Origin of the sequence: Neolewinella persica DSM 23188 (assembly GCF_000373105.1) — a bacterium.
Lineage (GTDB): Bacteria > Bacteroidota > Bacteroidia > Chitinophagales > Saprospiraceae > Neolewinella > Neolewinella persica.
Genome location: NZ_KB890416.1, coordinates 1 through 57,671, shown reverse-complemented (window position 1 = coordinate 57,671; position 57,671 = coordinate 1). Strand labels below are relative to the sequence as shown.

Genomic DNA, 57,671 nt, shown 5'->3' with positions numbered 1-57,671 from the left:
CACTCTAGCGTAATGGCCAAACAAGTAAAAAAACAAAAAAGTCTGGCGCAACGGGCGTCACGGTATATTACCCGACGATTGATTCGGGAATTGCCGCACAACCGGATTTTTCATAACCTCCACCATACGCTTACCGTACTGCGGGGCGTAAAGGTAATTGGCAAAGCCGAAGGTCTGAGTAGGGAAGAAATGCAGATCGTGAAGCTGGCGGCAATTTTCCACGACAGCGGGCACGTCGAGTGCTATAAAGGCCATGAGGCGGCGAGCATGCGTATTGCGGAGGAATGGCTAAGGAAACAGGACTATCCGGAAGACAGACTGGCGCGGGTACTCGCTTGCATCGAGGCCACCACAATGCCACAGCATCCCCGTAACAAAGTCGAGGAAATACTCTGTGACGCCGATCTCCGGCACCTGGCTTTCGACATGTACAGCGACTACCAGGAGTTATTGCGGGTAGAGTGGAAACTGGAACTGGGGATTGAGATGACTGATGAAGAATGGGAAGCGGCCAACAATAAATTCCTAACGGAACACCGCTACTTTACGGCGTACGGGAGGCGGGAACTGGAACCAGATAAGCCGCATCCATTGCTAAAATAGGATTCTCCAAATTCTCTCCAAGTTCCTCCCCGAAATTTGTCCGTACAATCCAACAACTAAGGTAATCATGTATAAAACAATGCTTCGCTGGAGCCTGCTCCTGCTTTTCTGCTGTTCCACCATTTCTGCTTTTGGCCAAGCGGCTGACGGAAACGGCCCTTATTATCTTTCGCTGAAGCGGGAGTTGCTTTACGGTGGTGCGGGAGCCTTGTCGTTGGGCGTTGGCACTTACTTGCAAGCTCAGCTGGACGCGCCGCTGCGGCGCGAGCTGGAGATCACCGCGTACGACCAGATCAATGCCTTCGACCGGCTGGGATCTAATTATGAGTTAGGCAACTCGCGTAAACTGAGTGATTATGGGTTGTACGCCGGCGTGGCGCTACCGGGACTATTGATCCTGGATAAAGACACCCGTGGCGACTTTGGTAAAATAACGCTGCTCTACGCCGAGACGATGATGGTTGCCGGAGGCCTGACCAACATTACGAAGGCGGGCTTTGCCCGGCCGCGGCCATACGTTTACGGACCGGATTGGGTGCCGGGGACAGAACTCAAATCCGGAGATCAGGCAGCATTTGTATCGGGGCATACGTCGCTGTCTGCCGCAGGTTCTTTCTTCTTCGCGCGGGTGTTTTCAGATTACCATCCGGACAGCAAGTTGAAGCCCTACGTCTGGGGCCTGGCAGCCACCGTGCCGGCCGTTACGGGCTACCTGAGGATACGTGCCGGGCGGCACTACCCTACCGACGTGATCGTGGGGTATGCGTTGGGCGCAACGGTGGGCTACCTGGTGCCGAAGCTGCATAAGAAGCCGATACTACCGAAGGGGATGCGGATCAACGCGGGGGCGACCGGGGTACAGCTGGACTATCGGTTTTAGGGTAAAAGTGCAGATAGAAGCCGCGAAGTGTGACCAATAATCTACCGAATGCTCTTAAGCAGGTAACCCTCTTCCATATTACCTTTTTTGGGCGCGGCCGCAGGTGCAAAGGAAAGCTTTTGGAGGAGCAGTACCGGACAATAGTAAACCCGGGCATCAGTTCCAGCTCGCGCAAGACGAGAGAAGCGTTGCGGAAACCAGTGGAAACGGCAAATTAGGTTTTTCAATCCCCTCATATTTTATCACCCGGTCGTTAGGAACGAACCGGGTTAAGTTTACTACCTGATACCATGCGCGAAAAAATAATAACCCGGACGGTCGTCCTGCTTGGCCTGGTCAGTCTGTTTACCGACGTGGCCAGCGAGATGCTCTATCCGGTCATGCCGCTGTACCTGGAGAGCATCGGTTTCTCCGTTGCCGGCATCGGCATCCTTGAGGGGATCGCGGCGGCGACGGCGGGGCTAAGCAAAGGTTACTTCGGGCAGTGGTCAGACCGGATCGGACGGCGATTACCCTTCGTACAAATCGGTTACGGCATCAGCGCGCTGGCCAAACCGCTGATGGCGGTGTGGACGGCACCCGCCTGGGTTTTGTTTGCGCGGACGGCCGAGCGGCTAGGTAAAGGCATCCGCACCGGGGGACGGGATGCGCTGCTCTCCGCCGAGGCGCGCCCGGAAACGAAGGCGCGGGTCTTCGGTTTTCACCGGGCACTGGACACCACGGGCGCAGCCTTGGGACCGTTACTGGCCCTGGGCTTCCTGTGGGCCTACCCCGGTCAGTACCGCTGGCTATTTGTTTTGGCAGTAGTACCAGGTTTGATCGCGGTCGGAGCAACGCTTTTGCTCAAAGAAAAAACCCGGACGACGTTAGTGAAAGACCGACCTGGCCTACTCGACTTCCTACAGCATTTCCGCCGGGCCAACAAAGCTTACCGACGGCTGACTTTCGGCATCATCGCCTTCGCTTTAATCAACAGCTCGGATCTATTTCTACTGCTACTACTCAAGCAAGTGGGACTTAGTGATGTAGCGCTGATCGGCTGGTACGTATTCTATAACCTGATTTATGCGCTGGCGGCCTACCCCTTCGGCGGGCTGGCGGACCGGTTTGGACCAAAACGAATTTATCTGGCGGGCATGCTGGTTTTTGCCGGCGTGTACCTGGGGTTGCCCTTTGCGGCAGCTCCCTGGCACTTTGCCGTGTTATTCGCCGCGTACGGACTCTACGCTGCGGCGACCGAAGGCGTGGCCAAAGCCTGGATCAGCCGTCTGGTGTCGCAGGCGGAGATGGGAACAGCGACGGGGACGGTGAGCGCGGGGGAGAGTCTGGCGGCACTGGGGGCAAGCTCAGCAGCCGGTCTCGTCTGGTTATTCTGGGGGCCGGAGGTGCTATTTATAGCGACGGCAGGGCTGTCCCTGATGGTGGCAGGATATTTCTTCACCGTTCCGGAGGCATCTCCAAAATCTCTCTAAAATGGGGAACTTGATTTACAGCATGAAAAGATCAATAGCATTAATTGCCTTCACGTCAATGCTGTTCGCTTGTACGACAACAAAGGTAAAATTACCCGGTGAAGGGACCGTCCCAACGGAAGTATTAAACGGTTTCAACAAGCTTCACGAAAAGAATACCAACCAACAATGGACCATCCTACCGGACGGCAGGTACAGCGTCCGCTACCGTATTACGGGGTTTCGTTATCGTGACTTGCTGGACACTCGCGGAGCGTTGATCCAAACCCAACAAGAAACTTGGCAAGCTACCCTGCCAGAGGGGGTAAATTCATTTATTTTCAGGGAATATGCTGATTATCAAATCGGGGAGGCCAGCAAAATCACGTTTCCCGATGGAGAGCAGGTATGGGACGTCGGGCTCAAAGGTCCGCAGGGTGCCAATTTCGTCCTGCGTTTGACGCGGGACGGAAAGGTGATCAGCCAAACCGAAGCGGAGGACTATAAATGGTTTATGTAATCCCAAACACCACGACAAATCAAATCAACACAATACTCACTACTACCGCTAAGTCTTCTACTGGACAGCTTCGCAAAGTAGCCGGGGCCACCCTCCTTTTCCGGGCCACTATGCTGACATCCAATACTTTAGGCACCGCGCGGAGAGATGACCTGACTGATGATGCCGGTTTGAGCTTCGGCGGGGGTAAGCAACTAACTTAGCGCAGCGCTCCGTGATCACGCGCCTGTCTACCGTATATTACCTTCGAATTGCCCCACATACCCAAAGACAATGCGTGCAACCCAATTACTTTTTGCACTCCTCCTCCCGGCAATTGCCATGTCGGTGAGAGCTCAGGACGTCAGCAGCCTCCCCCTGTTTCAAATGGAGAACCTCACCTACAAGGGTGCTTTCCGAATCCCCGCCGACACCTACGGCAATTCCGATATCAACTACTCCGAAGGACCAATTGCCTATAACCCGGACCGGCACTCCCTTTTTATGGTCGGACACGCGCACCAGCAAGCCATCGCTGAGTTTGCCATTCCCGAAATCACCCTCAGCGAATCTCTGGCCGACCTGACGTTTGCGCCACCACCCTTGCAGAACTTCGTCAGCTTCTTGGAGGAGACCCCCGACGGAAATCCGGAAGGCATAGACCGGATCGGCGGGATGCTGTACGTAGCGGATGGCGAAACGGCTAAACTAGTGGTAAATGCCTATGAATATTACGATGCGCCAGGAGATAATACCGTCAGCACTCTCATTATCGAGGACGCCAAAGGGCTGGAGAACTCAGACACCCGGGGTTACCTGAAATTTGAGGGTGGTGCGGGCCACACGTCCGGCTGGCTCTCTCCAATACCAGATGACCTTCGGGAAGCGCTCGGCGGCGACCACCTTACCGGCCAGTCCTCCGGCCGGCCTATTATCTCCCGCCTTAGCGTAGGCCCTTCCGCCTTCGCCTTCGAACGGTCTGCCCTGCTGTCCGCAACCGATGAAGTACCCACCACAAAATTGCTCGATTTCTCCCTGAGCGATCGTCTCCACCCTGACCTCGCGAACGATTCCCTGCGTAACGACCTATGGACGCACCTGTCTCAAGTCACCTACGGCTTCATTGTCCCCGGCACCCGAACCTATCTGACGATGGGCCAAAGTGGTGGTCACAACAGCGGCGTTTGCTACAAATGTACTCAGGACAATGGCAACCTTTGCGGCGGCTACTGCACGCCCGAAGCCGCCGACAACTATCAATATTACTGGTTGTGGGACGTGCAGGATTTGGTGGACGTTAAAAACGGCGTGGTGGAACCGCACGCCGTGCGGCCTTATGATTACGGCATTTTCGACACACCGTTTAATGACGTTTATCAGGGTATCGGCGGCGGCAGTTTTGACCCCGCCTCCGGCAACCTCTACCTGACGATCCAGAAAGGGGATACGGAACAGGGGACGTACGCCCGGCCGCCGGTGGTGGTGGTTTACGAAGTTGCCTCCGTTGTTTCCAGCGTCAGCACGATCAGTACCGCAGCAATAAAAGCCTACCCTAATCCGGCGGGTGATCAGTTGACCTTTTCGGGTGTTCTTCCGGGGACGCGGGTGACCCTGGTAAATCAGCTGGGTCAGGTGGTTGGTTCCTTTAAGGCTTCTGCCGATGAATTCCCAGCCAATATTTCCGCCCTTGCACCGGGTATGTACGTTGCGCGTTGCGTTAACGAGGCTACTGGTCGGCGGGAAGTTTTGAAGGTCATTAAGCGGTAGGATATAGCCAGGTCGTTCCTCTAGTCTGTGTGAATAACAATTTGTACGGCCTATCAGTTACGCCCCCTAGACTTGATCCAAAGGTCCGGACGCCCGCAGGTCAACCAAGCCCATTTGCTTCGCTTCAGGACCTGGCCGACGCTACTGGGTCCTTCGCCCATCAAGGCCCCGTGGCCTCCCGTGCCCCGAGACTGCGTAGCAGTGAAAGGGCTGAGGGCCCCGCGTGCGTCTGTGCCGAAAAGCCTCAATTTGTGCTATTTGCTATTCACGCCTCCGATCCCGGCCGATGTAGACCCTTCAGAATTTCAGCCGCGTCCGGTTAGGTTACACCTCGGAGGAAAATTTGATTGACTTCGCTGCGCTTCGTCAACCAAATTATGCCTCCGAGGAGAACCCAAACCTAGATTACCACTAACGACTAGCCGTTTACCCACAATCTAGCGTTTTCTCCTCCGAGGCATCTTTTCAAACGGGCGTTAGCCCAGTTTGAAAAGTTTCTCGGAGGTGTAAAACGCGTGCCGGAGCAGCTAAAATTCTGAATGACCTACGGCCGCAAGCAATTTTACCATTTATAAGTTACCCCCAACCGCAGCACCTGGCTCTCATAAAAATTCCGGTACTCCGCCGTAAATCCCTCCCCGTCAATCTCCTGCCGAAGGCCGAAACCATTGAACAAGTCCGTTGCCGCCAGGACCATTTCTCCTTTGCCTGCGAAGACGGGCCGGCTCACGGCAAAGTCCACCGAAGAACGAGCAAGTTCGCGGCCCTGGGGGATGTTACGTGGGGCCAGGTAGATGCCCGTCAGCTGTACTTTCCAATTCTTCGGCAGGGTGAACTGATTGTTGAATTTAAGGTCAAAACTGTTACCCGTGGAAGCCGCCAACGTGAACGGGCGGACCGTTGGGAACAAGAGCGTGCCCGAATACTCCTCAATACCGATGCGGTAGAAATTCGCCCCCAGGCTGAACTTCCAGATCGCCTTCACTTCCTGGCTCCAGAGCAGCTCGACACCCCGGTTGGTGGCGCGTCCGGTGTTCTGGTAAATCCGGTTGATGATATCGTAGTCCGGGTTGCTGCTGTCAATGTTAAAAATACGCTGAAAAGCATCGTCACTCTGGCGGGTGTACACGGCCGCAAAGGCCGAACCGGTTTCCCAAATCCGGCGGTAGGCTGCTTCGATGGTCTGGGTGAACTGGGGCCGCAGGTAAGGGTTGCCAACCTTCAGTAATTCCGGATCGTCATATTTGGCGAAGGCGCGTAGTTCCTGCTCCCCTGGCCGATCGACGCGGCGGTTGAAGAAGAGGGAAAGCTTATTGGCTTCATTGATCTTATAGGTTAACCGGACGTTGGGGTATAGCCGGAAATAGTCATAAGCGTCGTTGTCGTCGTAGTATATGTTCTCGGGGTCGAGGGTATAGGTCACCGCCGTTTGTTCGGCGCGCAGACCCGCTTCGGCTTCGAAGCCGGCGCTTTCGTAGACGTAGTTGAGGTAACCGGCGTAGAGGTCTTCGGTCCAGCGAGACTCATCCCCCAGGCCGGGGTAGATGATGCTGCGTACCCCCTGTCCGATCTCGTAGGTCACGGGCAGGCGTCGAAAACGCAACTGGCCCCCAGCTTCGATGCGGCCACCCGCCAGCGGACGAACGTAATCGATGTTGAAGGCGGAGATGTTCTCGATGGCGATGAGGTGGGAGGTATCCTGGGCCTGACGGAAGCTGGTGCTGTCGTTGAGGAAGTACTGTTCGTCTTCCTTACCCTGGCTGAGTTGGGCGGAGAGCTCCAGCTCGTGGCCGGGGGCACCGAAATTGTGGCGGAAGTCCGCGCGACCGTTGATCAGGCTGGTGCTTTCGTCTTCTTTCCAGTTCCAGTAGCGGTAGCGCTGGTTGGTGTTCAGGTCGATGAAGGGAATCTGGGCGGTATCGATGTGGTGCTCGTAGTCGTAGATGCCGGACAGGCTCAGGGTATTATTTTCATCCAACAGGAAGTCTACCCCACCCCTGGCGACGTAGTGGATCTGCCGGCGGTTCTCCGGCACCTGGCTGATGGTTCGGCGGCCATCGGCGTAGTTCCGGGTAGTGAATTCGTTGTTGGGCAGTTTCTCCTGTGCCAGGACGGAGCCCTGGAACCAGCCGCGAATTTTGTCGCTGCGGTAATTCAGCCCCAGATTGGGCTGAAGGTGGGAGTTGAGACGGTAGCGACCGAGTTCCGTGGGCAGGTCTTCTCTGCGGGTAGTGATCTCGCCGAGGGCATAACTGACCCCAACTTCACCGTTGAAACCTGCGGCCTTTTCCTTTTTGTAAATGATGTTAATGATGCCCGCCTGGCCGGACGCGTCGTATTTAGCTGATGGATTATTGATGATCTCAATCCGCTCAATGTTGCCCGCCGGGATGCTGCCAAGGCTGCGCTGGTTGCCGAAACCAGTCATGGCCGATTGCTTGCCGTCGATGAGGACTGCGACGCGGTCGGAGCCGCGCAGTTCGAGGCTACCGTCTTGAGTGACGGTGACGCCGGGCAGGGCCTTCATGGCATCGAGGACGGAGCCGCCGCCCTGGGCTTGCTGGTCGGAGAGGTCGAAGGTTTTCTTGTCGAGGGTACCACTAACAGTGGCGCGGTCGCCGGTCACGGTCACCTGCTCCAGGGTCTGAGCATCGGGGCTCAGGAGGATTTTGCCAATGCTGTAAGTGTCGTTGTTGGCCCCGATGAAGAGTTCCTTGGTCTGAGGAGCATAGCCAATATAGGAGACCGTGATTTGGGCGCGGCCGCGGGATGCAAGGTTGAGGACAAAGGAGCCGTCGTCCAGCGTCAGGCTTCCGCCCAACAGGCTGCTGTCCGGAGCCAGGGCAGAAACGGTGGCGTAAGGAATGGGCGTTGTACCGTCGGCTTCAAGTATCTGGCCGGAGATGGTGACCTGGGCGGTCAGGCAAAAGCTGCAGAGTACAAAGATTAAAACGGGTAAAGCGGTTTTCATTCGGGGCTAATTTGGCGCGAAGGTATGGGGGAATTTTGGAGGAAATTAGGATACGCCGGCTTCCCAACCCTGCTTCATCAACTTACTTTGTGCCTGCGGCCGCGCCCTCCAATTTATCTCCAGAATCCGTCCAGACCTTTGAGAAAACAAACCAACCATGAAACCATTACTTTTTTCACTACTTGCCCTCAGCGTATTTCTCTCTTGCGATGGCGCCAAAGAAACCCTGAACCCGGACCAGGTTCCCACCGCCGCACAGCAAGCCTTTGCCGCTGCGCACCCCAACACCAAAGTAGCCTGGGAAGCCGAAGGCGACGGCACCTTCGAGGCCGAATTCAAGATGGACGGCGAGGAAGCCAGCGCCAACTACTCGGCCACCGGCGAGCTGCTGAAAACGGAGTTGGAGATCAAGAAAAATGCCCTGCCTTCCGCCATACTTACCACCATCGCAACACAGTTCTCCGGCCACGAGATCGAGGAAGCTGCACGCATTACCTACCCCGATGGTCGCATCGCCTACGAAACGGAATTGGCAAATAAGAACGATAAGAAATTCAACGTTATCTTCTCCGCTGAAGGTAAGTTGCTGAAACGCGTTGAACCGGACGGGGAAGACGATCAGGATTAAGCCGTTCATGGGTTTAATTAAGCTGCTGCAAACAATATTAAGGTGTTCATTCCGGCCGGTCATTCAGGACTGGCCCTTATAAATAAAAGGATCATGAAAAAGCATCGGGAAAGTATCGTTTATCGGGCGGGCAATTATGTGGTCCGTCTGTTGCGGGAACAACTTCCCGCCAATCGCGTATTTCATAACGTTCACCACACCATCAACGTGGTGCAAGGAGTGGTCGACATCGGTCGCGAAGAAAAATTGGGGGCAGAGGATATGGAAATCCTGATGCTGGCCGCATGGTTTCACGATACGGGGCATGTGTATACCTACGCCGGTCATGAAGACCGAAGTATCATGCTGGCGCAGGAATGGCTGCGGGGGCAGGCATATCCCGAAGCCAGGACCGCAGAGGTTGTGCGTTGCATCCGGGCAACAACGATGCCACAGCAGCCGACCGACCTACTGGAAATGGTGATTTGTGACGCTGACCTTTACCACCTCTCTTTTCCTACTTATGACCACTACCAGGAACTCCTGCGGGAGGAGTGGAAGCTGTTGTTGGGCATTGACATGACGGACGAGGAATGGCGAAACAGCAACGATGCCTTTTTGCGCAATCATCACTACTGGACGGAGTTTGGCCAGGAGCGGCTGGAGGGGCGGAAGCTATGGGAATAATGGTGGAACGATACTCCCTCCATATATTCAGCAAGCGCCTTCCATTCAGTTGCCCGATGGATCGGCAGGCTATACTCGTCACGAAGTTGTTTGGGAAATCCCGTGGCGCTGAGCGCCTGCAATCGCTGCTGCTTTCAAGTCAACTGCATCCCAAACCTTTAAGGTTTGGGTATATCAATTGAGCCGATACCCCACGCCAACCCGCCAACGCCCCCAGGAAGGCCGCTGATAGGCGTAGGTATAAGTCCCAAAAGTTTGCATGGCCGTGGCACTAACACCAACCTGCCAATGTTTACCCAGGCCTGCTTGTAATCCTACGCGGCCATAGACGCCTCCCAGGCGAAGTCCGGCGGGCAAAACACCAAGTGCTGGCACCGTGTAATATTCGTCTTCATCGTTCTCATATTCGTAGAGAATTGAGGAGGACAAGCCCATCAAGGGGACCAGGCCTCCACCAACGTGGAACTGAAAACGACCAGACTCCCAGGCATAGTAACGCAGCCCAATGGGAAATTGTAGTTGCTGTAGCTTCCCGCTGATGCTCTCCAATTCATCGTCGCCGTCAAGTGGTGCTGCCACGGGTAGGTCATCCGGCAGATTTTCAGGTTCGATGCGTTCAAAAGAGCGCTCGAGGTAAGCGGCCCCCACTTCCAGGCTCAGCCGGCTTTTGAGGAAGGCCTCAACGTTAAGATCCCCAAATAAATCACCGTCGTCATTTCCGGAATAGGCCCAGGATTTGAAACGCCCCGTACCAATGGAAACAGCGTAGCTTTTTGGTTTTATGCGTTGCCAAAGAGGAACAGGGGGCAGCTTATGAGGCGAGGCCGCAGGTGTAGGGAAGGTTGGAAAAGCAGGGCCTTTAAGGGGAAGTTGTTGAACAGCGTTAGCGGTCAGTAAGTCTGTAATGTAGTAGGGCCCGCTGGCTTCCCGTTTTAGTTGTTGTGCGCCATCAACTAAATATCGGTAGTTGAGCGTCCGGTATTGCTGAAACCCCCGTTGGGCCGTTAGCGCAAAATCCGTTGCTCCGAACGTGGCCGCCTGTCCGCCTTCATTTTCAGCGGTAAAAAATGACGGATAGCTGGCCTTAAGTATTTCCGTCCGCAGCCCATAACGGGGAGAGAACACTTCCCTGACCTTTTCGGACGGGCGTCTTTCGGTGGTTGTTTCTATCACCGTATTTCGGTAAATGGTGTCATACACTACTACGGCTTGATTTTGAGTCACCTCAGAGTTTTGGGTCTTTTGCTCCATGGCGATTAACTGTTCAGACAGTTTTACAACCGTCCGTTGCAACCCTTGCTGCTGCCAAAGCTGCCACCCCAACAGCCCGACCAGGAGCATAAAGCCATAGGGCAGCCACCGTTGCCACCAGACTACTGGTGGCCGGTCATTTTCTTTCAAACGGCGATCCAGCCGGCGCCACTGGTCCGGATCATACGGGTGCTCCCGTTCGTCCTCCAAAAGGGACTTCATTTTATCTTCAAAAGAGTAGTCTTCACTCATACCACTTGCTTTTGTCTCCGCCTTGCTGCCGGAGATAGGTTTGTAATTGCAACCGCGCCTTGGCGTAGTTGGATTTCGAAGTACCCTCACTGATCGACAGTTGATCAGCGATCTCCCGGTGTTTGAAGCCTTCGATGGCATATAGGTTAAACACCAGGCGGTAGGCCGGACTTAATGTTCGGACGCCCTTGAGCACATCTTCATATTGTAGTTGGTCCCATCCGTCGTTGCCGGTGGCGGTGGTGGTTGGCAACTCGTCACTTAATTCTTCGGGCCGGCGCTTGTAGCGCCGCAAATAATCGATGGCTGCATTGACCAATACCCGCCGCAGCCACTTTTTGAACGGAAGCCCTCGGTCATACTTATCGATACCGACAAAGACTTTAAGGAAGCCTTCCTGCATGATGTCCTCCGCTTCTTGTCGGTCACGGCCGTAGCGCAAAGCGATGCTCATACCGTAGCTGAAAAAGTGCCGGTACAGCGTTTCGCGGGCCTTACGGTCGCCTGCGCGGCAACCGTTGATGATCAGATCCAATCTTTCTTCCGCCGGGGAGGTGGGCACGTAGCGTCTTTTGAACCAGTACGGAGATACGACAAAAATGGTTGCCTGCGCTTAGGGACGCCGTCTTTGCACCTGCGGCCCCGCCAAAAAAAACGTCAGGCAACCATTTTAAACAAGGTTCCGTAAAGGGAGAATAACGGCATGTCCACAAGTATGCCACCCTCTACCTTGAAGAATACACTCCTCTGCTTACTCGTCCTTTGTGCCATCCTCTCCCTGTCTTTAACCAGGGGGGTGTTCACCGTCACCGCAGCGACGCCCGTTGCCGAAGTACTCCACAACCTCGGCCAGCCCCCCGCTAAGCACTATATCCAGGCCGACCCCGCACTGGCGAAAAAAGGCGAGGAAATCGTCCTTACTGGTCGTACTACCAACGCTGATGGACGGCGCACCAATTTCGTGAGCAAGTATTATTCCTGCACCTCCTGCCACAACATAGAACAGGAAGATCCGGACCTGCGCTTCAGCGACCCCGAGGCACGGCTGCCCTATGTGAAACAAAAGGGACTACCCTTTCTCCAGGGAACCACCTTCAAGGGAATCGTCAACCGCGAGTCGTGGTACAACGATGATTACGTAAAGAAATACGGCGACGAAAAAATCAAAGTCGCCCACGAAAGCCTGCGTGAATCCATCCAGCTCTGCGCCGTGGAGTGCTCGCAGGGAAGGGAAATGGAAGACTGGGAAATCGAGGCTGTGCTGGCTTACTACTGGACACTCCAATTCACCCTGGGGGATCTCGGCCTGACGGATGAAGAACTGGAACGGATCAATACCGAAAGCAGCCAACCCGAAAAACAAGCAGCTCTGCGCACCTGGCTACGCGGCTTTTACGGCCAAACTTCCCCTGCTCATTTTTACGATGCGCCCCCCAGTAAGCGGGAAGGCTATCCCGGCCTAACCGGTGATCCCAGGCGAGGTAAAGACCTCTACGAATTAAGCTGCCTGCACTGCCACAAAGCCGGAGGCGTGTCTCATTATCCGCTCGGCAACGATAAGCTCAGTTTTCGCCACCTCCGCAAAATGATTATTAAAGATTCCCACTTCTCGCTTTACCAGATCGTCGCCTACGGTACCTACGCCATCCCCGGCCACCGACCTTATATGCCCCATTACCCAGCTGAACGAATGAGCAAGCAACAGGTCGAAGACCTCCGCGCATACATTGAACTAATGGCCCACTAATTCTAAACCAACATGAAATTTCACGTACATCATTTTGCCGCCGCGGCCTTACTCCTTTTACTTTTCATCGCGGCCTGCACCACCGATCCCATCATTCCTGCCGGAGGCATAATAGAAGACCCTCCCGTGGAGGATCCCGCCGAGACCAATCCCTGCCCGGAAGGCGTTGTTTCCTTTCAATTTGAAATTCTTCCCATCATGGTCTCCGCCTGTGGTTACAGCGCATGCCACGACCGGGCCTCCCACCGGGAAGGAGTTATTCTGGTCGACTACGAAAGTATCCGTCGGGAAGTCCGCCCCGGTGACGCAGGACGCAGTGATCTCTACAAGTCCATTACCGAGGACCCCAACGACGAGGACTTTATGCCTGAGAGGCCTGCGGCACCACTTACCAGTGAACAAACTGACCTCATCCGCGACTGGATCAACCAGGGAGCAGAGAATACCGATTGTGGCATACCCTGTGACCCGACACAAACGTCCTTTAGCGAAGACATTTTCCCCATTCTTAAAGACTATTGCGTCGGCTGCCACGGGAATAACCGGGAAGACGGCGGGGTAAACCTTTCTTCTCACGCCGAGATACTCGCCTCCGTCAACAATGGTTCACTGATCGGCGCCATGAAACGCGAAATATCCTTCGCCCCCATGCCACCACTGGGCAGCTTCGTCAGTAGTTGCCGTATTGCTCAGATAGAAAACTGGATCGCCGCCGGCGCCCCCAACAACTAAATCTATGATCCGCCAACTAGTGCTATCTCTCCTATCCGGCTTACTGCTCACCGCCTGCTATTACGATAATGAAGAAGACCTTTTTCAGTACGTCGATCAAGGCAGCGCGGACTGTGCAGTAATGACCGCCGAATTCACCGCCGATATCGTCCCCATTCTCACCGCTTATTGTAACCGCTGCCACCGCGATGGGCGCACCGACGGCAATGTTAACCTGGAAGGCTACGACCGCGTCAGCCCCTACGCCAATGATGGGTCTTTGCTCGGCGCTGCTAAACACGAAGCTGGATATTTCGCCATGCCGCCAAGCGGAGGCACTATTCCTGCCTGTGACCTTCAAAAACTGACCGTCTGGATTGAAGCCGGTGCGCTAAATAACTAAGGGGTATTGAAAAATTTGCCCCGTGCGGTTACATGAAGTGATATTATATGACCAGAGGCGCGACTGCAAGGGACAACCGTGAAGGATGTCCCTACTGGAATTACTCAGTGGGGCGACCGCAAGGGATTTCCCCTACTGGCGGCTAAGAAAATAGCCGCGTTCGCTTCGCGAACGCAAATCATCCCAAGTGGCCAACGTATAAACAGGCCTAACTCAACTATGACGTCTCGGCTTCACACTAAGAATTATCACTACTACAATTAAGTTCTATCTCAATTATGATCACACGCTCGCTGCTCCTTCTAGCCACCCTGTTGCTGCTCACCACTGCCGACCTCCAGGCCCAAGCGGAAAAATATACGACTGCGACCTTCCGTGGTACCCGCGTCATCAACGGCCACTCCGTTGAGATGCTCCGCCAGGGGGAGATGGAAATGATCATTAACCATCGTTTCGGGCGTTTCAATGAAGGCTTCAACGAGTTGTTCGGTCTCGACCAAGCCAACATCCGTATCGGTTTTGATTACGGTATTCGTGATTGGATCAGCGTCGGCGCAGGCCGAAGTTCCCTGGGTAAGGAGTTCGACGGTTTCCTGAAACTGCGACTGTTGCGACAACGGTTAGCGGGGCAAGGCTTCATGCCTTTCTCCCTGACGTTCTTCAGTAGTACGGCTTACAACTCCGCTCAGGTTACTGACCAGGCGCGGCCGCTGGCCTGGCAAAACCGAATGGCTTTCACTTCTCAGTTTTACCTCGCCCGTAAGTTTTCGGACTGGCTATCGGCTCAGTTGATGCCCTCCTACGTCCACTATAATCTGGTGACGACCAATAACCAGTCCAACGATTTGATTTCAGTTGGCGCGGCCTTCCGGTACAAGGTGTCAAAGAACTTCGCCATCACCGGAGAATACTTCTACAACATCAGCGGGGAAGTACTTACCGGAGCCACCAATCCGCTATCCTTTGGTGTCGATATTAATACCGGAAGCCACGTATTCCAGCTCCACCTCACCAACAGTACTGCCATGATTGAAAAGCAGTTTATTGGTGAGACCAGCGGAAACTGGCTCGACGGGGACATCCACCTTGGGTTTAATATGGTGCGGACGTTTAAGGTTAAGGGGCGGCGGTATTAGGTGGCGCGGGCGCAGGTGCAAGGAAGGTTGTAATAAGCAAGAATTGGAATACTCTTCAGGTTCCACCCCTTCCTCCCAAAAACATCAACGATATCATTTGACCTCAAAAACCATATTCGGTGCATATTGAACAACGTCCGCTCCGGGGCATTGATAACGTATCTGCCGGAAAATAATCAAGTCTCCGGGTTGAATCAGCTGTATCGCTTCAACAATCTCTTCACTGAACCTACTGCCGGCGACTTGATAGCTTTGCTTACCGTATTCACAGGCAATGGTCAGTTCATACGCTTTTATGGAGCACCGGAGGTTAATATTCAGATTCAGTACCTCCGCGATTAGTCCCCTTTGCTCTTTTACTACCCTTCGATTAATACTAGGATCCTGTCCGCTATAATTCCCCAGAAAGATGGTCGCTGGCAAAGGGTTTACATCAAGCCCCAGAGTATCATAACGGCTCCCCAAGCGAGCCACTAAATTCACGACACCCATTTCCGGTCGGACATGCCAAGCCCCGTATTCATGCTTTAGCTCAAGCAATACAGGTCTTGGTCCGCCCGCGTTTTGGTATAACCACCAATCATTTTGAAATATCCCCACCAGTTCAGGTTGTGGGCAGGTATCGGGCAGTTTCACTAGTTTGATCGCGTTCGAATATCCGGCAAAGAGCCCTCTTTCAGGGAGGACCACCAAATCACCTTGGGCCAAAACGGACTTCATAAGGCAGCAGACCAGCAAAAAAAGAACGATTATAACTCTCATCGTTACCGGAACGGTAACGTCGTTAATGGTATTATTGATTTTAGCCAATTTGGGCATCCACAGGCCGATCTAGCACAACGCTTTCTAAACCATAAACATCACAGGGTCTTTGGTTGATGCTTCCGTACTACACTGCTTAAGTTAGACAAAAAAGAAGTCGTTCCTGCCCCACTATCAAGACTCCTTCCAAATTTTCGGTATGCGACCTACATCACAGTGTAAAGTAGTTCAGGTCACGTACCTTGCGACTACATGAAGACCACTAGTTTCCATCGTGCGCTTTTACTCCTGGCCGGGCTCTTACTCAGCCTGCATTCACTGGTGCCCCACGTTCACAGCGGACATAGCGATAGCTCCGGAGAAGTGTCGGCCGAGATTATTCCCGGAACGAATGGTGACTTACTAGGTCTGCTTCAGAATTTCTTTACCAACACCGATCTCGGCGAAGACCATCTGGAGCACTTCTCTTCCGATAACCATGCCACGCTGGACCTTGAGGTAATAGCCTTGTTGCCTCCGGCCGATCTCCCGACCATCGTTTTAGCACCCCGTGCGTTAAACCCCGCTATCCGTCGCCAACGTGTGTTTCGGAGCCGACACTTTCCGCCGGCCGGTGTTTACCCGGATAGAGCTGCTCCCCGCGGACCGCCCGCACTAGCTTAGCCTTTTTTAATCCCCCATACCGGCATCCGTCGGCAAGGGTCTTTTTGTCTTTTTGCTAAGCGTTATCTACCATGTTTGATGCTATTATCAGGTTCTCTCTGGAGAACAAACTGATCGTACTGCTCGGCGTCCTCGCCCTCGGTATCATCGGTGTTTTCTCCGCCTCCCAAATCCCGCTGGACGCCGTCCCCGACATCACCAACAACCAGGTGCAGATCGTCAGCGTTGCGCCAACCTTTGCTCCCGAAGAAGTGGAACAACTCATCACCTACCCACTCGAAGCGTCGATGACCAACATTCCCGACGTTGTGGAGGTGCGGTCCATCTCCAGGTATGGTCTTTCCGTGATCACCATCGTTTTCGAGGAAGACGTCGAAGTACTCCGGGCCCGCCAGTACGTGCAGGAACAACTGAACGTCGCCGCCGGGGGATTGCCATCAGGAGTGGAGACCGAACTGATGCCGATCACCACTGGCCTGGGCGAGATCTACCAGTACGTATTGACCGTCGACGCAGCGCATGCCCACGAATATGATGCCACCCGGCTGCGGACCATCCAGGACTGGATCGTCAAACGACAGTTGAACGGAACCGAGGGCATCATTGAAGTAAGTAGCTTCGGTGGCTATCTCAAGCAGTATGAAGTCGCCATTGACCCCGTGGCGCTACGCAATTACAACGTCAGCGTCGACCAGGTGATCACCGCGCTGGAAGAAAACAATGAGAACAGCGGGGGCAGTTACCTCGAACGGGGCAGCTATTCCTACTACATCCGTACCGAAGGGCGGGTTAGCACTGAAGCGGACATCATGGCCATTCCCCTCGGGAACGTTGACGGCCCGCCGCTACGCATCCGCGATGTTGCCAAGGTGACCATCGGTAGTGCAAAGCGCTACGGCGCCATGACGATGGACGGCAAGGGGGAGGTCGTTGGTGGCATCACCCTGATGCTCAAAGGAGCGAACTCTTCCGAAGCGCTACGCAACGTCCGTGAGCGAATGGTAACGGTGGAAGCTTCCCTGCCGGAGGGCGTTTCCATTTACCCCTACCTCGACCGGGCCAGCCTGATCGGAAAAACCATCGACACCGTTCAGACCAACCTTATTGAGGGTGGGCTCATCGTGATCTTTGTACTCTTGTTGTTACTCGGCAATCTGCGCGCGGGGCTCATCGTCGCCTCCGTCATCCCCCTCTCCATGCTCTTCGCGCTCATCATGATGCGCTATTTCGGTATTTCTGCGAACCTGATGTCTTTGGGCGCCATCGACTTTGGTATCGTCATTGACGGAGCGGTGATCATCGTGGAAGGGCTGCTGCACGCCCTGGCGGTGGGCTACGTCGGCCGACATCTGACCCAGGGAGAAATGGACCAGGCCGTCCGCAAATCCACCGGCGATATCTACCGCTCCGCCGCCTTCGGCGTACTGATCATCCTGCTCGTCTTTTTACCCATTCTGACCCTGGAAGGCACGGAAGGAAAAACCTTCCGCCCGATGGCACAGGTCGTCAGTTTCGCCATTCTTGGCAGCCTGATCCTCAGCGTTACCTACGTGCCAGTAATGGCCTCCTTGTTCATCTCCAAGAAGATCAGGGCCGAGTCGGGTTTCGCCGCCCGGCTTATGGGCACGCTACAACGTTGGTACCGGCCAGTCGTGCGGGCCGCCGTTAAACATGCCGCTCCTACCCTACTGATTGCACTAGTGGTGCTGGGCGCTTCGCTCTTCGTCTTCAGCCGGATGGGTGGCGAGTTCATCCCAACGCTGGAGGAAGGGGACATTGCGATGCAGCAGGCCATCAAACCCGGCAGTTCCCTGCAGGAAAGCATCCATACCTCGACGATGGCGGAAAAGATCCTGCTCGATAATTTCCCGGAAGTGAAGCACGTCGTTTCCAAAATCGGGACAGCCGAAGTACCGACCGACCCGATGGCCATCGAGGATGCCGACATCATGATCATCCTAAAAGACAAAGAGGAGTGGACCTCGGCCGATAACCGCGAAGATCTCATGGCGATGATGAAAGAAAAGCTGACACCGATCAACTGGGCTTCCTTTGATTTCACCCAGCCCATCCAACTTCGTTTCAACGAGCTGATGACCGGAGCTAAATCCGACATCTCCGTCAAAATCTTTGGGGAAAACGCGGAGACACTCAAGGAGACCGGCGACCATGCCGCCGGAATTATTCAGCGTATCGATGGTGCCGGCGACGTACGCGTTGACCGGACGGACGGGCTGCAGCAACTCTCCGTCAATTATGATCGGGATAAAATGGCGCAGTACGGAATCAATGTCCGGGAGGCCAACCAACTCATCCGGGCAGCCTACGCTGGGGAGATTGTCGGGAACGTCTACGAGGAAGAGCGGAAGTTTGACCTCGTGGTCAGGCTTAACGACCAGTCGCGACAGGAACTGAACCTCGACCAACTGAGCATTACGGCGCGGAACGGCCAGCTGATTCCGCTGAGTGAAGTCGCTTCGGTGGAAGAGCGGGAAAGCCCGATGCTGATTTCCCGGGAGCAGGCCCGCCGATTCATCAATATTGGCGTCAACGTCCGTAACCGCGACGTGGCAAGCCTGGTAGCGGAGATCCAGTTAGCACTTAATGCGGAGCTTGAGTTGCCGCCTGGTTACGAGATTCAATATGGCGGGCAGTTTGAGACCTTGCAGTCGGCCCGCGCTCGTTTATTGGTGGCGGTGCCGCTGGCGTTGGGGCTCATTCTCTTGTTGCTGTACCTTGCTTTCGGGTCCTTCCGGGATGCCCTCGTGATCTTTGTTGCGGTGCCGCTTTCGGCGATCGGTGGAATTCTGGCGCTGGAGCTACGGGGCATGCCGTTCAGTATTTCTTCGGGCATCGGGTTCATCGCCTTGTTTGGCATTTCGGTGCTCAACGGGATTGTCCTGATCAGCGCAATCAAGCATTTGAAGGCCGAGGATTTTCCGGACTTCTCCGCGCTCATCACCGAAGCGGCCGCCACCCGTTTACGGCCCGTGCTGATGACTGCGGCCGTCGCGGCGTTTGGCTTTCTGCCGATGGCGCTTTCCAACGGAAGCGGAGCGGAGGTGCAGCGGCCGCTGGCTACGGTGGTCATTGGTGGCCTGCTTTCCTCCACTTTACTTACGCTCGTTGTGTTGCCTGCGCTGTATTACCTGGTTAACCGTAAGCAGTTTAGGGGTGTGGACTCAGGCGGGAGGGGGCAAGCCCCTCCCTTGCGAAAGGATAGACCAGGGGGCGCGGCCGCAGGTGCAATGGGAGGATTATTAATAGCCATGCTCCTCAGTCCGGGTCTCTCCGCCCAAACCATCGGTAGTTATTCGGAGTTGTACGAATACGCCATCAGCAACCACCCTACCCCGCGCAGCCAGCAACTGGCGATTGCGGCGGAGGGCCTCAACCGGCGGTCAATCGGTGCCTGGTCTCCGCTGGAGGTCGGCTACCAGGGTGGTCAGATAAATACCAAAGAGTTTGACCATAACGTAAGCGTGAGCCAGAACTTTAATCACCTCTTTTTGCGGGGGCCGCGTGCGGAAGTCATCGATGCTCGGGTGGCAGAGTTGGAAGCCGGTCAACTGGTATTCGCCAGAGAACTGGGCCATAAGCTCCGGCGGGCCTATTTAAATTGGGAGCACGAGCACGCCCAGCTTCAGCTACTGGATTCCCTGGCCTTTCGCTACGAGCAATTAAGGACCAATATTGGTGTCCGTATCCAGGCTGGAACACTGGGAGTTCTTGACGAAGAACTCTTTAACCAACAGTTGCGGAACATCCGGCAACAGGTTGTCGCCGCAGAACAAACAGTGGCAGCTGCAGAGACGGAGCTGCGCATCCTTGCTCTTTTACCCGATTCTCTGTACCTGCGGCCCCGCCCCCCGATACTGCTTCCAGTGCCGGGCGACGATGCTGGCAACAACCCGTACCTGGTCACCCTTGATCGCCAGGGCGCACGACTGGAAAAAGAGACCGCACTGGCCAACCGACTGGAACGCCAACCGCAGCTCTCCGCCGGCTATTTCATCCAGACCATCGAGAATGATTTTGCCTTTCAGGGCCTCGCCATCGGTGTTGGTCTCCCACTTGACCGACGGAACCAGAAGGTGCGGTCGGAGCAACTACAGCTACAGCAAGAAAGCCTGGCGAATCAACGGCAGTTGATAACGGACAGCTACAGCGGCCGTATTCGCGCCCTCCGGCAACAAATTGATCGGCTCCGCCCCACGATTACTGAATACGCCAGGGCCAACGATCAAAGCAACGCCCGGATTAGTCGTATCGCCCAACTACAATTTGAGCAGGGCGCCATTGACTTTCTGACCTTCAGCCAGCTCACCGAAAAAGGGCTTGACAATCGCCGCAACTACCTCAACCAACTCTTACAATTTAACCAGCTGGTCATTGAACTGAGCTACCTCACCCAAAATCAGCTTTGATCATGAAATACTTCTTCCTACTCCCCATCTTCGCGCTTTCTTTTTCTGCTTGCCAGCAGGATGCTCCCGCTGAAACACCGATGGAGCAGACCGTCGCTACAGCTCCGAATAAGGCGGTTACCACCGGCCCGGTTGAGCGTCGCATGATCAGCAAGTCCATTGCTTGTACCGGCACCATTGAAATACCTCCGTCGGACCGGATTTCCGTGCATTCCCGAACCTCCGGTCAGGTTTCCGGGCTAAGGCTGATTCCCGGCGACTATGTACGTAAAGGAGGGCTGCTGTGCCGTATATCGAACCCTGCCTTGATTCCCCTGCAAAGGCAGTTACTGGAAACCCGGGCCAGCCTGGCTACCGCCCGGCAGACGCTGGAGCGGCAGCGCATCCTCAGCGCTGGAGAAGCGACCACCGCTGCCGCCCTGCAAGACAGCGAAGGCCGGGTCGCGCTACTGACGGCTACCTATAATGGCCTGAAGAGCGAGTTGCAACAGTACGGCATTGGAGTTGATGCCCTGGAAAACGAAGGGACCTTTCAGAGCAGTGTGAGCATCTATGCGCAGGCTGCCGGGTACATCCATGAGGTCACGGTTAACGAGGGCCGGATGGTGTCGCCTACCGATCAATTAATGGAAATTGCCGGAACGGAACACCTGCACCTGGAACTCATGGTACCGTCGCAACAGATCGGTCGGCTGAAAAAGGGGCAAACCGTCAACTATACCCTCCCCTTCGAGTCGGAGACCGGAACGGCGACCATTGAGAAGATCAACCCGATGGTCAACGATGCTTCTGCTACGCTTCAGGTACACTGTCATTTCAACGGCAAAGACAATGAGAAGCTACTCCCTGGCCTGTTCGTAAACGCCACGGTCCTGACCGGTACTCAAGAGGTGTATGGACTTCCGTTGGACGCCGTGGTCAAGGAAGGGCAGACTTATTTCGCTTTTCAATTCCGTGATGGCACGCACGAAAAGATGGCGCTTCATGACGCCGAGGTCAATGGTGATTTCGTTACTTTTTCTAACGCCCCCGATGGAGATTGGGTAACGGGAGGGGCTTACTACCTTGGGGAGGGTGAATAATCGACTTACCCCTCTCAGGGCTGCCGCATAAGCCCACGGGCATTGCTTCGACAAGCTTTGCCGCCGCCCAATTGCGTGTTATACTCTCATAAGTTCGTCTAAGACGAATTTATGAGAGTATATTTTGGTCCCTGAGTCTGGCGAAAAGACCTGGCACTGTCCTGCCCTGCTCTTCCATCCCCTTACTTTGCCTCCTGCGGCCGCGCAAAAAAAATCTTCCTGCCTTCGTAAGATTTTGTCCAATACCGCTACTAATGAAGCAGTATGACAACCGAAATTATTTTTCAACAACTTCTTAAAGAGCACATCGGCATCCTCCACAAAGTGAGCCGGCTTTACGCCGATTCTCCTGCCGACCGGGAAGACCTGATGCAGGAAATTGCCTACCAGCTATGGAAAGCATTCCCATCCTTCCGGGGAGACAGCAAGAGCGGCACCTGGGTGTACCGCGTTGCCCTCAATACCGCGCTGGGGCGTATCCGGAAACGCAAGCCGCTCATCAGCTACCGTGCGCTGGTACCCGAATACGGCGAACCGCCAGAAGATGACGACAGCCCGATGCAACGTCTTTTTGCCGCTATTCGGCAGCTTCCAAAGACGGACCGGGCTCTGATTGCGCTATTTTTTGAAGATCTCAGCCATGACGAAATCGGACGGGTACTTGGCGTTACCGAAAACAACGTTGCCGTTCGTTTGCACCGCATCAAAGCCAAATTAAAAAACCTCTTAAACCAAAATTGATCATGGATTTTAACGAACAAAAAAAACAATGGCAAGCTGCTGGCACTACAGATGCTTCGAACTGGAGTGCGGCCAACCTAAACCAGCACTGGGACCACCCCCGTCTTCGTTCCCTCAAGCGGCAACTCGTTTTCGAAACCGTTTGCTGGTTACTTTTCCTGGTGCTTTTTTATACTGGTTTGGACGGTCATCTAAAGCCAGTTGGTTGGAACGTTGCCCTGGCAGCAGGCCTGGTTTTACTCATTGCTCACGGTATCCTTGGCTACCGGTTGGCGGGCCGGGCAGTTGGCGCAGCTCCGCTGCGCCAGGCACTGACCAGTCAGCTGCACGCACTACGGCGCTACAGTTGGTTTTCCATGACATTGCGAACCGTTACCCTGCTTATTTTCTTTGGTTTCCTGGTTTCCAACGTTACCGGCCTGTTGGATACACCTCGTGTTTGGCTCGTAGGTACCATTCTGATCTGGACCGGTGTAGCCCTGCTCGTCAACTATCTGATCTGGCGAAAGCACTTCCGAGAGCTGGAGGCTACGCTTGCGGAATTAGGGGAGTAGGGTTTAGGGTTCAGTTTTCAGGCGTTTTTCATTTGGACCAGGAACTTTCCGCCCCTTCAAGCCATTATCGGAGCACAATCTTTTCACCAAAATCCTATTCCGATGAATAAGGCTGAATACCGCCAGGCGTGCGAGCAGTTCGACAAGGATTTTGCCCTCCGCGCCTACTATATCCGTCAGCAATTCGAACAGGCTGACGTTAATTTTATCTTCATGGGAACCGCCGAGGCACGCGCCCGGGTGGCCGCTCAACTTAAGGCTTCTCATGAGACAAAGATCGATGAAATGCTGGCCGACAGCCGCCGTGAGCTGGAGTTGATCTACTTTGGTCCTGAAGGTCGTGAGGAGGTAGCAGAAAAGCATGACGACAAGAAAATAGTCCCTGATATTCCATCTGCTACCGTGGTCAAAATGGAAGCGCCAGGTTTTTGGCTCCGATTGCAACGGGCTTACCTGGCGGCCTTTTGGTAAGGTGTCAGTATAATCGCAAGAAGACCGGACGCCCGTAGGTCCTCCATAGCTTCGCCTGAGGCGGCGTTATGGAGGACGCTGCGAGGTCCGGTTTCCTATCAAAACATTATCTTGGGGACATGAAAAAATTAAGCTCCCTGCTCTTCCTCCTTTTGGCTGTAACAGCTGGCCTGGTGGCCCAGGCTGAAGACAAAGCCCAACCAGTCTTCAAAGACGGTGAGGCCCAGATCGTTCCCGCCTTCGAAAACCCGGACGATTGGATTCGGCACGATCTTTTTGTAGAAACCACCTTCGATACGGACGGTGATGGTAAACCGGACCGGGTGCACGTTGATGTGACCCGACCGAAGCAGACAGAAACTGAGGGATTAAAACTACCCGTGATCTATGCCTCCAGCCCGTACTACGCTGGCGTAGCCCGGGGGGGGCAGGAACTGTTCTGGAATGTCCGGCACGAACTCGGCGAACCGGCGCCTGAAGACCATGTCCACCCTGAAGTTACCCGGACTGGTGAGCGCCCGATTATCTCCAATTCAGAAGTCAAGAAATGGGTACCCCGTGGTTACATTGTCGTGCACTCCTGCTCTCCTGGCACCGGGCTTTCGCAAGGCTCCCCTACAGTGGGCGGTGAGAATGAATCTCTTGCGCCGAAGGCCGTCATCGATTGGCTCAACGGACGGGCTAAGGGCTACTCAGAACCCTACGGTAACGTTGAAGTAAAGGCGACCTGGACCACGGGAAAGGTTGGCATGACCGGCACTTCCTACAACGGCACCCTACCCCTGGCCGCCGCCACTACCGGCGTGGAGGGCCTGGAAGCAATCATCCCCATTGCCCCAAACACGAGTTATTATCACTATTACCGGTCCAACGGCCTGGTCCGTAGCCCCGGTGGTTACCTCGGAGAAGACATTGACGTACTGTACGACTTCATTCACAGCGGCGATGAGTCCAAGCGGGCCTACAACAACAAGGTCACCCGAAATACGGAAATGAAAAACGGTATGGACCGGATTACGGGAGACTACAACGACTTCTGGGCCGGCCGTGACTACCTTAACCATATGGACGGCATGAAGGCTGCGCTGCTAATGAGTCACGGTTTCAATGACTGGAACGTGATGCCCGAGCACAGCTACCGCATCTACGCCAAAGCGAAAGAGATGGGCCTGCCGACTCAAGTCTATTACCATCAGGATGGACACGGAGGCCCACCGCCCATCAAGATGATGAACCGGTGGTTTACCCGCTATCTGCACGGCGTAGAAAACGGTGTGGAAAAAGATAGTGAAGCCTGGATTGTGCGCGAGCGTGACGAACGCGAAGACCCAACTCCTTACGATGACTATCCGAATCCCGGAGCCGCCGATGTTTCGCTCTACCCCGGAATGGGAGGAGCCCCTGGCCGGGGAACCCTGGGCACAACGCTGACCAGAACTACCAAGACAGAAACATTTACCGATAATTATTCCTTTAAAGCGGAAGCTTTGGCGGATGCAGAATTCACTAAACACCGGCTGATCTACGTCACGCCCACCCTGAAAACCGACGTCCACATTTCTGGCACGCCCCGCGTCACCGTAAAACTGGCTGCCGATAAGCCGGCCGCAAACCTCTCTGTCTACCTCGTTTCCCTGCCCTGGGAGAGTGGTCGCAGGACCGTCATTACCGACAACCTTATTACCCGCGGCTGGGCCGACCCGCAAAATGCCAAATCTATTCGCAAAAGCGAACCGCTGAAACCCGGTAATTTTGTTACTGTCTCCTTTGACCTAATGCCCGACGACCAGATTATCCGGGCGGGGCAGCAGATCGGGCTGATGATTTTTTCCAGCGACAAGGAATTTACCCTGCAGCCTGAACCGGGTACGGAAGTGACCGTGGACCTGGGTGGGACGATGGTTACCCTGCCGGTGGTGGGGGGGAGTGAGGCGCTTAAGGCGGCGTTTGAGGAGTAAGCTTACATCTTTTTGAAAAGTTGGAGTGGGCCGACACCAAAGTGCTGAAACCCGCATGTTTCCTCAGGTCCAACTTTTTAAAAAATTGTATTAGGGGGTCTGCAACTTTCAACCTGCCCACCAGCATTTACAACCTATCAGGGATGATAGCGCGTAACTGGTAGCGTCGGCGGCTGTAACCCGTCTGTCTTAACGATCTTGGAGGTTCGAGTCCTTCTCATCCCACTTTCACGGCAGTTAGGAATGTCGGTTCCTTCGGTTGAATTATGAGGTAACCCCTCGTATACCTGGTTCAAATCCAGGCAGGTCCACCAATTATATCCAAAGCAAAACGGGCCTGCTTTATACACCGGCCCCGGTTTTCTCCGTGATTTTATTTAGAAGCGGTCCGTAGATAAATTATCTGCGAACCGCTTCTTCATTCTGGGCATATAGAGAGGCCATTAAGTAGCCCGATGGTATTTGCCCTCTCCATGCTGAACCACCTCGGCTTCGCTCGGCGATAAGGAGATATATAAGCGACTATTTACTTCTCCATCCACTCCACCACCATAGTTTCCAGCACCGCCAATGGTACACAGCCGGGGCTCAGGACCAGGTTATGGAACTCCTTGATGTCAAATTCATCTCCCATCTGCGTCTCCGCCTTTGCGCGGAGTTCACTGATCTTAAGCTGGCCGATCTTATAGCTGAGGGCCTGACCGGGGATGGCCATGTATCGTTCAATCTCCGCCGTGATGCTTGCCTCCGATTCCGCTTCATGGTCCAGACTGTACTGGATCGCCTTTTCCCGGCTCCAGCCTTTGGAGTGGATGCCAGTATCTACCACCAGGCGGATGGCACGGTGCATTTCAGCACTCAGCATCCCGAAGTACTGGTAAGGATCATCGTATAAGCCAAGCTCTTCGCCCAGACTTTCGCAGTAGAGTGCCCAACCTTCACCGTAGGCGGAGTACCAGAGAGAGCGGCGAAAATCAGGCAGGTCCTCATTCTCCTGAGTAAGACTTACCTGGTAATGGTGGCCCGGAATGGCTTCGTGAAGAAAAAGGTCTTCGTCACTAAAGATGTTATAGGTTTCTACGTCAGGAATGGGAACGTAAAAGATACCGGGACGGGTGCCGTCCTGGCTACCGGGGTTGTACTCCGCCGAAGCGCTTGCTTCGCGAAAGGCCTCCGTACGACGTACTTCAAAAGACGTTTTGGGGGTCTGGTCAAAAAGCTTGGCTAACTGGGGCTTCATCTTTTCATGGATGGCGTTAAAATTAGCGATCACTTCTTCCGGTTTGGTGAATGGGCGCAGTTCAGGCTTTACCCTTACTTCGTCAAAGAACTGTTTCAGGTCTCCGGTGAAGCCTACCTGTGCCTTCACCTGCTCCATTTCGCTGGTCAGGCGGGCAACTTCTTTAAGGCCCAGTTGGTGAATTTCGTCCGCCGTCATGTTGGTGGTGGTGTACAGCTTAATCAGATGGTTATAATAGGCGGCCCCATCCGGGATTTCACTGATGCCGCTGGAGGTTCGGCTCGCGGGGCGGTACTCATCGTTTACGTAGGCCGCTACCCGGCGGAACCGATCAATCAGACGGGTGACCATTGTGCCATAATCGGCCTTGATCCGATTTTGATCAACGGGGCTGATCTCATCACTCATGGCCAATACAGGACCGTAGTAGAGGTGATCCTCGAGTGGTTCCCGGGTCATGGCTTCCAGTTGCGGCAGCAGCTTGTCGGTCAGGCTTTGTGGTAAAACATAGCCCGCCTGGATACCACGGTCCATGTTCACGACTGCCGTATCCAACATAGCGTTGAAGCTTTCCAGGCGTGCCAACCAGTTATCGTAGTCTTCTATGGTAACGAAAGGTTGAGCACTCTGCCCGCTGGCCAGCTGACCGATCATTAAGTGAAAACCATTGAATTGATCCAGTGGAAGCAATTCCGTACTGAATTCGAGTCCTTCCAGGTTAATGTCACATTCCCATTTCAGCACGTCATAACTCACCCGTTCAGTAGGGTTGAGGGAAGACCTGTCGAAAGCGTTGAGTTCGTCCAGCGAACCCTGAAAAAATGCAGCCACCTGATTCTTATACTCCTTAGTTAGTGAATTCGGCAACTGGTCATTATAGCGGTTATCACCGATAAAGGTGGCCTCGAGCGGGTACAGCTCAAGACGCATTTCGTAATACTCCTCTAATAGATCCGTAAATGATTCATTCGTTGTTGCGGGCACAGGATTCTCGGTAGAAACGGGCTCACTACCGCAGGCAAAGAGCAGGAACAATAGTAAAAGTGGAAAGAAACGCATGAGTTTGCAGGATTGGATGAAGCACTAAGGTACAGTGGAGAATAAGAGAACGAGTGAACGCCGTTGGCAGAAGTAGCTAATGTTTAGGTTAACCTACGCTGCGCAGTGAGTGCTTCATTCCCGGTCCTCCTATTATTCCATTAGCTGCGCTGTTGCCTTCGACTGTCTCTCTTCTACCTTTCAGGCGGGGCCGCAGGTGCATAGTAATGGTTAAATGGCAACGTCAGGCACACTAAAATTAGGGGCCAATTTCTTCCGATAAATAAATTTTCGCAACCGATGCATCATTTCCGTAACGCTTTATGGATTCAATGCATATAATATCGTCCTCTTCTTGGGCGGGTTTCCCTCCTGAGAATTACTTTTGTTAAAACATCAATTCACCCAGGGTACTTCCCACCCGAGGTACCCGCAGTTATTATTCTATGAAAAACCTCCTACGTTTAATTGCCCTCACCCTTTGTCTTTGCTTCGCTTACCAGACCGAAGCAGTAGCACAGGATTACAAATCAGCCGTTGGCCTTCGTCTGGGTTACCCCTGGGCAGCCAGCTACAAAACTTTCATTTCCGAATCGAGCGCCATCGAGGCTTTCGTCGGTTACCGCGGCTACTCCAGCTTCAGCTGGATTACCATCAATGGTGCCTACCAGATTCATAATGACATCAGTTCCGTCGACGGCCTTCAATGGTACTACGGTGGCGGTGCCGGCGTCCAGCTATGGAACTCTGAATTCTTCGATGGTGGAGAAACTACTTTCTCCGTTTCTGGCTACCTCGGCCTGCAGTACACTTTCGCCGATGCCCCCGTCTCGGTAACTGCTGACTGGGTGCCCACCTTCTTCCTTGGAGATGGCTTCGGCACCGGTGGTTTTGGTGGTGGCTACGGCAACCTCGCGGTACGCTACGTACTTGGTCGGTAGGCTACAGTATCACTCACAACAACTACGGACAAGGGAGTCAGGGCTTATGGGCGCTGGCTCCCTTGCTACGTAAAGGAAGAAAGGAAAGAGCTAACGGCCATTTCATTCCGTTTACCGCACCACATTGATTTTCTCCACCTTTACTGCACCACTTTGTACGTCCGTGAGCCGTAGGAGGTAAGTTCCAACGGGTAGTTCGGCCAGTTCCAATTGATAGCTACGCTGAAAGACAAAGTCTTGTATGCCGCGACCGAGCAAACTGAGCAGCTCTCCCCGTAATTTGGTATTACGGTCATATAGCACCTGAAGTAAACCATTGGTTGGATTAGGAAACACCTCCAATCGGCCCGGTAAAGGCTCCCAGGTAGCGACGGGGGCATCTCCCCCCATACAGTCGTCATCGATGCCATTGCCCGGGATCTCGGGTGCCCCGGGAGAAATGAACTCGTTTTCATCGTCACACTCATTCCAGAAGAAGAAACCGTCCATGTCCTCGTCAAGAAATTCAACCAGTGTACTGGTCACAGTATTGGTGATGACTGGGGCGTTGAAGTCGAAGAAGATGCCGGCGGTGTTATTGACTGAAGTAAATTCTTCGAGTCCGGGCTTCGTGGATATTTCAAAGGAGACAAAACCATTACTTTTCACTTGGTTAGTTGTACTGTCGGGCAGGAGTATATCCTCAAAAAGAAAGGTTGCAAGTCCATCTTCCGTCAGCGATGCCGTGTAAGGGTGGCTCGCCGCAAGTGGTTTGAACGTCTCCAGGTCCAGGTCTCCAGGCAACTGGTCTTCGATGCGAACAGTGAAGGCCGTGTCGTTGCCGGTATTCTGAAAGCGGACGGTGTAGGTCAGGGTTTCGTCGAAGCGGGTGTAGTTGGAGTTGCTGGGTTCGGGGCGATTGGGGTAGACTTGCTTATCATTGGGGTCGATGGCGCAGCGGAGGGTGTCGGTGTAAACCAACGTATCCGTAATAACAGCATTGGTTAAAGGATCAAAAGCTTCAATTTCTGCACCCATTGAAATAGGCTGCCCCACCGCCTCCTCTCCGGGCATTTGCAGGTTAATCACAAAAATTTGCTCCTCCCCGATTTTCAAAGAATCGATGCTCCACCCTAAGGTGTTGTCTATGTTGGTTGCCGGGGAAGGAACCGGGGTTCCCATCAATGTAACGTTTTCTGGAATCGAGATAAACGCCTCAATATTTTCAAGATCCGTGCAACCGTTGTTGACGACCCTGAACGCCACTCGGCTTTGAAAACCGCAGCGCGAAGCGGAAAAAGGGAATATTCCTCCTTTCACGGAAGGGTCACCCATTTCCATTGGCTGAAACCCTATGTTAAAAAACACATTACTATCTGGGTTCGCTACAAAAACTAGGTTCGAATCCGTAGTGATTTCATAACAAGGTGGAGCAACCGGTGAAACTTCATATGCCACGCCAGCACGCGTAAATAATTTCCCTCGTCCTTCCCGATTGGAGAAAAGACGACCAGCAGTACCGTCTCCAGTATAGTTTATCGCATAGTTGGGCATGGCAGGCTCATTAGCCTGGGCAACACCGTCTCCGTTGACGTCTCGAAAAACCCGCGCTCGAAGGGCACCTCCGGGAGCAGCAGACACACTAGCCGTTACATATTGCGCACTGAAAGGCGTTGTTTCCGGGGTTACTCCGAACAGAAACAAATGATCTTCCTGAGGGTGCATTCTAAAATCCCCAAAAGCCAGGGGCAGGTCAATCTGCCCGAGCTCTTCCGTTGGAGGATAGTAAGCGTATAACAATGTAGCGGTATCAGTAGGGACAGAAATGAATACATTATCCAATGCTGCGGTAAGTCTTTTAAAACCATTGGGCAAGCCTAATTCGTCTATGTCAAACAGAAGCCTGGTGCCGCCTGGGGTACCGTCTGTTCGATAATACCGATTACTATTATTTCCGTCTCCAGGTAAATCCAGTACAATATCATTGCCATCTTTTCCACGGATACTACCAACGAGCGAAGAAGATATATCTGGACGATGAACCAGATTAAGTAGTTCGCTTTCCCCCGTAGCGGCATCCAAACCATATAAAACTCCGCCAACATCATAAACGAAGCGTTCACCGTCTAAGTGATAGAGTCTTGTAAAAGGGCCCGGCAACTCTATTTCTTTTGCCCGTTCATCTCCTTCCTTGAGTAATAAAACCGTCGATGGATCACTACCTCTCTCCGACTTTCCGTACAAGTAGTCACCTGCTCGGCCTAAGCGTATCCAATTAGTACCCGTTCGAGCGGGGGCTACCTGCCGAATACTATCCGATGCAGGTGAATATACCCAAAGGCTTAATCCAACTTGTGAATCTTCCCAATTCGCATAACGGGAAAAGACCACCTCATCTCCAAGTTGGTAAGTCAGTGCCAAAAAAGGATCATATGATAGGGTATCGCTAAATAATGTATTATAGCCACTCTCACCATAACGGTGCTCCAGCAGTTCCATAATATATCGCCCTGCAGGGAGAACAAACAAAGGACGGACATTATTGACGTATATACGGTCGTCTGTTGCAACAATGCTTTTTTGATCTGTAGGAAGCGATAACCCGGAATAAAATAGGTCTTCAATCAACATCGATTCCGGTTCATCCAGCGAGTTATCAAACCTAAGTAACTGAGAAAAATCATGTACAATCCAAGCACTCGAATCAGACGATCCGATGGGGTCAAAGAAAAAGCCCGCAAACTCATCAAGCGTTTCTCCGCTACCGGCTATGGTTCCGTCGGTACGATAGGCTAAAGTGAATCCACCATCTTTATAGACCAGGGTATTGTTGGGCGTAAGGTTGTAAAACGTTCCGTCGGTTACGCGTGCTAAGCTGGGAAAATCGAGCGGAGCAGGGTCCGGAATATCCGTAACCTTCAAGCCTCCTTTTTGGGCATAAAGTTGGTTAACTAGCAAAAAAGAAAACAGGCAGAAGACCCAGCGGGTAAGGCGGTTAACAGTCATTGGTGTTTATTTTTCAGGTGGAGTTTATCAATAGAAGACTCCTACCCCATCCAATATAGGGATGTCTGATTGAATGCACCTAAGCCAACCTGATCATTTGACTAAATCAACACCCGTAGGAAGACTACAACCCCGCCCGGGCCGAAATCTCCAGCATCCGATCTATACTAGCCACTCCCTGCTCAATCACCCATTCAGGCAAAGTGATCTCCGGCATTTCGTGCTTCATACACAGGTAGAGCTTCTCCATTGTATTCCGCTTCATGTGCGGGCACTCATTGCAGGCACAGGTGTTGTTGGGTGGCGCAGGGTAGAAGGTTTTCCCGGGGCTTTCTTTCTCCATTTGGTGGATGATGCCGGGCTCCGTAGCAACGATGAACTCCTGGTAATCACTTTCGCGGGTAAACCGCAGCAGGCTGGAAGTAGAGCCAACGTGGTCAGCCGCATCGAGGATGTGAGCTTCACATTCGGGGTGTGCGATGAACGCTGCTTCCGGATGCTTCATCCGCAGCTTGGTGATCTTCTCGTGACTAAAGATTTCGTGGACCATACAGGAACCGTTCCACAGCACCATATCACGACCGGTTTCTTTCACCAGCCAGCGACCGAGATTAACGTCAGGCGCAAAGATGATCGGCTGGTCCCTGGGAATAGAATCGATGACGTGGCGGGCATTGGTGCTGGTGCAACAAATGTCCGTCAGGGTTTTCAGCTCAGCCGTACAGTTAATGTAGGAGACCACCTTATGGTCGGGGTACTTTTCCTTGAATTTGCGAAAAACCGGTGCCGGGCAGCTGTCAGCTAGGGAACAGCCAGCCTTCAGGTCGGGCAGCAATACCTTCTTACCGGGACTGAGCATTTTGGCCGTTTCGGCCATAAAGTGTACGCCGGCAAAGACGATGATGTCCGCATCCGTTTCGGCAGCCTGCTGGCTCAACCCAAGGCTATCACCGATATAGTCAGCAATGTCCTGGATTTCCGACTCTTGGTAATAGTGAGCCAGGATAACGGCGTTGCGTTCTTTCTTAAGCTTATTAATTTCGGCCACCAGGTCGAGTGTCGGGTCAACCTCGAGGTCGAGGAAGCCCATTCTGTTCAGGTTCTTAGTGGCAAGGTCGAGTTCGGCAGACATGGCTTTTATATTTGAGACGACAAGATAACGTAGCGGTTACTATTTTTGTTTGCTTAATCTTTAAGCTTAGTAAGAAGGTGTGGCGCGGTCGCAGGTGCAGAGAAAAGGACAAAGAGCAATGATGTCCGGTTTTTGCAATGAGTGCGACCCAATATTCAAGCTAAAAACGGGATTCCGAGTGGCTTATTGGTGATTTTTCAATCAAAAGCCAAATTGAGTATATGCAATTAACAATTCAACATGTATAATGCCTAATTATTAATCAAATGATAAAAATACAACCAATTCATTGAAAATACTTGCACAATTGACTTTAATCATTGCATCTTTGCCAATGTCAAAAGGACACAGCGATGGAAAACGTTCCGTTGTTTTTCCGGGACTACAACCCGGACACAATGTAGAGTGATGAAATTGGCAGCCATGCCCGCTTGTCTCGCGGGTGGGGAACCACGAATAAACCACGAATTGATGCTCCGTAAGGGGCTTGCCTCTCCGGAGCAACAGTTCAAGGCTAACGTCCCCTTGCAGGTTCGACTCCTGCCTCTACAGCGAAACAGGTTGCAAGTTGCAAGTTACAGGTTCCGACACCTGCAACTTATAACCTGCAACCTGCACTTTGTAAGGTGATGAAACTGGCAGCCATGCCCGCTTGTCTCGCGGGTGAGGAATCCGGGATAAACCATGATTCACGGCTCTAGCAGGGCCCGGCTCTTCCGGAGCGATGAATTATCGACTAACCGCCTTTTGCAGGTTCGACTCCTGCCCTTACAGCCATTCAAGTTGCACGTTGCAGGTTGCAGGTTCCAACGGGAACTAAAAACCTGCAACTTGAAACCTGAACATTGTAGAGTGATGAAATTGGCAGCCATGCCCGCTTGTCTCGCGGGTGGGGAACCACGAATAAACCACGAATTGATGCTCCGTAAGGGGCTTGCCTCTCCGGAGCAACAGTTCAAGGCTAACGTCCCCTTGCAGGTTCGACTCCTGCCTCTACAGCGAAACAGGTTGCAAGTTACAAGTTACAAGTTGCAAGTTGCAAGTTACAGGTTCCGACACCTGCAACTTGTAACCTGCAACCTGCACCTTGTAACCTGCAACTTGTAACCTGCAACCTGCACCTTGTAAGGTGATGAAACTGGCAGCCATGCCCGCTTGTCTCGCGGGTGAGGAATCCGGGATAAATCATGATTCACGGCTCTGGCAGGGCCCGGCTCTTCCGGAGCGATGAATTATCGACTAACCGCCTTTTGCAGGTTCGACTCCTGCCCTTACAGCCAACAACTGCTAGCATGCGGTTAGCCCACTCCCACCCTCGGAGTGGGCTTTTTTGTGCCTTACCACGAATATATTAGTATTTTTCCCGTAAGTTACAGGAACAGTCCGCTGGCTTATGGCCGTCCTTGTCTACTCCTCAATGAACCTAACCTAAAGATATTTTAAAGCTGTATCCGAAGCAAGAGAAGCAACTTGTTTGGAAGATGAGGTCTTGCCTTTACACCTGTATAGGCATTAAACAAATCTGTATTAATCAATTAAACGCACTAGTTATGAAACGTTTTCTACTACTTGCCGTAGGTATACTCCTTACGGCAACCTCGCTGTTTGCGCAGCGTATGATTTCAGGTACCGTCTCCGGAGAGGACGGTGAACCACTCATCGGTGCCTATGTCACCATCAAGGGACAGAGCCTGGGTACCGTTACCGATTTCGACGGCAAGTACGACATCTCCGTGCCCGCAGGCTACAACACCCTGGTTTTCTCCTTCCTCGGCTTTGGCAACAAAGAAATGATGATCGGTGATGCAGATAAAATAGACGTAGTGCTTGCGGTAGGCAACGATCTCGACGAGATTGTCCTGATCGGCAGCCGGTCTACCGGACGTACCAAGCTCACGACACCCGTCCCGGTGGACATTGTTAATGTCAAGGAGCTCGTGTCTTCCTCGGCGCAGACCAATGTTAATCAGCTACTTAATTTCGTAGCCCCCAGCTTCAGTTCCAATACCCAGACGATCTCCGACGGTACGGACCACATCGACCCAGCTTCCCTGCGTGGCCTGGGTCCGGATCAGGTGCTGGTACTCATCAACGGTAAGCGGCGGCATAACACCTCCCTCGTTAACGTCAACGGCACCTTCGGCCGGGGCAACGTAGGTACTGACCTTAACTCCATTCCCGTAGCCGCCATTGAGCGGATTGAGATTTTGCGTGACGGGGCTTCCGCCCAGTACGGTTCCGACGCCATCGCGGGGGTGATCAACATCATCCTGAAAGACGACAAAGGTCTGGCCTTCACCGCCGAAACCGGCGCTTACCTCAGCGGCGAAATCCCCGAGCAGGATGGCAGCATCGACGGAGAGTTCAACCAACTTAGCGCCAACTATGGCCTGGCCGTCGGCGACCAGGGCGGCTTCATCAACCTTACCGGCACCTTTGACAACCGGGAGTACACCAACCGGATGAAGGAATGGGGCGGCTCCATCTTTAGTGGCTACAACAACCCGGCTTCCGGTGCGGCACCGGGAGACAACATCACCGATGCCGAACTTCAGCGGCGGGGCTTGCAGCGCAGCGACTTCAACATGCGCGTGGGCCAGTCGGCCATCCGCAACGGCGGCATGATGATGAACTTCAGCCTGCCCGTGGCAGACCAGGCCGAGGTTTACGCCTTCGGCGGCCTCAACTACCGCCGCGGCAACGCCGCCGGTTTCTACCGCCTGCCCAACCAGGAACGTACGGTTACCGATATCTACCCCAACGGCTTCCTGCCCGAGATCAACTCCAACATCAACGACGCCAGCCTCGGCTTCGGCATCAAGGGGGAGTACGAAGGCTGGGACGTTGACTTCAGCAACGTCTACGGCACCAACGGCTTCAACTACCTGATTACCAATACCCTCAACGCCAGCCTGGAATCGGCATCGCCGACTTCCTTCGACGCCGGTGGCTTCAGCTTCGCTCAGAACACCTCTAACCTTGACGTGCGCCGCTACTTCGGCGACATTTTCGCCGGCCTCAACGTCGCCTTCGGTGCCGAGTACCGTCTGGAGAACTACCAGATCAACGCCGGCGAAGAAGCCAGCTACACCAACTACGGCCTGGCCACCCAGTTTGAGACCAACGGCGGCGACACCATCCTGATCCGCGACGGACAGGGACCGATCAGCACCGTATTCGACCCCCTCGGCCGCGCCCGCCCCGGTGGGGCGCAGGTATTTCCCGGTTTTAGCCCGAACAACGAAGTAAACGCCTACCGTAATAGCTTAGGCTTCTACGGTGACCTGGAAGCTGACCTTACTGAAAAATTCCTGCTTGGCTTTGCTGGCCGTTTTGAGAACTACAGCGATTTTGGCTCTACCGTCAACGGTAAGCTGACCACCCGCTACCTGGTTTCTGACAACTGGACCCTCCGCGCCGCAGCCAGTACCGGTTTCCGCGCGCCCTCGCTGCACCAGCTTAACTTTAATTCTACCTCAACGATATTCGTTGACGGGGTAGCGTTTGAAGTCGGCGTTTTCAACAATGAAAGTCGGCCGGCCCAGTTGCTTGGTATTCCCCAGTTGAAGCAGGAGGTAAGCACCAACTTCAGCGGTGGCATCACCGGTCGTATTCCCTCCGCCAACCTGTCGATTACTATCGATGGTTACCTTATCGATATTCAGGACCGGGTGGTCCTCACCGGTAATTTCCAAGGGGGCACCGGGACCGATCAGGAGCGGGAGATCAGCCGTTTGCTGCAACAGGCCAACGCCAACCGGGCGGCCTTCTTCGCCAACGCCATCGACTCGCGCACCGCCGGTGTCGACATCGTAGTTACGCACAACGCCCGGCTCGGCAACGGTAAACTCAACACGAGCCTCGCCGCTACCTTCGCCCAGACTACCCTGCAGAATATCAACACCGGTGACGTACTGGAAGGCCTTGAGGATACTTACTTCGACCGCACCAGCCAGATCTTCCTGGAAAGTGCCGTACCGCGTACGAAGATCAACCTGACGCTGAGCTACAAGATCAATAAGCTGAACGTCTTCTTCCGCAACGTCTACTTCGGTGCCGTAGATGAGGCAACCAACGCTACGGCCAACGACCAGGAATTTGCCGGCAAGACGGTAACCGACCTCAGCCTCGGCTACCAATTCAGCAAGCGAGTCGGCTTCACCATTGGAGCTAACAACCTGCTCGACGTTTACCCTGACCTCAATATTGAGGCCAACCAGAGCGACGGCCGCTTCCTGTACAGCCGCCGCTCGCAGCAGTTTGGTGCCAACGGAAGGTATGCATTTGCCCGCCTAAGCTTTGTACTTTAAGCAGCACTTAGGTCGCTTATTTTCTATTTAGAGAAGCCAGGATTCAGTATACTGAATCCTGGCTTTTTTTGTTTAAAACCTGATGCAGTTAAGGAGGCGAGAACGCAGGTGCAGGGAAGTGTTGACCGACAATAAGAAATAGCTCGCTGGTATTGCTGAAAATCTCCAGTTGTCGAATAACGAATTACGATTGTAGTCTATCCGAAAAAGTGAATTCTTTCGCTGGGGCATTTTACGGGCTTAATAGGCGATATAGCTTAACCGCCCGGACCTAGTAATGGACATATAACTTTGTCCCTAAATAAATTTAGCCGAACTTTGCCTTCTGATTGCCCAATGCATAAACCTGTGGACCGGTAATCTGTTAATCAAGGCTAAAGCATCGCTAAAAATCTTGCACTAATATGAGCATCGTCGAAATGAAAGTCCCGGTCATCGGGGAGTCCGTCACCGAAGTAACCCTGTCTGAATGGTTGAAGGCCGACGGTGATTATGTTGAGCTCGACGAGGCCATTTGCGAGTTTGAATCCGACAAGGCCACCCTGGAGTTCCCTGCCGAAGCGGCAGGTCGCATCATCCACGTTGCCGCCGAAGGCGACGACCTGGAAATCGGTGCCCTGGTTGCCAGGATCGACACCAGCGCTACGCCCGACGACGATGGTGGTGGTGGAAGCAGCGAAACTCCTAAGGAAGCTGCCGCCCCCGCGCCGAAAGAAGAAACCAAGGCTACTGCTTCAGCAGCGCCTGCTGAGCCAGCTACTAATTACGCCACCGGCACTCCCAGCCCAGCAGCTGGTAAGATCCTCCGGGAAGCTGATGTTGACCCCAGTGCCGTGAACGGTACTGGCCGCGACGGACGGATCACCAAAGAAGATGCCCAAAAAGCAGCCGCCGCTCCGGCCTCTGCTGCTCAAAAAGCAGCCCCTGCACCTGCGGCCCCGCCCAAAGAAGTCAAAGAGTCCAGCAGTCCAGCAGTCCAGCAGTCCTTTAGCCGCGAGACCCGTACCGAAAAGATGAGCCGCATGCGCCGGACCATCGCCAATCGCCTGGTATCCGCAAAAAACCAAACGGCCATGCTCACTACCTTTAACGAGGTAGACCTGAGCGAGGTCATGAATCTTCGTAAAAAGGTACAGGATAAATTTGTTGAAAAGCACGGCGTCAAGCTCGGTTTCATGTCCATTTTCGCCAAGGCCTGTGCTCAGGTGCTCATGGAGATGCCCGACGTTAACGCCCACCTCGGCGACGACGAAAAGAGCCTGATTTACCACGACTACGTCGACATCAGCTTCGCGGTTTCAACTCCTACCGGCCTCGTCGTACCGCCCATCCACAATATTGAGAGCCTCCACTTTGCCGATATCGAAAGCAAGCTCAAAACCCTGGCCGCCAAGGCCCGCGACAACAAATTGAGCATCGAAGAGATGACCGGCGGAACGTTCACCATCACCAACGGTGGGGTGTTCGGTAGTATGCTCAGTACTCCGATCCTCAACCAGCCGCAAAGCGCCATTCTGGGCATGCACAACATCATTGAGCGGCCGGTTGCCGTCGATGGTCAGGTGGTTATTCGCCCGATGATGTACCTCGCCCTCAGCTACGATCACCGCGTGATCGATGGCTCCAGCTCCGTAACCTTCCTCGTGAAGGTGAAGCAGTTACTGGAAGACCCTACGCTGTTGTTACTGGGACTTTAAATTAGTTCAATAGTCGGCAGTTCATAGTCTACCCTTGATCCCAACGGTAATGAATACGGCCCACCCGGAGTTAATCCTGGTGGGCCGTTTCTATTTCTGATCCAGAATTAGAGGACCTAACGGTTCTCCTTAATCGCCTTCCGAGTTTCTTTAGCGGATTTTTCCATTTCCTCCAGGCTCTTCTCTACGGCCTTATTCAGTTCTTCCCCCTGAGGGATTTCATCCATAGCTTCTTCGATGGCTTTTTGCAGAGAACCTCCTCCGGGCATTTCTCTGGCCAGTTCGTCCATTGCTTTGTCGAATTCAGCCCGGGTAGGCATTTCTGATACGGCACCATCAACCAGACTGTCTAATTGTTCGCTAGTTGGCCAGTTGGCCAGGGTTTCAGCCAGGGCTTCGCGGGCTTCGGCTTGTTCGCCGGCTGGCATACGAGCGATTTGCTGCTCGGCCATCTGGCGAAATTCTTCCTTGGTCGGCATTATCTCCTCCTGGAATTGATCGACGTAGCCTTTGATCAGCTCAGCGTTTAAGTTGCCGTCGGCACCGCAGGAGGTGAAGAGTATGGAGGTAGCAATTAGCAGGAAGACAGAAAAGAAGTTTCTCATAGTTTTTTTTCTTTATTCCAGTTACTATTGGTTTGTTACACCTAAGTTGTACATAAAATTAGTGCCCCGTATTCGTTCTTCGAATACGGGGCACTAGCAGGCCGACTGTGATGGACAGTCTTATGCGGCCATTTTGGCAAAGACCTCCAGCATTTTCTCATTGAAGGCAGGGATGTCGTCAGGATTACGGCTACTGATGAAGTTATTATCCACTACCACCTGCTCATCATTACTGACAATGCCACCAGCACCGCGCAAATCGGTACGAATGGATTTATAGCCCGTTACTTTGCGGCCTTTAATGAGACCAGCAGAAATAAGGATTTGCCCGGCGTGACAAATGAAGGCAATAGGTTTATCATTTTGGGCGAAATGCTTCACGAAGGAAAGTGCCTCATCATTGACACGAAGGATATCTGGATTAAGGACACCTCCCGGCAGCAGCAAAGCGTCGTAGTCCGCCGCATTGGTTTCGGAAAGTAACTTATCAACGTCATAGATGCCACCCCAATCGTCAGTTGCCCATGCCTGGACGCCACCTTTTTCAGGGCTGACGAGATGAACAGTTGCTCCGGCCTCCTCCAGGGCTTTTCGTGGTTTGGTGTATTCGACTTCTTCAAATCCGTTGGTCGCCAAAGCGGCCACTCTTAGTTTAGAAATATCCATAATTCAGCTTTTTATTAATTTACTAATGCTGTTGTTATTACGGGAGGGCGCTGCCTCAAGTTCGGGTTCATCAGTGTAACAGGTTTTATTCTTCTTCCACCTGGCGAAGTATTGGAGTAGAATCCAATGACGGGTCCACCAAAACGATGGCGGTTTTTGCCGTTTCGTACAACATGAAAACAATGGTAATCAAAGCTGCACTCATTAAAGCAGCATACATCTGCATCACATAATAGATGATGCTAAAATATTCTGCAATCTCATTAGTTCCTTCTGCTTTGGTATAGGGGATGCTCAACAGCAACAATCCAATCATTGACGCAACGAAAGTTCCTGTACACATTTTCGCAATTGTCCGAAGTCGTTTGAAGTGATCCTTCCTCAGCTTTTCCTCCCGATTAACGGTAAAAGATAAAATGGTTAACAGCAGCGCAAGAATGGTAGCTGTTGCCGTCATAACGGCGGAACACATGAAACGGATAGTAGGCTGACTACCGTTGATCATTTCGAGGGCATCTGCATTGTTAATAATGCCGAGTAGGTAATTCCCGCTTAGGATGATGGCAGCAGCGATGATTCCTGCCCAGTAAGTGTTTTTCATGCTTTCTATTCTTGATAATTGTAACATATCCGTGGGTCAGACAAGTTCGCTGACATCATTCCTGATCTCTATTTTCTGAGGCGACTACCACTTATTGAGCGGTTTCGCAGGCGGCATCTGGTCATATAGACTACTGCGGCCACAGGTTGGATAGAAAGGTATTCCGATAGCTATCGGGGCAGGTGCAGTAGAGTATTTAGGCGTAAATTCCTTGCAACTACTTAGTTTTGCCCCATCAATACATCTCCTCCAGATACAACTCCCCTGCTCCGGTTTAAAGACCTGGCCCTGGCCCGGGGCAGCGCCCCGGTACTCCATGGCATCAACTGGACCGTCCGCCCCGGCGAACACTGGCTGGTGACGGGAAACAACGGCGTGGGGAAGAGTTCCCTTGCTGAAGCTGTGTCAGGTCGGCACCGGGTAACTAGCGGACAACGCAGCTGGCCGGGGCTTACCGGGGAGCGTTTCCAAGCGATCCGCACGGTATCCTTCACTGACAGCGGCCGGTTATTCCACAATGCCAACGCCGTCCACTATTACCAGCAGCGCTTCAATGCCTTTGATGCCGACGGGCACCTGACCGTTCGCGACTACCTCCTCGCCAACGGGCACGATGAAGCCTCCGCCGTAGCCGCCCTTAGCCACTTAAACGCAACGGATTTACTTGACCTGGAACGCATCAAGCTTTCCAGTGGCCAAACCCGAAAGCTCCTGTTGGCCAAAGCCCTTGCCGGTCAGCCGGAAATACTGATCATCGATAACCCGTACCTCGGTCTGGATGCCAGAAGTCGGTCACGGTTGAATACTTTACTTGATGACCTGGTGTCGAATAATGGCGTAAGCCTCATCCTGGTTGGAATGACTGATGCCCCGCCCACTTGCATAACCCATCGTTTACACCTGAAAGAGGGGACAATCGCCTTTCAAGGTAATTTCTCCGACTACCCAATAGACACCGTCCCGAAACGAGCAACCGACGAACCAATAACCGACATCGTCCGATACTTTCAGGAGACCGCTAAAGCCCCGGATTACGATCAGGTACTAAAACTGGTGAATGTATCCGTTGCCTACGGTAAGAAAGTCGTGCTTGACCAGCTCAACTGGCTGGTGAAACCAGGAGAGCAGTGGGTCGTCTCCGGCAACAACGGCAGTGGAAAATCAACGTTGCTAAGCCTGATCTATGCCGATCATCCTCAGGCATATGCCAACCGTATCCACCTCTTCGGCCGCCGCAGGGGCCGGGGAGAAAGCATCTGGGACATCAAAAGACGGATAGGTTTCACCTCGCCGGAACTGCATGCCTTCTTCGATGGCAGCCTGACCGCCCGGGAAGTCCTCCTCAGCGGGCTTAACGATACCTTTCGACCGCCGAAAACGATCACCTCCGCCCAAGAAGACCTATTGCACGCGCTGCTACGATTTTCCGGATTAGCCCTCCATACGTCAAAACCTTTCCGGCAGTTTTCTACCGGAGAGCAACGACTGCTCCTCCTGCTGCGGGCCTTGATCAAAGCACCTCCGGTACTTTTGCTCGACGAACCTTTTCAGGGACTTGACGCTAAGACCATTGAGCGCTGTCGCCGATTACTGGATGCGGTACTTACGCCGGAACGGACGCTGATCTTCATCTCACACTTCAGGGCAGAGGTGCCGGAGGGGGTTGGTTTGGAGTTGGGGCTGTAGGGGTTGTGTGCCACCTGGTGATCGCCACTAGAGTACAGCGGCGGTACCAGCCACACTACACAATGGATACAGGCAGTCATCGCTGGAGTATGACTGTTGCTTCCTGTTATTACCCTGAGTGCTTGGCCGCTGAGCGGCCTTGGCTACTCACCCCGGATGCCGGTCACTCCGCGACCTCCATCCGGGGTTACTCAGGGTCAACCCCTACGGGGTCAGTATGAAGGTTACCATAAAACAAACGGTGGCTTCGTTATGATTCCCAGATGCGAGGGCAGCACTGAAGGAGGCTTATTGGTCTAATATGGCCATAATCTCCGAGGCCAGCAACAACAACCTTCCGGTCAGCCATATGTATTGACGGAGCTACCTGGCCTGGAAGGCAGGATATTTAAGACGCACCACTGACTCGTCCAAAAAAACGAAGCCGGGCAGCACCGATGGATTTCTGTGACCGGCGCAGCGCTTACCGGCGCTCCGGACAAACTTCGATGGGCCTCCATCAGCCAAGTGGAGGTCTGGAGAGATCAACTGCCTATGCTGCAGCACCGAAAACCGGTGAGCGGTGGCGAGGCCATCTTCCTGATTGATCTGAAAACGGGGCGTACCGCCCGGCTCCGCAGCGAACTCTTCAGCCAACCGGATGACTTCCTTACACTACAGATTGAGGGGAACGAATTATTGCTCAAGGGCACCTTGCCGGGGAATTCGAAGGAGGCATCGCCATCAAATACCGAAACCCACCAACACCTAATGTCAACCGTAGTATTGCTCACCGTCCGGAGATGAGGCGCTAAGGCCTTGTGCCTAAAAACCTTCTTTTTGCACCCGCGGCCCCGCCAAAAAAACCGTGAAATTCCAACGTACCTTTGCGGACTATTTAGTTACGCAGTCAAATAGTCCGGTAGTCAAACAGTCGCTGCCAACGGACCGGAGCCTGCCTGACTACTTGACTATTTGACTCGCTGATTAATTGACTAGACCATGGCCCGTAACCGCCGCAACCGCTTCCCCGAACGCATTGACAATGTGACCATCACCGGCCTGGCCGATAAAGGCTTTTGCGTGGGTAAAACCGAAGAAGGCATGGTCGTCTTCGTGGAAAAAGTAGTCCCCGGAGACGTGGTGGACGTACGCCCCTTCCGCAAGAAAAAAAAGGTGCTTTTTGCCGCACCGCTGGAATTTCATAAGAAAAGTGAGGACCGGGTCGAGCCCTTTTGCGAGCACTTCGGTGTTTGTGGCGGCTGCAAATGGCAGGACTTCAGCTACGAGGGCCAGTTGCGCGAAAAAGAGCGCATTGTTCGGGATGCGCTGACACGTATCGGCAAAGTTGAAGTCGGTGAATGGGAACCAATTTTGGGCAGCGAGGAGACGAGTTTCTACCGCAACAAGCTTGAATATGGCGTCGCCAACCGCCGCTGGCTGACGGCCGACGAAGTCGGTGATGATACGGTGACTAACGAGATGGACGTCATAGGTTTCCACAAAGCCGGTGCTTACGATAAGTTGATCGACATCAAAAAATGTCACCTCCAGCACGGCCCGAGCAACGAACTGCGCAACGGCATCCGGGAGTTGGCCATCCGGATGGAGATTCCATTCTTTGATATGCGGGAGCGGGTCGGACTTTTCCGCCAGTTCATGATCCGGACCACCACTACGGGGGAATGCATGCTGGTACTGGCCTTTTTCGAAAACGACCAGGACCAGATCAAGCCTTTCCTGGACGCCATCATGGCCGACTATGGGGAACACCTCACCAGCCTGTACTACTGCATCAACGGCAAGATCAACGAATACATGATGGACCTGGAGATGCACCTGTTCGCGGGTACCTCCACCATCAAAGAAACGCTGGGCCACGTAAGTTTCCATATCGGACCGAAGTCGTTTTTTCAGACGAATACCCGCCAGGGCAAGCGCCTGTACGACATCACGGCCGAGTATGCCGGTCTGACGGGCACCGAGAACGTTTACGACCTCTACACGGGCATCGGTTCCATCGGGCAGTATGTGGCGAAGGACGCAGGTGCCGTGGTGGGGATCGAGGAGATTGCCGCCGCCATCGACGACGCTAAGGTCAATGCAGAGATGAACGGCCTGGACAATTGCACCTGGTACGCCGGACGGACGGAGGACATCCTGACGCCCGAGTTTGCGGAGAAACACGGTCGCCCCGACGTGCTCATCACCGACCCGCCGCGGGCGGGCATGCACCCCAAGGTTATTCCGATGCTGCTACAACTTGCCCCTCCCGTCATCGTCTACGTATCCTGTAACCCCGCGACGCAGGCGCGGGACCTGGCCTTGCTAGACGAGAAATATAAGGTCGTTAGGGCGCGGGCGGTGGACATGTTTCCGCAGACCAGTCATTGTGAGTCGGTGGTGCGGTTGGAGTTGCGGTAGACATGAAGTACATCCTAACTTTCGTTCTATTAGTTTGTGCCAATAGCACCGGATTTGCCTGCAAATGCGTGGACCGCTCGTTTGAGAAAGAAGTAGAACTTGCCGAAATTATCATCGTCGCAAAAGTCATTGAACGAAAGGGGAACATCTACGACTTGTTAATCAAACAAGAATGGAGCAGCAGAATTTCCTTGAGAACAAGCGACACTATTAGAATAACTCAAGGCTTAAATTCCTGTACAAGACGAACGTTTGAAAAAGCAAACACTTACTTGTTCTATCTTGAGAATTACGCTGTACACAACTGTAGCAGGACAATATCTTTTGCCAATGCAAGGGATATTGACTTATTGAATGATCGCTTCAATTCCGTGTATTACAATCATGAACCGTCCTACGACAGTTTAAACTATAAACGAAGGTTCATCATCGAAACCTTTAATGGAAAAGTTTACGATACTAATGGCAAGTCTGTGGTTTACGTTATGGGCAACTCCATCATTTCGAAGGAACAAATCCCGCTGGATCACGATCTCTTTTACCCTCTCAGATATTACTTAGTTGAGCAAACAACAATTCCAGGTATTGACTACATATTCTACCTGGAAAAGTCTCATCAAGAGAGAAATGGTGCTCCTGAAATAAGGAAAAGCTTACTACGGAAAATTCGAGCCTTTAAAAAAAAGTTGTAAATCATTTTCGCATTACAGATTAAGCTCCACCAGCGGAAACTCAAACCCCGGAAGCACTTCCTCTCCGCTAAGTACAGATGTCGCAAAGCCGCGAACCTCTTCCGGTTCCTCCTGCCCCTGACGGTAGATGTAGACAACTTCTTTCTTCGGATCAACGAGCCAACCGAGCAGGACACCATTGGCCATCCAGGTCTTACTCATCTTTCGCTTGAGTTTTTTGAGAATATCAGATGTTGACCTGAGTTCTACGACGAACTCCGGAACTGCCGCTACCCATTTATCTTTATGATCAGGGTCTGCGACGAAAGGGGCCAGCCGCTCGTTGGAAATCCATACGGCATCGCCGCATCTACTTCTTCTCCTTCCAGTAGGAAGCCGGTTGAGGGGCTGTATACTTTGCCTGGTTTCTTATTAGCAAGGTTCCAAGCGAACACATATCCGTTAAGATAGCTTTCGTTTTCTCCGGAACCAGATTTTACGGGCGACATAACAATAACCTTACCCGAAGTTTCCCGCTCGGCAATTAAATCCGGAAACTTCTCGCAAAACTTTGTGAATGCCTCAAGGCGAACGGGCCCTTCCTAGGCCAAAGGGCCCAAAGAAGTAAGCATTTCATAAGCCGTGTATGGAGGAACGTCGTTGCCCATGGTTTAAAGATAACGATTTTGAACCGCTAATCGTTTTTTGGCTTGTGGGATTTGTCCAACCATCCTAACTTCACTCCCATGGCCTACAAGCAACTAAAACTCTGGTTCGACGCAGACTTAGCCACGCTAATCGCCGAAAAGATCAAGCCGATCTATCCGAAATTCGATACTGCTGCCTTCGTTCAAACCGTACAGGATAATGCCGATGCGCTGGAGCTTAAAGACCGCGTAGAACTCATCGCCGACAGCCTGGAGGATAACCTTCCGGATGATTACCCCAAGCAGCTAGCCATCTTGATGCAAATTCTCGGCCCGCCTAATCCTAACGAAACGGGGATGTTCAAGGAGTACTACTGGTTGATGCCCGTGGCCAAGTTTGTGGAAAAGTACGGCTTGGATCATTTCGCCGATTCCGTCGCCGCCATGGTAGCAATCACCCAGCGCAGTACGGCGGAATATACCATTCGGCCTTACCTGGAGAAGTACCCGAAAGCGATGTTGAAGCAGATGGCTGTCTGGGCCAAGGCAGATAGCTTCCATCTTCGCAGGCTAGCCAGCGAGGGTGGTCGGCCCAAGCTGCCTTGGGCACCAAAGCTCCAGCAATTCATTGATGACCCCACTCCCTTGTTCCCTATCCTGTCTACCCTGAAAGACGATCCTAAAAAGTTCGTCCAAAAATCTGTGGCTAATTGCCTTAACGACATTTTGAAAGACAACGAAGCCCTCGGCCGGGAATTGATCGAAAGCTGGTTGCCCGCTCCCGGCAAAGAACGGAAGTGGATCATTAAACACGCGCTACGCAACCAGTTAAAGGCGGAAAAGGCCTGGGCGGAGGAGATCGTTGCTAATCTCTGACCGTAACCTTCCAAAAATTCAAATATGAGTCATCCCAAATTTTAACCCTTCCCTGATTACTTCTGTCACTAAAATGAAGTATTCATTCCTCGACAATTGCAAATTTGGTATTCGTTGACCGTTTAACCTCCCTGCCGGGGGCCTACTTTTCATGGGAAAAAGTAGCACTACCCTTTGGCTGTGTCCCCGGCTGATCACAAATAATGGACCTGATGGCCCATGTTCGGTCTCAGCGTTTAGCGCTATTGTCTCTGGTGGTAGTCATTTAGAGGAAGTCGATCTTACCAGAGTCCAGGTTATAGTATGCAGGGACGATCTTCAGATCTCCTTTCGCAACCGCACCGGAGATGATCGAGGAACGGCTGGCCAGTTCCTTGGCGGTCAGCTCAGCATTCACTTTTACAACGTCGTTTATGTTAGCACCTTCTTTAGACGCGGCAATTGCGGGTGTCACATGTGCCAGGAGGTGGTTCAGGTTATGGCCATTGTCTCCACCGGCAACGGCAGCAGTAACCGCACCGCAACTTTGGTGGCCCAAAACAACGATCACTTTGGAACCGATGTGCGCCACAGCATACTCGATGCTGGCGATAGAAGAAGTATTGGCGATGTTTCCGGCTACTCTGACGACGAATAATTCGCCCAGCCCCGTATCGAAAGCCAGTTCGGGTACTACCCGGCTGTCCGCACAACTCAGTACGATAGCGTAGGGCTCTTGTCCCCCAGTCAGGGCACCTCTCCGGCTTGAATCTTGCAGTTTGCCATCCAGTTTATCGGCAACGAATCGTTTGTTTCCAGTTTCAAGACGGCTTATAACTTCATTAATTCCCATTAGTATTTCTTTTATGGTTTTTGTAAAAATAGGTGGCGTTCTCCTGAAAGGGAGGAGCCGGAAGATAGGTCATAAATTAACTTACCTCCTTTGAAAGCAACTGAATATAGAGAAATATGTTCAACGCCTCCGATCCTGCTCAAAGTATACAGGTCGTTTGTTCATTAAGGGACGCCGTATAAATAACTTTCTGATTTTTAACCTGACATTTTTGCTCTCACTGTTCTTCAAAATTCTTTGCATAGCCTCAGTTACGGAAATGATTTTTAAGGACGGTGAGGGCAAAATAAGGCGGTCAAAAGGCGTAAGTTATTTGTACGGTGTCCCTAAGGACGGTTATCTGGAGAAACGTACGCCTGGCTCAGCACGAAAGCATCAAACTCGAAGCCGTCTTCCCGTAAGGAGAAAGATATTTTATGAACTCCCGCTTCGGGGATGTCCAGGTACAACAGCTTTTCCTCTCCGCAGTGTACCTCCTTGGTCCGTTGCTTACTGTCCCATGTCCATTGCTTTTTTCCTTCACACCATTGCATACGTTGCCCACTTTCCGGCCATTCGCCGTTCAGGCCGACATGAATTCCGTTGTCTTCGGCTCCGGAACTAAAAGCGCGTACCCAAACGTAATAACGTCCCGGCGTATTGAACTTTATTTTATAGTCGACTATCGCCATTTTTCCGGGCTCGTTGCTGAAGTTGACTCCCGGAGTAAGCACGTCGTCATGCGTTACCCGGGTATCCGGCAAGGCCTCCAGGTACGCCCTGCCGGAGGCCGTTTCGTGGTGACTTTCGTCGGGGTCCACCAGGTTTTTCTTAGGGCTATCGGAATCGATGATCTCCCAGCGGCGTATGTCATCCTGGGTCTGTTTTAGATAGGATTCAGCTTCCACCATCACGTAACCGTTTATTTCTTCCGGGACTTTTGGGGAACAAGCGAATAGACAACAAAATGGAAAGAGGAGCCAGAAGCGCATTAGAAGGAAGGTTATTTCATTATATGGTCTGCGGAAGTTACCGCCTTTCATCGATTATCGACCGGGCTTATTATGCTTGCGCCGCTCCTCCACTTTGCACCTGCGGCCGCGCCCACCATTGCTTTCCCTCACTTAGCGCATTGCGGTTAAATGGAGAGCTCCGGTTTCTACCTTTCCAAGCCCGTGAATTATAACCATCAAAACCTTCAATCCTGCTATCTTCGCGCCCAGTGAAGTCTCCTTACCCAAAATATAAAGTCTGGCTCAGCTACATCACCGAACAGGTGTTGGAGACTGCTTCGTCCGATTACAACACATTCCTACAGGTCAGCCTGGTACACGGAAGGCTGCAGCTCGTGGCCGAAGAAGCCATCTACAGCTTCGGGGATTACTACCTGAATTTTCGCAAACTGTTCGAACGATTCGAATTCGAACTTCTGCCCGAGAAAGCCAGCGTGCTGGTCCTGGGCCTCGGCCTCGGCAGCATCCCCGAATTACTGGAAGACTACCTTGCCCTCGACTACGAATACGTCGCCGTAGAAATTGACCCCGTCATCATCGAACTAGCTTCGGAGTACAGCTTGCCTGCGCTGCGGTCTCCGGTTGAAGTACGCCAGGCCGATGCCTACGCTTTCCTGCAACTAGATGCCCGCAAGTATGACCTCATTTGCGTCGACGTCTTTCAGGACGCCACCGTCCCCGAACACCTTAATGGTGATGATTTTCTGGATCTCCTGAAATCAAGCCTCGCCCCGGGTGGAGCTATCGCCTTCAACCGTTTGGCTGATACCAAAGAACACGCCCGGATGGCTTTGGAGTATTACGAAGGGCCTTTCAAAAAAGCTTTCCCTGAAGGCACGCTTTATAACAGCACGGGGAATTATATGCTGGTGAATGAAGCTCGTTTCCTGGAGGGATAGACAGTCGCTGCACGACCTCGGTAGATGGCCTTCGGCCTCGGTAGTGGGTAGTGCTACCGCAAGTGCCAGCTCGCTTTGCTCGATTGAGCGCCCCTACATTTCCCTCTGTGCGTACTCCGTGCATTCCTCCGTGCCAACCTCTGTGAAATTAATGCTGCGAAGCAGCCGAGCGAAGCAAGTTTTCGTCTACTCCTTCGGCAGAAGATCAAGCACCTTAGGATCATAAACAAAGCTATTCTCCGGCACCAGCCCAATTGCTCCCTCAAAGTACCGGTAAATGAAGTCGAAATCCGCCCGGATGTCGTCGGTTAGGTGATAGGGTTCTGAAAATTCAATAACGCCCTCGTTACCAAAATCAAATTTGCACATCACTAAAGGGACTCCCGCCTTTTTGGCAATAAAATAAAAGCCCGTCTTGAAATGGTCGACCTTAGCCCTGGTGCCTTCCACTGCCAGGCTAAGCCGAAATTCATCACGCTCTTTAAAAATATCGGCAACGGAATCAACAAAATTCGATCGCTTTTCGCGCACCACCGGCACCCCGCCCATCCATTTGAGGAACACCCCGAGTGGCCCCTTAAACAAGGAAGCCTTCCCGACAAACCTAATGTACTCGCCCAGAATGGCACGGGAATACACTCCGTACCAAAAGTCCCGGTTAGAAGTATGGGTAACCACTGGCATCACATACTTCCTGGGCCAGTTCCCCTTATTGTGATCTATAACGCGAACGCCAAGCAGGCGAAGCATAAAGCGGGCAAACCAGGCGGGCATCATGATCTTATCGTTTGGTTAGAAAACATTTTTTTGCCGAACCTTTACGGTCAGACGGCCTCAAAGTAACCAGTACTTCGATTTTTTTGCACAGCGTCCCAGTTGAAATACCGTCCATTCATGGCAACATAAACACCCGGAGGAAGTGCTTGCACGAATGCCAATGCACTGCCCAAGTTAAAAAATCCGTCTGAAGAAGAGCCGAAGGCGTAAGGAATCATTGCTCCGGTCAGCACGATGGTCTTACCCGCGATGGCCTTTTGAGCCAGGTATTCAGCAGTTTCTACCATTGTATCCGTACCGTGAGTAATCAGGATCTGATTGGTCTCCACGCCACGACAATTATTAGCAATGTTCTCCCGGTCGAGGTCGGTAATTTCCAGGCTATCGACCATCATCAGGGTACGAACGTTCAGATCGAGGGTGCAGCGCCCCCGGTCCAGCATTTCAGGCAAGTTTGAATCCTGAAAAAATAGTTTGCCGGTTACGAAGTTGTATTCCTTGTCAAAGGTGCCGCCGGTTACGAAGATTTGAATCACTTAGCTGGGAGTTTTGCCCGGCAAAGATAGGTTGACACGTGCGGAGTAAAACGTTTTCCAACCGATGTTTCGCCTTAGAAAAATGTTACGGCGCGGCCGCAGGTACAATGATTCTTAGAAAAGCAGCGTTTCACCACCGCTCGTTTGCAATTCCGTTCGTCTGAACGGTACGGTAACCTAATCCTGCTTCTCCCCCCCAAATCCCCCCCGCCTTGCGTCAACTCGTTCCAATTATTCTGCTCTCTTTGTTCTTCTCCTGTACCGGCTGTGAAACGGACCTTACTACCGGTGTCTCTATCCCAGACCAGGCGGAAGAAGACGAGGTGACGACATCCACTGGCTTCGACGAGCTCTCTTTACGAACCCTCGAGTTGGTTAACCGGACTCGCCGGGCGGGATGCAAGTGTGGCAGTCGCAACATGCCACCCGTCTCCCCAGTCTCCCTTAATGCAAAGCTTACCGCTGCCGCCCGCAGCCACTCGGCGGACCAGGCGAACATGAGAAAAATGCAACACCTCGGCAGCGACGGCTCCAAAGTAGGCACCCGCGTCACGCGGGCCGGCTACACCTGGCGCACCGTGGCAGAAAACGTTGCCTGGAATTACCCGGATGTCGATGCGGTGTTCGCCGGCTGGCTCTCCAGCCCCGGCCATTGCCGCAACATCATGGGAGCCGATTATACCGTGATGGGTATGGCTGAGGAGGATCTGTATTGGACGCAGGTTTTTGCCCGGTAGAGAATAAATGAATTAGAGAATGATAAAAAGACCTGCATTCTCTACTTCAATAAATCCCCCCACTATGCACCACCACCACCGAACTCCCTGGCGGGTAATCCCCTTTCCGGATCCGGTCCAAAACGCCATAGAATAGCTTAGCCGTGTAGATCGGTTCTAATGGAGGCAAGTCGGGTTCACCGATCTTCGCACGCTTAGCCAGGCCCTCCGAGGGAACAATCCAATCCTTCGGAAATTTACCGTAACCACCAAAGTGGTAATCCGTAATCGTTGTCCAGTTATCTGAAGAATTCTGGGGTAAGAGTCGCCGGATCTCATCGGCCATCCAGTTACCTTTCAGGGCAGGAAACACTTCCACTCGCGTCGCGGCTTCCGCCGCGCCGATGATCCCCGCTGCACTGCCACCGGTGCCGGCGCTTAGGCAGAGGTAGTCGGGCAACGCGCCCAATTCGTCCACCACCTCGTTGTAAAGCTTTCCGACGTTGCGGGCACTATCGGGGCAGGTTCCTCCTTCGGCAATGAACCAGATGGAATTGATCGGTAGACGATACTCCAACGCCAGTTCCAGCTGTCTATCTTTTAACCACGCCTCCTCGCCTTTACGGCGGTACTCCGCCCTCGATAAGTGCCGCAGGTAGGCCCCGTCGGCTCGTGCTCGATCAAGTAAAGGGTTATCGGCTTCTTCGCCCCGTACGTAAAGCACCACCCGCAGTTCATACAACCGACCGGCAGTAGACAACGCTGAAAGATGATTGCTGTAAGCTCCACCGAAGCTTACGAGTACAGGTTTTTGATCTCCCGTTAGGGCAGCCTGAAGGAAACCTTCCAGTTTGCGCACTTTATTTCCCTGCAGCGCCGTACCGGGGGCAAGCGTATACAGATCATCTCGTTTACAAAACAAGCTGATTCCTGCGGCAGTGGCAGCAGGGTGCTGTAACAGCTGAAGCGGACTTGGGCGCGGACGCAGGTGCAATGAAAAGGTTTTAAGGAGCAATAGCGGGACGGCGGCAATCTAAAATGCCAGCCTCTGTCGCCCCCCAATAGACCAATAGACTAACCTACGCTTCCACCAAAGGCTCAATGTCAAAGCCAGCCTCCTGTACGGTAGTAATGATTGCTTTGGGATCAGCGGAACCCTCCACTGAAAGGATTTTCCGTGGGTCATCCACATCGACACGCCAGATGGTTACGCCCTCTACCTCGTCCAGAAAGGAGGTAACGGAGCGGACGCAGCTGCCGCAGTTGATGTTGGTGGAGAATTGTTGGATGGTACGCATAGTATTCGTTAGTTGGTAGATAAAACGCACGAAACCGGAAAAAGTCAATCGAACCAGTATTTGTGGACCGAAGTTAACGATAGCTTAACGCAGCTAGTGCATCAAGATCAAAGTTCGGCACAGTTACAACTTCAATCTTGACGCACTGGTGGATCCAAATGACTAGCCTTTCGCCACCAGGTCTTTCCATCCCGACAACCATGTTCGGATGGTGGATACCCGGCTCTGGTCCATGCTCCTGGCTAAACCCTTTTCTATACCGGGAAGCTCCGTAGCGAGAGCCTCCGCATCCCCCTTCAGTTCCGCAATCGCAGCATTAGCGAGGTGTATGCTCAAAGGCTCAGTCATTGGACTACTGGTCACTTTTTCCATAGCAGCCTCAGCAGCTGGCAGGTCGTTTAGGTATTTAGCGGAAAAGAGCGCTTCCTCCAGGAAAAAATTCCCGTGCGTACCCGAAGGGTAAACGTCCAGGCGGTCCATAACTGAAGTAAAAAGGCTATTGGCTTTTGCGATATCCCCTACCCCGATGGCATGCAGGTAACGGTAATAATCCATCGTTACCCGTTGCTGTCCGGGTACTTCCTCATTGGCCGATACTGCGGCCATTTCCTCCACTGGTAACTCGTCGTAAGCTTTGCCGGCCCTTAAGTGAGCAAGGGCCCGTAGCCCGGTAAGGTCAGCCAAAGCGGTGGCACCGTTCCTGGCAAAAGTCAGGATGCGCAACCCATCGCTCGCAAAACCTCCGGTGCGAAAAGGTAGTATTGTGGCGATGAAGATCACTATAGAAAGTGCAGCGGTGGTGTAAGCGACGAACCGCAGGAAGGAGGTTTCTCCAAAGACCTGAGCCAATGGATAACAGGTCATCGCCAGCACCAGCGACGCCAACGGGCCTCCGGCGGCAAACCACATGAATCGCTTGCGCAAGGCATTACTGCCGTTGGGCAGCATCACCGCTACTCCGCCAGCAACGTTGAGGTTTTTGTTCCACACGAACCTGACCCGGTCATCGTCGTCCAGCTTCCAGGCAAAGGGGCCGATCGTCAGGTTATAAAATTTAAAATTCTGCCATCGGCCCGCCAGTACATGTCCCAATTCATGTATGCCAACCACTACCAGATATATAACGGGTAACAACAGTAGCAGATAGGTGCCGTAGTCCTCGGGCAACACCGGGACACCATCAGGTTCCCGGTCTCCCAGAACCAGGGTCGCTCCCACATAACCCAACAGCCCGCCCACGGCCAACATTGCAATAAAACCTAGTACTTTCTTCATGACCGGTAAAATAGTACTAACCTCAATACTCCGCACGATTCCTCGACCAAGAGGTGAATTATTTATTTCGCGTTCCTTAGGTCGTTTTGTCCAAGCCGTCCTTTGCTCCTTAATCCCTTCCTCCTTAGGGACCGGGCCGGAAGGCCCGGACGGGGGCATTGCACCTGCGGCCCCGCCCTAAAAAACAACCATTCATTGAACGAAGCTGCCCCATTCGCATTATCTCATTCCAACCTTTTTATTATGGACATTCGCTTTATTGCTCAAGACGATCTCGACAAGCAACTCTACAACAGTTGTGTACACTTTGCCACCAACGGCAGCCTCTACGGCTACGACTGGTTTCTCAACGCCACGGCCAAGGAGTGGGACCTGTTGGTAGAAGTGGAGGAGGAACGCTGGGTCAGTGTGATGCCCCTACCCCACATCAACAGCTGGTTGGGCCGTCGTAAGCTCGAACAGCCCCGCCTGGTCCCGGAGCTGGCCATTTACTCCGTAAAACCACTCAGCCCCAAACGCATTCAGGCGTTTTGGGACGCCGTACCTGAAGTCTTCCGTGGCGGTGAGCTCATCGTAGAGCCCGCATCCGTCCCCGGAAACAACGGCCGTTTCACCGTCGGTACCGCTGACGGCTCCGCCCTTTTTCTCAACCAGCCGTATGAAGAAATCATTGGCGACTTTTCCCCCGAATACCACGAAGGCCTCATTCGTTCGGAGATGGCCAGCCTGCGCCCCGGATCCAGTTTCAAGCCAGAGCGATTAGCTGACTTTTGGTTAAAGGTCAACGGAAAATCTGCCGGTAACGAATGGACCTACCACGCCATGCAACGCCTCATGTATCAGGTACTGCACCGTAGTTGGGGCGGTACCCACGCCGTGGAAAGCCCGGAGGGCGAGCTGTTGGCCATGAGCTTTATCGTTTACAGCCATTCCCGACTCTTCCCGCTGTTTACCGTCGAAAGCACTGCCGGTAAAGCCGTTGGTGCATTGGCTTTTTTGTGGGACAATCTGTTCAAGACACATGCGGATAAGAACTTGAAGGTGCGTCGGGAGGAAGTACTTTTTTAACCTTTGCTTATTGGCGAATTATTGATTTTTCTGGTACCCTACCCTACCCTACCCTACCCTGGTTAGCGAAACGCCTTTACCATAAAACCCAATATTTACCTACTTCTATTCCCAGTTTTGCTGTACCTAAACGGTTGTGCTAAAGAAGAACCTTAGAGCACTACATTCAGCGACCAATTCATTGATCGTTACATCGGGCAACAACTCCACTGGGTCGCCCAAAAATTTTCTACTCCACATCAATCTTTCAACGGGGGAGTTGACCGCCACTACCGAGGTCCTGCCCGGCACCATCATCACCGGAATTTTCACCGAGTAGCCCCGTCACCAAACGGTACAGAAACCCCAGCCACTGTAATAAAAACGAAGGATGAATTACGAAAAACGTACCTTTGGCGTATTATTGTACTTTCTACACTATCCCCCCGCCCAAGATGAAAATTACCGACCATCAGAATACTAAGATTGTGGCCACCGTTGGCCCCGCATGCAGCTCTTACGAAGGCCTCAAAGGACTGATTAAAGCAGGCGTAGACGTTTTTCGCCTCAATTTCAGCCACGGCACTCACGACGTGCACGGCGGCACGATAGAAAACATTGTCAAACTCAATGACGAGTTGGGAACCCACGTCAGCATCCTTGCCGATTTACAGGGACCGAAACTGCGCGTTGGTAAAATGGAAGGTGACGGCCTACCCGTAGCCGAAGGTCAGATCGTAACCTTTACGAATACTAAGTGCGTCGGTAATGCTGAGCGGGTGTACATGAGCTACCCGGAGTTTGCACGAGACGTTACCGTAGGAGAACGCGTGTTGGTCGATGACGGCACCCTGGTGTTTGAGGTGGTAGAAACCAACGGCACCGATACCGTAAAACTGAAAACGCTATTCGGCGGCGTCCTCAAATCGAACAAAGGCGTTAACCTGCCTAACACGAAGATCAGCCTGCCCAGCCTGACGGAGAAGGACCTCAAAGACCTGGAGTACATCCTTACGCAACCGGTTAACTGGATTGCTTTGAGCTTTGTGCGTTACGCCAAAGACCTCAAGGATCTCAAGAAGCGCATTGACGCTGCAGGCCATCCGGCAAAGATCATTTCTAAGATCGAGAAGCCGGAAGCCATTGAAAATCTGGACAAAATCATCAAGCATTCCAACGCCATCATGGTTGCCCGTGGTGACCTCGGCATCGAAGTGCCGATGGAGCGCCTGCCGATCATCCAGAAGGAGATCATCCGCAAGTGTATCCAGCGGGCGCGCCCCGTCATCGTTGCGACTCAGATGATGGACTCCATGATCAACAACCCCGGACCTACCCGAGCGGAGGTAACGGACGTGGCCAACGCCGTACTTGACGGTACCGATGCCGTAATGCTTTCTGGCGAAACCAGTGTCGGCCGCCATCCGGAACTCGTGGTTAAGGCGATGAATGCCATCATCCACGAAGCGGAGAAGATTTACGAGATCGGAATGAAGCGGCCGAAGGCCAACCAAAAAAGTGGCACTTTCGTCAGCGACGTAGTTTGTTCCGCCGCCGCCTGGGCGGCACAGAATGTTGGTGCCCGGGGCATCGTCGGGATGACCCGTTCCGGCTACACGGCTTTCAAATTGTCCAGCTTCCGGCCCAATGCCAAGATCTATATCTTTAGTGATCTCAAGCACATGCTCAACACTATGAGCCTTTGCTGGGGGGTCCGTTGCTACCACTACGACAACTTCACCAGCACCGACCAAACGGTCGAGGACGTTACAAGGATCCTTAAGGAGAATGGGCACGTTGCGGCTGGAGACATGATCGTTAATACCGGCTCCATGCCTTTGGAGAAACAACGGCGAACGAACATGCTGAAGATCACCATTGTGGACTAAAGTCCGGGAGTTTTAAATAAAAACATGAGTCATCCCGAATTTTGAGCCCACATTAAAGTGAGGCAAATCGAGATGGCCATTCTAAGTCTGTAGAGCGGTATCGAGACATCTCGGTACCGCTTTCCAGTTCTATGACAGTAATTTCTTAAAAAAAGAGGAACCCAGCCTTTCCAGTTGCGCAATATCTGGAGCATGAAGTCATAGACCAAGGTGACGATACTCATCAGCTTCATGCGGTTGTCCCAAAACCATAGCCTTGGCGATTCCAAACCCAGCTCTGACTTGAGAA

50 protein-coding genes and 1 tRNA gene are annotated in these 57,671 nt (G+C 53.0%); 32 read left to right on the top strand and 19 right to left on the bottom strand.

Features of this window, described 5'->3' with window-relative positions; genetic code table 11:
- The first annotated feature begins 12 nt into the window (after positions 1–12).
- From B036_RS27970 to B036_RS27955, 5 genes are all read left to right on the top strand, one after another.
- The gene (locus tag B036_RS27970) at positions 13–603 is read left to right on the top strand and encodes an HD domain-containing protein (protein ID WP_020567381.1); all 591 of its coding nucleotides are present in this window, start codon (positions 13–15) and stop codon (positions 601–603) included.
- Between the two features lie 67 nt (positions 604–670).
- A complete protein-coding gene (locus tag B036_RS31610) occupies positions 671–1,483 on the top strand; it encodes a phosphatase PAP2 family protein (RefSeq protein ID WP_020567380.1) in 813 nt (270 codons plus the stop codon).
- 290 nt (positions 1,484–1,773) lie between these two features.
- Entirely contained in the window at positions 1,774–2,955 is a 1,182-nt protein-coding gene (locus B036_RS0103900; protein WP_020567378.1) for an MFS transporter, read from the top strand.
- A gap of 22 nt (positions 2,956–2,977) precedes the next feature.
- Positions 2,978–3,454: a hypothetical protein gene (locus B036_RS0103895; protein WP_157472028.1), complete on the top strand. Its 477-nt coding sequence runs from the start codon at positions 2,978–2,980 to the stop codon at positions 3,452–3,454.
- Between the two features lie 273 nt (positions 3,455–3,727).
- A complete protein-coding gene (locus B036_RS27955) occupies positions 3,728–5,200 on the top strand; it encodes a T9SS type A sorting domain-containing protein (protein WP_020567376.1) in 1,473 nt (490 codons plus the stop codon).
- A gap of 562 nt (positions 5,201–5,762) precedes the next feature.
- Here the strand turns inward: B036_RS27955 and B036_RS0103885 are convergent.
- On the bottom strand, positions 5,763–8,171 hold the full coding sequence (locus B036_RS0103885) for an outer membrane beta-barrel protein (protein WP_020567375.1): 2,409 nt from the start codon (positions 8,169–8,171) through the stop codon (positions 5,763–5,765).
- A 157-nt stretch (positions 8,172–8,328) separates the two neighbouring features.
- Here B036_RS0103885 and B036_RS0103875 point away from each other — a divergent pair, with 157 nt between their 5' ends.
- Positions 8,329–8,799 carry a PepSY-like domain-containing protein gene (locus B036_RS0103875; RefSeq protein ID WP_020567374.1) on the top strand — a complete coding sequence of 157 codons (471 nt, stop codon included), beginning with the start codon at positions 8,329–8,331 and terminating at the stop codon, positions 8,797–8,799.
- Between the two features lie 93 nt (positions 8,800–8,892).
- Positions 8,893–9,465 carry an HD domain-containing protein gene (locus B036_RS27950; RefSeq protein ID WP_052333910.1) on the top strand — a complete coding sequence of 191 codons (573 nt, stop codon included), beginning with the start codon at positions 8,893–8,895 and terminating at the stop codon, positions 9,463–9,465.
- A 174-nt stretch (positions 9,466–9,639) separates the two neighbouring features.
- Here the strand turns inward: B036_RS27950 and B036_RS0103865 are convergent, their stop codons facing one another.
- Positions 9,640–10,968, bottom strand: a complete 1,329-nt coding sequence (locus B036_RS0103865; protein WP_020567372.1) for a hypothetical protein — start codon at positions 10,966–10,968, stop codon at positions 9,640–9,642.
- Positions 10,961–11,530 (bottom strand): RNA polymerase sigma factor, encoded by a 570-nt coding sequence (locus tag B036_RS0103860; RefSeq protein WP_020567371.1) that lies wholly within the window; start codon positions 11,528–11,530, stop codon positions 10,961–10,963. The genes B036_RS0103865 and B036_RS0103860 overlap by 8 nt, the downstream gene beginning before the upstream one ends.
- 153 nt (positions 11,531–11,683) lie before the next feature.
- Between B036_RS0103860 and B036_RS0103855 the strand changes: the two genes are divergently transcribed.
- From B036_RS0103855 to B036_RS0103840, 4 genes are all read left to right on the top strand, one after another.
- On the top strand, positions 11,684–12,715 hold the full coding sequence (locus B036_RS0103855; protein ID WP_157472027.1) for a c-type cytochrome: 1,032 nt from the start codon (positions 11,684–11,686) through the stop codon (positions 12,713–12,715).
- A 12-nt stretch (positions 12,716–12,727) separates the two neighbouring features.
- A complete protein-coding gene (locus B036_RS0103850) occupies positions 12,728–13,447 on the top strand; it encodes a c-type cytochrome (RefSeq protein WP_020567369.1) in 720 nt (239 codons plus the stop codon).
- Between the two features lie 4 nt (positions 13,448–13,451).
- On the top strand, positions 13,452–13,829 hold the full coding sequence (locus tag B036_RS0103845; RefSeq protein ID WP_020567368.1) for a hypothetical protein: 378 nt from the start codon (positions 13,452–13,454) through the stop codon (positions 13,827–13,829).
- 278 nt (positions 13,830–14,107) lie between these two features.
- Positions 14,108–14,965: a DUF5777 family beta-barrel protein gene (locus B036_RS0103840; protein ID WP_020567367.1), complete on the top strand. Its 858-nt coding sequence runs from the start codon at positions 14,108–14,110 to the stop codon at positions 14,963–14,965.
- Between the two features lie 93 nt (positions 14,966–15,058).
- On the opposite strand, the gene B036_RS0103835 is transcribed toward B036_RS0103840, so the two are convergent.
- The gene (locus tag B036_RS0103835) at positions 15,059–15,784 is read right to left on the bottom strand and encodes a GldM family protein (RefSeq protein WP_020567366.1); all 726 of its coding nucleotides are present in this window, start codon (positions 15,782–15,784) and stop codon (positions 15,059–15,061) included.
- Between the two features lie 195 nt (positions 15,785–15,979).
- On the opposite strand from B036_RS0103835, the gene B036_RS0103830 reads away from it, so the two are divergent.
- The 8 genes from B036_RS0103830 to B036_RS0103795 all read left to right on the top strand — a co-directional run bounded on the left by B036_RS0103830 (position 15,980) and on the right by B036_RS0103795 (position 25,848).
- Complete coding sequence (locus B036_RS0103830) at positions 15,980–16,390, top strand: hypothetical protein (protein ID WP_020567365.1); 411 nt, start codon at positions 15,980–15,982, stop codon at positions 16,388–16,390.
- A 71-nt stretch (positions 16,391–16,461) separates the two neighbouring features.
- A complete protein-coding gene (locus B036_RS0103825; RefSeq protein ID WP_020567364.1) occupies positions 16,462–20,817 on the top strand; it encodes a CusA/CzcA family heavy metal efflux RND transporter in 4,356 nt (1,451 codons plus the stop codon).
- Positions 20,818–20,819: 2 nt separating this feature from the next.
- Positions 20,820–21,899, top strand: coding sequence for an efflux RND transporter periplasmic adaptor subunit (locus B036_RS0103820; RefSeq protein ID WP_020567363.1), 1,080 nt, complete (start codon positions 20,820–20,822; stop codon positions 21,897–21,899).
- A gap of 264 nt (positions 21,900–22,163) precedes the next feature.
- On the top strand, positions 22,164–22,640 hold the full coding sequence (locus B036_RS0103815; protein WP_020567362.1) for an RNA polymerase sigma factor: 477 nt from the start codon (positions 22,164–22,166) through the stop codon (positions 22,638–22,640).
- Between the two features lie 2 nt (positions 22,641–22,642).
- Positions 22,643–23,194, top strand: a complete 552-nt coding sequence (locus tag B036_RS0103810) for a hypothetical protein (RefSeq protein ID WP_020567361.1) — start codon at positions 22,643–22,645, stop codon at positions 23,192–23,194.
- Positions 23,195–23,296: 102 nt separating this feature from the next.
- Positions 23,297–23,665: a hypothetical protein gene (locus tag B036_RS0103805; RefSeq protein ID WP_020567360.1), complete on the top strand. Its 369-nt coding sequence runs from the start codon at positions 23,297–23,299 to the stop codon at positions 23,663–23,665.
- 119 nt (positions 23,666–23,784) lie between these two features.
- Positions 23,785–25,623: a Xaa-Pro dipeptidyl-peptidase gene (locus B036_RS0103800; protein ID WP_020567359.1), complete on the top strand. Its 1,839-nt coding sequence runs from the start codon at positions 23,785–23,787 to the stop codon at positions 25,621–25,623.
- Positions 25,624–25,763: 140 nt separating this feature from the next.
- A tRNA-Tyr gene (locus tag B036_RS0103795) sits at positions 25,764–25,848 on the top strand.
- Between the two features lie 301 nt (positions 25,849–26,149).
- On the opposite strand, the gene B036_RS0103790 is transcribed toward B036_RS0103795, so the two are convergent.
- The gene (locus tag B036_RS0103790) at positions 26,150–27,922 is read right to left on the bottom strand and encodes a DUF885 domain-containing protein (protein WP_026231665.1); all 1,773 of its coding nucleotides are present in this window, start codon (positions 27,920–27,922) and stop codon (positions 26,150–26,152) included.
- A 425-nt stretch (positions 27,923–28,347) separates the two neighbouring features.
- Here B036_RS0103790 and B036_RS0103785 point away from each other — a divergent pair, with 425 nt between their 5' ends.
- Positions 28,348–28,842 carry a hypothetical protein gene (locus B036_RS0103785; protein ID WP_020567357.1) on the top strand — a complete coding sequence of 165 codons (495 nt, stop codon included), beginning with the start codon at positions 28,348–28,350 and terminating at the stop codon, positions 28,840–28,842.
- Between the two features lie 111 nt (positions 28,843–28,953).
- On the opposite strand, the gene B036_RS0103780 is transcribed toward B036_RS0103785, so the two are convergent.
- Complete coding sequence (locus B036_RS0103780) at positions 28,954–31,827, bottom strand: DUF7619 domain-containing protein (protein ID WP_020567356.1); 2,874 nt, start codon at positions 31,825–31,827, stop codon at positions 28,954–28,956.
- Positions 31,828–31,951: 124 nt separating this feature from the next.
- A complete protein-coding gene (nadA, locus tag B036_RS0103775) occupies positions 31,952–32,959 on the bottom strand; it encodes a quinolinate synthase NadA (RefSeq protein WP_020567355.1) in 1,008 nt (335 codons plus the stop codon).
- A gap of 1,550 nt (positions 32,960–34,509) precedes the next feature.
- On the opposite strand from nadA, the gene B036_RS0103765 reads away from it, so the two are divergent.
- Positions 34,510–37,269 carry a TonB-dependent receptor gene (locus tag B036_RS0103765; RefSeq protein ID WP_020567352.1) on the top strand — a complete coding sequence of 920 codons (2,760 nt, stop codon included), beginning with the start codon at positions 34,510–34,512 and terminating at the stop codon, positions 37,267–37,269.
- Between the two features lie 404 nt (positions 37,270–37,673).
- Entirely contained in the window at positions 37,674–38,966 is a 1,293-nt protein-coding gene (gene odhB, locus B036_RS0103760) for a 2-oxoglutarate dehydrogenase complex dihydrolipoyllysine-residue succinyltransferase (protein ID WP_020567351.1), read from the top strand.
- A gap of 116 nt (positions 38,967–39,082) precedes the next feature.
- Here odhB and B036_RS0103755 read toward each other — a convergent pair whose 3' ends face one another.
- The 3 genes from B036_RS0103755 to B036_RS0103745 all read right to left on the bottom strand — a co-directional run bounded on the left by B036_RS0103755 (position 39,083) and on the right by B036_RS0103745 (position 40,838).
- Complete coding sequence (locus B036_RS0103755; protein ID WP_020567350.1) at positions 39,083–39,571, bottom strand: hypothetical protein; 489 nt, start codon at positions 39,569–39,571, stop codon at positions 39,083–39,085.
- Positions 39,572–39,691: 120 nt separating this feature from the next.
- Positions 39,692–40,237 (bottom strand): type 1 glutamine amidotransferase domain-containing protein, encoded by a 546-nt coding sequence (locus B036_RS0103750; RefSeq protein ID WP_020567349.1) that lies wholly within the window; start codon positions 40,235–40,237, stop codon positions 39,692–39,694.
- An 85-nt stretch (positions 40,238–40,322) separates the two neighbouring features.
- On the bottom strand, positions 40,323–40,838 hold the full coding sequence (locus B036_RS0103745) for a hypothetical protein (protein WP_020567348.1): 516 nt from the start codon (positions 40,836–40,838) through the stop codon (positions 40,323–40,325).
- Positions 40,839–41,072: 234 nt separating this feature from the next.
- Here B036_RS0103745 and B036_RS0103740 point away from each other — a divergent pair, with 234 nt between their 5' ends.
- The 4 genes from B036_RS0103740 (at position 41,073) to B036_RS0103725 (ending at position 45,619) form a co-directional block, all read left to right on the top strand.
- A complete protein-coding gene (locus B036_RS0103740) occupies positions 41,073–42,524 on the top strand; it encodes an ATP-binding cassette domain-containing protein (protein WP_319922324.1) in 1,452 nt (483 codons plus the stop codon).
- 534 nt (positions 42,525–43,058) lie between these two features.
- Entirely contained in the window at positions 43,059–43,310 is a 252-nt protein-coding gene (locus B036_RS27935; protein ID WP_044101762.1) for a hypothetical protein, read from the top strand.
- Positions 43,311–43,505: 195 nt separating this feature from the next.
- Positions 43,506–44,927: a 23S rRNA (uracil(1939)-C(5))-methyltransferase RlmD gene (gene rlmD / locus B036_RS0103730; protein WP_020567345.1), complete on the top strand. Its 1,422-nt coding sequence runs from the start codon at positions 43,506–43,508 to the stop codon at positions 44,925–44,927.
- A gap of 2 nt (positions 44,928–44,929) precedes the next feature.
- Positions 44,930–45,619, top strand: a complete 690-nt coding sequence (locus B036_RS0103725; protein ID WP_020567344.1) for a hypothetical protein — start codon at positions 44,930–44,932, stop codon at positions 45,617–45,619.
- 12 nt (positions 45,620–45,631) lie between these two features.
- On the opposite strand, the gene B036_RS32845 is transcribed toward B036_RS0103725, so the two are convergent.
- Both B036_RS32845 and B036_RS34205 read right to left on the bottom strand, forming a co-directional pair.
- A complete protein-coding gene (locus tag B036_RS32845) occupies positions 45,632–45,949 on the bottom strand; it encodes a Uma2 family endonuclease (RefSeq protein WP_406603396.1) in 318 nt (105 codons plus the stop codon).
- Positions 45,889–46,107 carry a hypothetical protein gene (locus B036_RS34205; protein WP_020567342.1) on the bottom strand — a complete coding sequence of 73 codons (219 nt, stop codon included), beginning with the start codon at positions 46,105–46,107 and terminating at the stop codon, positions 45,889–45,891. Before B036_RS34205 ends, B036_RS32845 begins: the two co-directional genes overlap by 61 nt.
- Before the next feature lie 237 nt (positions 46,108–46,344).
- Here B036_RS34205 and B036_RS0103710 point away from each other — a divergent pair, with 237 nt between their 5' ends.
- Positions 46,345–47,121: a DNA alkylation repair protein gene (locus tag B036_RS0103710; RefSeq protein ID WP_020567341.1), complete on the top strand. Its 777-nt coding sequence runs from the start codon at positions 46,345–46,347 to the stop codon at positions 47,119–47,121.
- 265 nt (positions 47,122–47,386) lie between these two features.
- Here the strand turns inward: B036_RS0103710 and B036_RS0103705 are convergent, their stop codons facing one another.
- Together B036_RS0103705 and B036_RS0103700 are read right to left on the bottom strand one after the other, a co-directional pair.
- Positions 47,387–47,953: a carbonic anhydrase gene (locus B036_RS0103705; protein ID WP_020567340.1), complete on the bottom strand. Its 567-nt coding sequence runs from the start codon at positions 47,951–47,953 to the stop codon at positions 47,387–47,389.
- A gap of 326 nt (positions 47,954–48,279) precedes the next feature.
- Positions 48,280–48,924, bottom strand: coding sequence for a hypothetical protein (locus B036_RS0103700; RefSeq protein ID WP_020567339.1), 645 nt, complete (start codon positions 48,922–48,924; stop codon positions 48,280–48,282).
- Positions 48,925–49,154: 230 nt separating this feature from the next.
- Between B036_RS0103700 and B036_RS0103695 the strand changes: the two genes are divergently transcribed.
- Positions 49,155–49,844: a spermidine synthase gene (locus B036_RS0103695; RefSeq protein WP_020567338.1), complete on the top strand. Its 690-nt coding sequence runs from the start codon at positions 49,155–49,157 to the stop codon at positions 49,842–49,844.
- Positions 49,845–50,030: 186 nt separating this feature from the next.
- On the opposite strand, the gene B036_RS27925 is transcribed toward B036_RS0103695, so the two are convergent.
- Together B036_RS27925 and B036_RS0103685 are read right to left on the bottom strand one after the other, a co-directional pair.
- Positions 50,031–50,621 (bottom strand): 1-acyl-sn-glycerol-3-phosphate acyltransferase, encoded by a 591-nt coding sequence (locus B036_RS27925; protein ID WP_020567337.1) that lies wholly within the window; start codon positions 50,619–50,621, stop codon positions 50,031–50,033.
- Positions 50,622–50,668: 47 nt separating this feature from the next.
- Entirely contained in the window at positions 50,669–51,157 is a 489-nt protein-coding gene (locus B036_RS0103685; protein ID WP_020567336.1) for an asparaginase domain-containing protein, read from the bottom strand.
- Positions 51,158–51,369: 212 nt separating this feature from the next.
- On the opposite strand from B036_RS0103685, the gene B036_RS27920 reads away from it, so the two are divergent.
- The gene (locus B036_RS27920) at positions 51,370–51,894 is read left to right on the top strand and encodes a CAP domain-containing protein (RefSeq protein ID WP_052333908.1); all 525 of its coding nucleotides are present in this window, start codon (positions 51,370–51,372) and stop codon (positions 51,892–51,894) included.
- Between the two features lie 46 nt (positions 51,895–51,940).
- Here B036_RS27920 and B036_RS0103675 read toward each other — a convergent pair whose 3' ends face one another.
- The 3 genes from B036_RS0103675 to B036_RS0103665 all read right to left on the bottom strand — a co-directional run bounded on the left by B036_RS0103675 (position 51,941) and on the right by B036_RS0103665 (position 54,446).
- Complete coding sequence (locus B036_RS0103675; protein ID WP_026231660.1) at positions 51,941–52,867, bottom strand: 1-aminocyclopropane-1-carboxylate deaminase/D-cysteine desulfhydrase; 927 nt, start codon at positions 52,865–52,867, stop codon at positions 51,941–51,943.
- Positions 52,868–52,952: 85 nt separating this feature from the next.
- Positions 52,953–53,171, bottom strand: coding sequence for a heavy-metal-associated domain-containing protein (locus tag B036_RS0103670; protein WP_020567333.1), 219 nt, complete (start codon positions 53,169–53,171; stop codon positions 52,953–52,955).
- A 162-nt stretch (positions 53,172–53,333) separates the two neighbouring features.
- Positions 53,334–54,446, bottom strand: coding sequence for a M50 family metallopeptidase (locus B036_RS0103665; protein WP_020567332.1), 1,113 nt, complete (start codon positions 54,444–54,446; stop codon positions 53,334–53,336).
- Between the two features lie 243 nt (positions 54,447–54,689).
- Here B036_RS0103665 and B036_RS0103660 point away from each other — a divergent pair, with 243 nt between their 5' ends.
- The 3 genes from B036_RS0103660 to pyk all read left to right on the top strand — a co-directional run bounded on the left by B036_RS0103660 (position 54,690) and on the right by pyk (position 57,382).
- Positions 54,690–55,514 carry a hypothetical protein gene (locus tag B036_RS0103660; RefSeq protein ID WP_020567331.1) on the top strand — a complete coding sequence of 275 codons (825 nt, stop codon included), beginning with the start codon at positions 54,690–54,692 and terminating at the stop codon, positions 55,512–55,514.
- A gap of 136 nt (positions 55,515–55,650) precedes the next feature.
- Positions 55,651–55,833, top strand: a complete 183-nt coding sequence (locus tag B036_RS33400) for a hypothetical protein (RefSeq protein ID WP_157472026.1) — start codon at positions 55,651–55,653, stop codon at positions 55,831–55,833.
- Between the two features lie 115 nt (positions 55,834–55,948).
- Positions 55,949–57,382: a pyruvate kinase gene (gene pyk, locus B036_RS0103655; RefSeq protein WP_020567330.1), complete on the top strand. Its 1,434-nt coding sequence runs from the start codon at positions 55,949–55,951 to the stop codon at positions 57,380–57,382.
- The last annotated feature ends 289 nt before the right edge of the window (positions 57,383–57,671 follow it).

Coding starts and splice junctions, on each gene's coding strand:
- B036_RS27935 (WP_044101762.1), top strand. CDS start 43,059: ATGCTGCAGCACCGAAAACCGGTGAGCGGTGGCGAGGCCATCTTCCTG.
- B036_RS0103865 (WP_020567372.1), bottom strand. CDS start 10,968: ATGAGTGAAGACTACTCTTTTGAAGATAAAATGAAGTCCCTTTTGGAG.
- B036_RS0103820 (WP_020567363.1), top strand. CDS start 20,820: ATGAAATACTTCTTCCTACTCCCCATCTTCGCGCTTTCTTTTTCTGCT.
- B036_RS31610 (WP_020567380.1), top strand. CDS start 671: ATGTATAAAACAATGCTTCGCTGGAGCCTGCTCCTGCTTTTCTGCTGT.
- B036_RS34205 (WP_020567342.1), bottom strand. CDS start 46,107: ATGTCGCCCGTAAAATCTGGTTCCGGAGAAAACGAAAGCTATCTTAAC.
- B036_RS0103725 (WP_020567344.1), top strand. CDS start 44,930: ATGAAGTACATCCTAACTTTCGTTCTATTAGTTTGTGCCAATAGCACC.
- B036_RS0103885 (WP_020567375.1), bottom strand. CDS start 8,171: ATGAAAACCGCTTTACCCGTTTTAATCTTTGTACTCTGCAGCTTTTGC.
- B036_RS0103895 (WP_157472028.1), top strand. CDS start 2,978: ATGAAAAGATCAATAGCATTAATTGCCTTCACGTCAATGCTGTTCGCT.
- B036_RS0103835 (WP_020567366.1), bottom strand. CDS start 15,784: ATGCCCAAATTGGCTAAAATCAATAATACCATTAACGACGTTACCGTT.
- B036_RS0103660 (WP_020567331.1), top strand. CDS start 54,690: ATGGACATTCGCTTTATTGCTCAAGACGATCTCGACAAGCAACTCTAC.
- B036_RS0103815 (WP_020567362.1), top strand. CDS start 22,164: ATGACAACCGAAATTATTTTTCAACAACTTCTTAAAGAGCACATCGGC.
- pyk (WP_020567330.1), top strand. CDS start 55,949: ATGAAAATTACCGACCATCAGAATACTAAGATTGTGGCCACCGTTGGC.
- B036_RS0103810 (WP_020567361.1), top strand. CDS start 22,643: ATGGATTTTAACGAACAAAAAAAACAATGGCAAGCTGCTGGCACTACA.
- B036_RS0103805 (WP_020567360.1), top strand. CDS start 23,297: ATGAATAAGGCTGAATACCGCCAGGCGTGCGAGCAGTTCGACAAGGAT.
- B036_RS27955 (WP_020567376.1), top strand. CDS start 3,728: ATGCGTGCAACCCAATTACTTTTTGCACTCCTCCTCCCGGCAATTGCC.
- B036_RS0103900 (WP_020567378.1), top strand. CDS start 1,774: ATGCGCGAAAAAATAATAACCCGGACGGTCGTCCTGCTTGGCCTGGTC.
- B036_RS0103705 (WP_020567340.1), bottom strand. CDS start 47,953: ATGGGAATTAATGAAGTTATAAGCCGTCTTGAAACTGGAAACAAACGA.
- B036_RS0103875 (WP_020567374.1), top strand. CDS start 8,329: ATGAAACCATTACTTTTTTCACTACTTGCCCTCAGCGTATTTCTCTCT.
- rlmD (WP_020567345.1), top strand. CDS start 43,506: ATGGCCCGTAACCGCCGCAACCGCTTCCCCGAACGCATTGACAATGTG.
- B036_RS27950 (WP_052333910.1), top strand. CDS start 8,893: ATGAAAAAGCATCGGGAAAGTATCGTTTATCGGGCGGGCAATTATGTG.
- odhB (WP_020567351.1), top strand. CDS start 37,674: ATGAGCATCGTCGAAATGAAAGTCCCGGTCATCGGGGAGTCCGTCACC.
- B036_RS0103750 (WP_020567349.1), bottom strand. CDS start 40,237: ATGGATATTTCTAAACTAAGAGTGGCCGCTTTGGCGACCAACGGATTT.
- B036_RS0103745 (WP_020567348.1), bottom strand. CDS start 40,838: ATGAAAAACACTTACTGGGCAGGAATCATCGCTGCTGCCATCATCCTA.
- B036_RS0103825 (WP_020567364.1), top strand. CDS start 16,462: ATGTTTGATGCTATTATCAGGTTCTCTCTGGAGAACAAACTGATCGTA.
- B036_RS27970 (WP_020567381.1), top strand. CDS start 13: ATGGCCAAACAAGTAAAAAAACAAAAAAGTCTGGCGCAACGGGCGTCA.
- B036_RS0103755 (WP_020567350.1), bottom strand. CDS start 39,571: ATGAGAAACTTCTTTTCTGTCTTCCTGCTAATTGCTACCTCCATACTC.
- B036_RS0103840 (WP_020567367.1), top strand. CDS start 14,108: ATGATCACACGCTCGCTGCTCCTTCTAGCCACCCTGTTGCTGCTCACC.
- B036_RS0103830 (WP_020567365.1), top strand. CDS start 15,980: ATGAAGACCACTAGTTTCCATCGTGCGCTTTTACTCCTGGCCGGGCTC.
- nadA (WP_020567355.1), bottom strand. CDS start 32,959: ATGTCTGCCGAACTCGACCTTGCCACTAAGAACCTGAACAGAATGGGC.
- B036_RS0103665 (WP_020567332.1), bottom strand. CDS start 54,446: ATGAAGAAAGTACTAGGTTTTATTGCAATGTTGGCCGTGGGCGGGCTG.
- B036_RS27925 (WP_020567337.1), bottom strand. CDS start 50,621: ATGATGCCCGCCTGGTTTGCCCGCTTTATGCTTCGCCTGCTTGGCGTT.
- B036_RS0103785 (WP_020567357.1), top strand. CDS start 28,348: ATGAAAAACCTCCTACGTTTAATTGCCCTCACCCTTTGTCTTTGCTTC.
- B036_RS0103845 (WP_020567368.1), top strand. CDS start 13,452: ATGATCCGCCAACTAGTGCTATCTCTCCTATCCGGCTTACTGCTCACC.
- B036_RS0103850 (WP_020567369.1), top strand. CDS start 12,728: ATGAAATTTCACGTACATCATTTTGCCGCCGCGGCCTTACTCCTTTTA.
- B036_RS0103765 (WP_020567352.1), top strand. CDS start 34,510: ATGAAACGTTTTCTACTACTTGCCGTAGGTATACTCCTTACGGCAACC.
- B036_RS0103700 (WP_020567339.1), bottom strand. CDS start 48,924: ATGCGCTTCTGGCTCCTCTTTCCATTTTGTTGTCTATTCGCTTGTTCC.
- B036_RS0103710 (WP_020567341.1), top strand. CDS start 46,345: ATGGCCTACAAGCAACTAAAACTCTGGTTCGACGCAGACTTAGCCACG.
- B036_RS0103800 (WP_020567359.1), top strand. CDS start 23,785: ATGAAAAAATTAAGCTCCCTGCTCTTCCTCCTTTTGGCTGTAACAGCT.
- B036_RS0103780 (WP_020567356.1), bottom strand. CDS start 31,827: ATGACTGTTAACCGCCTTACCCGCTGGGTCTTCTGCCTGTTTTCTTTT.
- B036_RS0103670 (WP_020567333.1), bottom strand. CDS start 53,171: ATGCGTACCATCCAACAATTCTCCACCAACATCAACTGCGGCAGCTGC.
- B036_RS0103855 (WP_157472027.1), top strand. CDS start 11,684: ATGCCACCCTCTACCTTGAAGAATACACTCCTCTGCTTACTCGTCCTT.
- B036_RS0103790 (WP_026231665.1), bottom strand. CDS start 27,922: ATGCGTTTCTTTCCACTTTTACTATTGTTCCTGCTCTTTGCCTGCGGT.